The sequence below is a fragment of the Gemmatimonadota bacterium genome (assembly GCA_040388535.1).
Classification (GTDB): domain Bacteria; phylum Gemmatimonadota; class Gemmatimonadetes; order Gemmatimonadales; family GWC2-71-9; genus Palsa-1233.
Map to the genome: position 1 here is coordinate 170,196 of JAZKBR010000007.1, position 57,671 is coordinate 227,866.

Genomic DNA, 57,671 nt, shown 5'->3' on the forward strand with positions numbered 1-57,671 from the left:
CGACGGCCTCTTCGGCATCCAGTGGCGCGGCCCCGCCGCCGACTCGCTCCACCCCGATGCCACCGAATACGCCACCCAGGTCAACACGCTGCAACGCTATTTCGTCGAGCGCACGCGCCTCGGCATCCCGGTGATCTTCTTCGAGGAAGGTCTGCACGGGCTCACTCTGCCGGGGGCGACCGTCTTTCCGCAGGCCATTGGTCTCGCCGCGAGCTGGGATACCGCTCTGATGCGGCGCGTGAGTACGACGATTGCGGGCGAGGCCGCGAGTCGCGGGGTGCGCCAGATCCTCTCCCCGGTGATCAACCTCGCCACTGATGTGCGCTGGGGCCGGACCGAGGAGAGCTACGGCGAGGATCCGCTGCTCACCAGCGCGATGGCGGTCGCCTTCATTGCTCCCTTCGAACGGCGCGGAGTCATCACCACACCAAAGCATTTCGTGTCCAACGTCGGCGACGGCGGCCGCGACAGCTACCCGGTCAACAGCGGTCGGCGCTGGATGGAGGAGACCGTCTTCGCCCCGTTCGAGGCCGCGATCCGGCAAGCGGGGGCGCGCTCGATCATGGCGGCGTACAACTCGGTCGATGGCGAACCCGCCTCGGCGAGCCACTGGCTGTTGACGGAGGTGCTGCGCCAGCGCTGGGGATTCAACGGCTTCGTCATTTCGGACGCCGGTGGAGTGGGCGGGGCGAATGTGCTCCACAACACGGCCGGCAGTTACGCAGAGGCCGGGGCGCGGGCGATTCCGGCCGGCCTCGATGTGATCTTCCAGACTTCGGTCGCGCATCGGCAACTCTTCTGGCCGGCTTTCCACGATGGTAGCATCCCCGCGGCTGCGATTGACGCCGCGGTATCGCGAGTGCTCCGCGCGAAGTTCGAGCTCGGCCTCTTCGAACATCCCTATGTGGCCGTGGACAGTGTCGTCGGGCCGAACGCAGCGTCACACGAGCTCGCGCGTGAGGCGGCGGCCGCGTCACTCACCTTGCTGCGGAACGAGGGCAATACCCTTCCCTTCTCATCCGCGGTGCGCACACTCGCTGTTATCGGTGCGGACGCGGCCGAGGCGCGCCTCGGCGGCTACAGCGGCCCGGGAGCGAATCGTGAGAGCATTCTCACCGGGCTGCGGAGCATCCTCCCCGCCGAAGGAGCGATCCGCTACGAACCAGGCGTGCCACGTCTTTCTGGCGACCTTGCTGCGATTCCTGATTCCACTTTCGGCGCCGGGCTGTCAGCAGAGTATTTCGATAACATCGCCCTCACTGGGTCGGCGCGGGTTCACCGCACCGACCGCAACGTGAATTTTTCGTGGCCCTTCGGCGGCCCGGATTCCACGCTCGCTTACGGCTGGTACTCGGCGCGGTGGCAAGGCGACTTCACGGCACCGCTCGGCGAGTCGACGTCACTGGTCGTGACCGGTGACGACGGCTACCGCCTCTATCTCGATGATGTGCTCGTGGTAGATCGATGGCGCAAGGAATCATTCCACAGCGACAGCGCCGCGCTCACCCCCGGGCATCGCTACCGGCTGCGACTGGAATATTTCGAGAATAGCGGTGCCGGACAGATCCGGTTGCAGTGGCGCCGCGGCCAGGGAGCAGCGTGGCAAGCCGCCATCGCACGAGCCGTCGCAAGCGCACGGAGCAGTGATGCCACCGTGATTGTTGCCGGGATCGAGGAAGGTGAGTTTCGCGATCGCGCCTCGCTGCGCCTGCCGGGGCATCAGGAAGAACTGATCCGCGCAGTGGCTGCCACCGGGCGCCCGTTTGCCGTGGTGCTCATCGGGGGCAGCGCGATCACGATGTCGGAGTGGGTCGGCAAGGTCGGCGCGGTTCTGTTGGCGTGGTACCCAGGCGAGACCGGGGGGAGTGCCGTCGCTGATGCCCTCTTCGGAAGAAGCAATCCGGCCGGTCGGCTGCCGATCACCTTCCCGCTATCCGAAGGTCAGCTGCCGTTGAGCTACTGGCATCTCCCGACCGGGCGAGGCGATGACTACGCCGACCTCAGTGGACGGCCACTCTTTCCCTTCGGACACGGGCTCAGTTATACACACTTTGAATACAGCGGACTGGTGGTCCCCGCCAGTGCGCAACGCGGCGATTCGATAACCGTCAGATTCCGGATCACGAACACCGGCACTCGCGATGGCGATGAAGTGGCCCAGCTCTACCTCCGCACCCAGGTCTCGCGGGTCGCTCGGCCAGTGCTGGCATTGGCCGGATTCACACGGTTTCGACTCAAGGCGGGCGAGTCTCGCGATGTGGTACTCCGGCTCCCCCCGGAGCGTTTCGCCATCCTGGATCCGTCGCTCAAGCGTGTCGTGGAACGGGGCCGATTCGTCATTCTCGTGGGCGCCTCTTCCGCTGACCTCCGACTCCGGGGCACCCTCGACATCAGATAGCACCCCCGACTGGAGTTCACACGATGACTCGGACCAGCACCGCCTTGCTCCTGCTGCTCATCCCTCTGGCAGGCTGCGGCGACCGTACCAACACGAAAACCGACTCCACCACGGTTGCCGGCCAGCCCGCCACACCGGCACCAACACCACCGCCTGCAAGCCCTGCCACCGATCCGTCGGCGCACGCCCAGCCGGGAGCCTTCGTGGTGAAGGCGGACGAGTTCAACTCGTACAAGACCGGCCTGACGCTCGCGAAGTTCAATGAGGCGATCGGTGAGCAGCTCAAGCCGAAGTACGATATCAGTCCCGAGTGTGACTTCCTGCGACCCGCGAAATTCCCCAAGGGCGTCACGGCGATGATCATCCACGACACCATCGTCCGCTTCGACATCGACAGCGCGGGGATCCTCACCAGCGAAGGCGCCGGCGTGGGGGATACTGAGGCGCGAGTCAAGGAACTCTACCCCGGGCAGGTCAAGGTGCAGCCGCACAAGTACACCGGGCCGACCGGACACTACCTTGTGGTGACGCCGAAGGGCGATGCGCTCCACCAGATGATCTTCGAAACCGATGGCAAGAAGGTGCTGAACTATCGCGTCGGGAATCGCCCCGCCGTCGAACTTGTCGAAGGGTGTTCCTGATCGCTGGCGACGCCTTCGGGCTCGCGCTATACTCAGCACGCTGCCACGCCTTCCTGCCTTCCCCGGAGCGCCCGCGTGTCTGATTCGATGAACCGTCGCGACTGGATCCGGGTAGTTGGGGCGGCCAGCGCCGCGCTGCCGCTCGTGACGCACGAGGAATCACCAGCACCGGTCGCGCCCCCGGAGCCGCTACCGGATGGCACCATCTCCGATCTGGCCTCGACGAGCGACGTGTTCATCCCGCCGCGCGGCGATGGCTACATGAAGTTCTCCTTCGATTTTCCCGAGCCCGTTGTCTCGTTCGGACCGTATCGTTTCGGCTTCATGGTCTTCACCGACGAAAACTCCTACGGCCTCGATCGCGCCTCCCTCTCGGCCCACGTGACTGGCGACACGATGGAAGTTCGCTGTGACGGCTTCGTGTGGGCGGGGGGTCAGCAACACTCGAAGGGCTCGCTCCGCGCGACCTTCCGTCGCACCGGCAGCATCATCGAATGGGATGTGACCGTAGCAATGCCTCACCCGGTCAAGACCGTGACCACAGTGATTCGCGATATCCCGCGCGGCAAGGTCGGCTTCGGTGGCGGCGGCGCGAATGACCGGAAAGATGATGAGCTCCTCGCCGCATATCCGTTCGGCGGCGGCGACCTGCACGGCCCCGGCGCCGGCCAGAGCATGGGCACACCGCTCGCCGTAGTGCAGCCCGCCGATGGTCGCTTCATCGCGATCTCGCCCCTCGACAATCGTGTTCGCCCCAAGCGATTCTATTTCCAGCCGGGAGAATCCGCCTATCGAGTCGAGGCGATCTACGAGCACGACGGCTGGCGCAATGACACGCAAGTCACCGTACCGCGCTACCGCATCGCCGAGGGGAAAAGCTTCGACGAGGCTGTTGCGCCGCACTACGACTTCATCGAGCGCAGCTTCCATCTCCCGCCCTGGGAGAGCCGTGCGGACATCCCGAAGTGGACCCGCGATCTCGCACTCGCAGTGACCCTGCACGGGATGCACTACACCGGTTTCATCTTCAACGACTACGCCCAGCAGCTTGCCATTCTCCGCTGGATCGCGACCCAGATCCCTCCCGAGCGTGTGCTCGTCTTCCTCGCGGCCTGGGATGGGCGCTACTACTGGGACTATCCCAACTACACCGTACCGGCACGGATGGGTGGCGAAGCCGGCTTTCACGCCCTGATCTCCGAAGCCCGCAAACTCGGCTTCCGGATGATGCCGATGTTCGGGACCAACGCCGCCAATCGCAAGCTTCCGGCGTGGTCGAAGATCGCGAAGGGTGCCACCTACAAGATCGAAGGCGACATCTACAACCTGAACTGGGTCGACTGGAACAACGATCGACACCAGGATGGCTGGCTGACCTACATGAACCTCGGCGCGCCCGAGTGGCGCAACTGGCTCGCGGGCCGCATCGATGATGTCATCACTCGCTTCGGTGTCGACGCCTACTTCCTCGATATTGTGGGCGGCCACGTCAACAGCACCAACGGTGATATGCACGAGGGAACGCGGCAGCTGGTCGCGACGCTGCGGGCGAAGCACCCCGAGGTGCTCCCGGTGGGAGAAATGGGCTACGATGCACTCTACGAATTCATCGGCTTCTATCAGGTCGGCACCGGCTCCCGATTCCGGAAATACACCCGCTCGTTCCAGCACCTGAGTTCTCCGGCACCCGGGCGTGGCTCCAGCGGCGTCCACGAGAGTGGCTTCGGCCGCTTCGACAACACCTCGATGAATCTCTTTCCGGGTGCCCTTCCTACCTTGCAGGTAGTCGATGACACATTCACGAAGCATCGGGCCGAGATGACCGAGATCATTCGTCGCGCGCGCCAGCGGGCGAGCATCACATGACCACGCGCCCCGATCTCGCCTCCCTCCGGAAGGAGGTCCTTGAAGCCAACCTCGCCATCGCCGAGCGCGGCCTCGCCAAGTTCACCTTCGGCAACGCGAGCGCCATCCACCGCAGCAGCGGGCTCGTCGTCATCAAGCCGAGCGGCGTCCCCTACTGGCAACTCAAGGCCAGCGACCTGGTCGTGACCGACCTCAGCGGCACTGTGGTGGAAGGCACCCTGCGGCCCTCGTCCGACCTGATGACGCACCTGGTACTCTACCGCGCCTTTGCCGCGATCGGTGGCGTGGTCCACACCCACTCCCATTACGCGACCGTGTGGGCGCAGAGTGGCCAGGACCTTCCCTGCCTCGGCACCACCCACGCCGACTATTTCCACGGCGCGATTCCGGTGACCGCCTCACTCGACGCCGCGGCCATTGCCACCGACTACGAGGCCAATACCGGACACGCGATCGTGCAGCGCCTCGGCAACCAGGATCCGATGACGATGCCGGCGGTGCTGGTGGCGAGTCACGCGAGTTTTTGCTGGGGAACTACGGTGACTGCAGCCGTGGAAGTGGCCGCATTGCTCGAGGAAGTCGCCGAGATGGCGTACCACACCCGCACGCTGCGCCCCGACATCGCGCCTGTCGCGAGTGAACTGCTGGACCGCCACTTCCTGCGCAAGCACGGCTCTGCGGCCACCTACGGCCAGGACGACGCTTCGCGCTAGTGCTGCTTGCCGTGCTCCCGCTCGGCAATCGCACGCAACCTGGGCAGGACTTCGCCAACGCCGATGGGAGCTGAGCCTGGCGTGCCCATCGCGAAGTAGAGTTGCCGGAATATCGGATAGAGTTCCTGATAGACCGCGTGTGCCGCCGGGTCTGGCTCGACGATCAGGTAAGGTGGGCAGAGCGCGGCCTGTGCTTCGCGGATGCTGCCAAAGGTTCCGGCGGCCAGGAAGGCGAAGATTGCCGACCCCAGGCTGGTGACTGCGCGCTGGGGCACGAGCACGGGGACGCCCAGCACGTTCGCATAGACCTGGTTGAGGACCGCGTTCTTCTGCGGGATCCCGCCGCCGTGAATTACTCGACGGATCGGCACCCCGTGCTCGGCCATCCGGTCGAGAATGATGCGCGTGTGCATTGCCGTGCCTTCGATGGCAGCGAAGAGTGTGTCTGGGGCGGTGTGATTGAGATTCCAGCCGAGCGTGACGCCGCCGAGATCAGCATTGACCAGCACGGTGCGGTCGCCGTTGTCCCAGGTGAGATGCAGCAGCCCGGTCTGCCCGGCGCGATGGGCCGCCAGCTGCTCCGTGAGGGCCGAAAGCGAAGCGGCGTGGCGCGCGGCGAGCGCCTCAAAGATGTAGCCGCAACCCGAGAGACCCGCCTCTACCCCAACCAGCGCCGGATCGATCGACCCCTGCACTACCCCGCAGACTCCCGGCACACATTCCGCATCGCGCGCAATCGCCATAATGCAGGTGGCGGTGCCGATGACATTCACGACGTCGCCCTCCACGATGCCTGCGCCGATGGCATCCCAGTGGGCGTCGAAGGCACCCACGGGAATGGGAATTCCCTCACGCAGCCCGAGGCGAGTGGCCCACTCGCCCGTCAGCGTGCCCGCGATGACGTCGGAGGTATGAAATGGCGAGTCGAGCTTCGCGCGCACCCCGGCGAGCAGCGGATCGACCGCGACGAGGAACTCCTCGGACGGCAGCCCTCCAGCTTCCGGGTACCAGAGCCATTTGTGGCCGGCGGCACAGATACTCCTGGGGACTTCCCGTGGATCGGTGATTCCGCAGAGCACGGCAGCAACCATGTCGCAGTGCTCGAGCGCGGTCACCATCTCGCCCTTCCGACCGGGGTTCTGCCGCAGCCAGTGCAGCACCTTGGCGAAGCCCCACTCCGAGCTGTAGACACCGCCACAGCGCTCGATCGCCGGCAGCCGCCACTCCTGGGCCACGGCAGTGATGCGGGCCGCTTCGGCCTTGGCGCGGTGATCGCACCAGAGGTAATAGTCATCGAGCGGCTCGAGTCCTTCACCGACGATCACCACGGTGGAGCCGGTGGTGTCAAGGGCGATTGCCGCGACATCGTGGCCGGGCACGGCCGCTGCTGCGAGTGCGCGCGACATCGCGAGTTCCAGGGCTGCCATATGATCGCGATGCGACTGGGTAGCGAAATCAGGATTCCGCGGATCGCGGCGCACCAGATACTCGGCCACGCCGGAGCCGACTGGCCCGCGCGCGCTGTCGACCAGTGCGACGCGGACACTCTGGGTCCCGAAGTCCACCCCGGCGACAATCGTCATCGACTACTCGTGCCGGTCAACATGCCAGCCGAGGTAGCGCGTGGTGGCCTCGTGCACGGCGTCGGCGACGTGGCCGAAGGTCCCGGCTACGTGGTGTTCGAACCCGTTGCGGCAGATGTGATGCAACAGGCGCTGGAGGTTGGGGATCTTCACCACACCCGCACCGCCGAAGGTCTGCAGCGGGTCGGCGGTGAACTCGCCTTCGCCAACATAGCCTCGGATCCGGCCCGCGAGATCATCGGTCGAGAAGCGCGCGAAGCTCATCGCACCCGCCTTCACCTTGCCGACGACAGTGCCGTAGGTATTCTCGCGCCCCACGGTGCCAGCGATGATCTCCTGGTAGTCCATCCGGAGATCCTCGAAGAAAGCCTTGGGGAGGTTGCTGCAGTGGAAGCAGACCGCCTTGTCGGGATCCTCACCGTAGTTGTTGTTCCAGTCGAGCAGTGCGCTTGGCGTGCCGGATGCGAGCGAGAGCGCATGCATGCTGATGGTGCCACAAACATCCACCTCGCAGGCGCTGGGCAGATTTTCGTTGCTCATCATGCTCATCACGGTACAGGGCACGACGCCGAAATACTCCTCCATCGACGTCCAGCACTGCACTGCGCTGATGGTGACATCAACTTCGGCCATCCAGTGATCGATCACGGCACCGAGCTTCGCCATCTTGATCAGGGCACTGGCCGGCACGCCGGCAGTCGAGACGTAGGCCTGCATCGCTGCGAGCCGCTCCGTCACCACCGCGTCGGTGTCCCCGAGTCGTTCGATGCGACCGAGGATTTCGGAGAGGTCGATTGGTTCCACCGAAATACCACTCGCCTCAAGCAGCTTCTCGCTGTAGCGCACCGTCTTGAAGGCGGCGGGGCGCGCGCCGATCGCCCCGATGCGTGCGTGGCGCAGCCCGTTGACGACGCGACAGACGGCGGCGAAGCGATGCACATCGGCGAGGAAGTCAGGCGCCGAGACGGCCTGGGTGTGCCGCGAGGTCAGTGAATAGGGAATGCCGTACTGGGTGAGCACGTTGCACACCGACATCTTGCCGCAGAAGGCATCGCGCCGGGCATCAATCCCCATCCGGCCCGGGTCGTCGGCGGCGGCGTGGACCAGCACCGGAACATTGAGCCCCGCGAGTCGAAGGGTGTCGGCCACGCCGCGCTCGTCGCCGAAGTTCGGCAGGGTCACAATGACGCCGGCGATCCGGCCGGCGTGCCGACGAAAGAGCTCGGCACACGCCTTTGCTTCATCGCGACTCTCCACCGCGCCATGCCGCGACTCCTCCGTCGATAGCGCAATGCAGTCGTACCCGGCATCGGCGAGGAGGGCGAGGATCTGCTCGCGTCCGGTGGCCGCCAGATGGCCCGGGAAGAAGCCTCGGTTGCCCACGAGCACGCCGAAAGCGAGGCGTGGCGGCGGGCCGCCCCGACGCGCCACGGGAGTCGCCACCGGATAAGGCGACGGCTTGAATTGCGGGAGTTCCACGGGAAGACCTCGGGAGATGGAAGCGTTTCTGGCAGACGCCTCGCCCAGCTTCAGCTTCAAGTATCTCTCCCGGCAGGGCAGCCCCGCAAGCGAGTTTGACACGCTCAGGGGCGGAGGTAGCTTGAAAGCGCCTGCATGACCACCCAGCCATCTGCCACCACGTCGCCCGTTTCTCCCCGTGCCGCCTCGCTCCGAGGCGTGGTGCTCGGCCTCGCCACATCTCCACGCGCGGGCCTCATCGGGGTGCTGCTGGTGCTCGCTGCGATCCTGACTGCAGCTGCGGGAACACATCCTGACCGCGTGACCGGATTGCCGGTCAACAATTTCCTCAATGTCTACACGCTGATCCAGATGGCCACCGATGCCAGCGGCTTCGCCATCATGGGTGTTGGCGCGACCATCGTGATCATCTCCGGCGGGATCGATCTCTCGGTCGGCGCCATCTTCGCACTTTCGGAAGTCGCAATGGCGTTGGTCCTGCGCGAAGCAGGGCCGCTCCCTCCCGGTGCGACCCTGGCTCTTGGCCTGGGCACCTGCATCACGGTATCGCTGCTCTGCGGTCTCGCCAACGGTGTAATGGTGATCGGCCTCGGCGTGCATCCCTTCATCATCACGCTGGGGATGATGTGGGTGCTCCGGGGCCTGGCCTTTGTGGTGAGTCACGCTGAGAGCATCCTCGTCCCGCAGGCGCTCACACACGTCGCCAAGGCCTCACTGGGGATGGGCACTGCGCTCTATCCGGTGCCGCTGCTGGCGATGCTCGCCGTGACCGGTGCTGGCAGTCTCTACCTGACGCGTACGGTGCCGGGGCGGCACATCTTTGCGATCGGTGGCAATCGCGAGGCGGCGCGCTATTCCGGGCTCTCCCTCGACCGGATCCAGCTTGGCGTCTATGTCGTGTCGGGGCTGACAGCCGGCATCGCCGCCTTTCTCGGCGCAGCATTCTACGGCTCGGCCACCTCGTCCGATGCCAACGGCTACGAGCTCTACGTGATCGCCTCTGCCGTGGTCGGTGGCGCTTCCCTCATCGGCGGCAAGGGGAGCGCGGTGAGCGCGATGCTGGGCGCACTCCTCATCGTCACCCTGCGCCAGGCGATTCGCACGCTGCACCTCGACCAGAATTACGAATGGATCATCATCGGGACGGCGATGATCGGGGCGGTTGTCCTCGATCAGGGCGGTTCCCGGCTACTCGCTCGCCGCATGGCGCGTCGTGCCGTGCAGACCCGATCGGAGGGGGGATCTCGTGACTAGAGCTACGACCGCCATCACATTCCTGGCACTCGCCGCGTGCAGCGGCAAGCAGCCTCCCGCAGCGGAAGCCGCGAAGACGTTCACGATCGCGATGATCGCCAAGAGTTCGACAAACCCGGTCTTCCTCTCCGGACGCGCAGGCGCCGATTCCGCGGCCGCCGAACTCTCGAAGAGCAGCGGCGTCAAGGTGACCATCCAGTGGCTGACCCCGCCGTCGGAAGATGGCTCGGTCCAGGCGCAGCGCATCGCCCAGGCCGTCAACGAGGGGGCGAACGCGATTCTCCTCTCCGCAAGCGATATCGGCAAGGTGATTGGGGCCGTGAATGAAGCCGTCGATCGTGGCGTGCCGGTGATGACGTTCGACAGCGACGTCCCGGGTTCGAAGCGCTTCTCGTTCTATGGCGGCGATGACGCCGAGATCGGCAAGATGGTGATGGCTGAACTCGCCAAACAGATGGGGGGCAAGGGGAAGGTCGCCATTCTCGCTGGCAACCAGAACGCGCCGAACCTGCAAAAGCGCGTGCAAGGCGCCCGCGACGAAGCGGCCAAGTATCCCGGGATGACGGTCGTGAATGCCTTCTCGCACATCGAGACACCTCAGGATGCTGCTGCCGAAGTGCTGCGCGCGCAGAACGCCTACCCGGACATCCAGGGATGGGCAATGATCGGCGGATGGGCGCTCTTCACCAAGGCGCTGCTCACCGACCTCGACCCGAAGAAGGTAAAGATCGTCTCAGTCGACGGGCTCCCGGCCGAACTGCCGTACGTCGATGCGGGTCTCGCGCCGGTCCTCTTCGCGCAGCCGACTTTTCTCTGGGGCTACCAGTCGGTCAAGACGATCTTTGATCACGTCTATCTCAAGAAGGACGTGCCGGCCCTCGTCAAGATGGACTTGATCCGCGTGTCGACCGACAACCTCGGCAGCTGGGCCAGGCAACTGCGCGACTGGGGCTTCACCGACGTCGATCCCAAGTACCTCGCACTCGCGAAGTAAGCTGCTGCCATGACGACGCCGGCACTGCGATTTGCCAACGTGGGCAAGCGCTTTCCCGGCGTCGTTGCGCTTACCGACGTCTCGTTCGAGGTCGCGCGCGGCAGCTGCCACGCGATCTGCGGCGAAAACGGCGCCGGCAAGAGCACGCTCGGGAAGTTGATTTCCGGGTTGCTGCGACCCGACGATGGCACGATCACCCTCGACGACATCGTCATCGATTTCGCGTCACCCCGCGATGCCCTGAAGGCCGGCGTCGCCATGGTGCACCAGGAACTCGCCTTCTGCGACAACCTCACCGTCGCGGAGAATCTCTGCCTCGGTGCCCTCCCCCGCCGTCACGGCCTCGTGGACCGCCGAGTGCTGCAGGAACGTGCGACCGCGCTGCTCGCCGCTGTCGGTGGTAGCGGAATCACCCCCGAGCGACCGATGCAGGGATTGAGCATCGCCGAGCAGCAACTGGTGCAGATCGCTGCAGCGGTCGGCGCGGGGGCCCGGGTCATCGTCTTCGACGAACCGAGCAGCTCGCTCGGCGAGTCGGAGAGCGCCGCACTCTTTCGTCTCATTGCTGAACTGAAGTCGCGGGGAGTCACCCTGCTCTATGTCAGCCACCGGATGGAGGAGATCTTCCGACTCTGCGACGCCGTCACGGTGCTGCGCGATGGCCAGCACGTCTCGACCGACCCGGTCGCCGCGCTCGACGAGGCCACGCTGGTGCAGCGGATGATCGGCCGTGCACTCGAAGCCGCCGACGCGGTGCCGGAACACCGCCCCGGACCGGAACGTCTCCGAGTGAGCGACTTGAGCAGCCCGGGGCGATTTCGGGAGATCAACTTTTCGCTGCACGCTGGCGAGATCGTCGGCCTCGGCGGGCTGGTGGGAGCAGGGCGATCGGAAATCGCCGCCGCGCTCTTCGGCCTCGATGCTGCCGCGCGTGGCACCATCGCAGTGAACGGTCGTGCGGTGGTGATCAGGTCACCACGCGATGCGATGCGCCACGGCCTCGGCCTCGTTCCGGAAGACCGCAAGCGCCAGGGATTGGTGCTCTCGATGCGGGCCGATGAGAACGCCTCGCTCGCGACCCTGCGGCGCCATAGCCGCTGGGGATGGGTCGACCAGGCGCGTGAAAAAGCGGCGGTGGGCACACAGTTTGAGCGGTTGCGGGTACGCGCGCAGCCCGCCGACATCGCGGTGGCGCTGTCCGGCGGCAATCAGCAGAAGCTGGTGCTGGCGAAGTGGCTCGCGGCCGACTGCGAGATATTGATCCTCGATGAGCCGACGCGCGGCGTCGACGTCGGCGCGAAGGCGGAACTGCACGCCTGGGTCCGGCAGCTGGCTGCCGATGGCGTCGCAGTGCTGCTGATTTCGAGCGAGCTGCCGGAGCTGCTGACGCTGTCCGACAGGATTATCGTCTTGCGCGAAGGGCGCATTGTTGGCGAGGCGTCGCGCGCCGCAGCATCGTCCGATCGAGTCGTGCGGATGATGACCGGGCTGTCGGCGCCGGTCGCAGCAGACGTTCCTGATGCGGCCGGCCCAACGGCCTGACTCAGCTGTCGTTGGCGATCGTCAGCTGGATTCCATCCGGGTCGATCAGCGCGAAACCCATTGGTCCCCACGACAGCGGCGCCACTTCACCATCGATCGCGAAGCCGGCAGCGCGCATGCGGTCGGCGAGGGCGGGAATGTCCTGGTTGGTCGAGATGTAGATGCGGGTGCCGACGCCCTTCTTGCGGTCGCGTCCTTTGGCGAAATCATCCATCCCGATCCCGAGCATCGCGTTGCCGGCCTTCAGCATCACGAAGCGGAGCACCCCTTCGGCCTCCATCTTGTCAATGATCTCGAAGCCCAGGCCGTCAACGTAGAACTTGACGGATGCAGGCAGGTCGCTGGCGGTAATGCCGGGGAAGATTCCAGTGGCGTTCAGTGGTTCAGGCATCGCATCCTCGAAGTAGTGGAAGGGCGGGACGAAAAGGTATCGCCCCGGGTATCTTCCCGCATCCTCTCCACCGTTCACCCCGGTGCCGCGCGATGATTCCGTCCCGTCCGAGCATGACCGCCGCCCACGTCGCCATGCGGCGCGCAGCCCACCAGCTCATCGACACGCCGCTGGTCCTCGAAGACCCGCTGGCCCTTCGCATCATCGGACCGGACCTCCGGACCAGGCTCGAAGGCAGCCTGGAGACGTACGAGCGGAAGATTTCGGTGCGGCATCGGCGTGCCTTCCTGGTCTCGCGCGCCCGCTTCGCAGACGAACATCTCGCCGCCGCGCTCGCGCGAGGGGTGCGACAGTTCGTCGTGCTGGGGGCTGGGCTCGATACCGCGGTCTACCGCGTCGCCCCGCAAGAGCCGCCGCTCGCCTTGTTCGAGGTCGATCATCCCGCGACGCAGCAGTGGAAGCGTGAGCGGCTCGATGCCGCGCAAATCAGCCTGCCGGCTGGGCTCACCTTTGCCCCGATCGACTTCACCGAACAGACCCTTGCCGAAGGGCTGACCGCCGCCGGCTTCGACTTCTCGCGCCCCACCTTCGTCTCGTGGCTCGGGGTGACGATGTATCTGACCGAAGCAGTTGCGCTTGAGACCCTGCGGGTGCTGGCGACACTCCCCGCTGGAAGCGAGGTGGTCTTCGACTATGTCGAGCCACGCTGGAGCTGGAACCCGTTCTTCTGGATCATGCGGCGGCGCCAGCTCGCGCGACTGGCGAAGATGGGCGAGCCCTGGCTGAGTGCCTTCAAGCCTGATGCCCTTGCCGTGAAACTGCGCAGCATGGGCTTTAGCAAAATCGAAGACCTCGGCGGCAAGGCTCTCAACTCGCGATTTTTTGCGAATCGCAGCGACGGACTGAAGGTGGGCAGCCATGGGCACGTGGTCTCGGCGCTCCGCTAACCCCAACCTTGTGCGCGAGCATCGGTCGTTGAGATGCCACCCAGCGTCCTGAACCGGCTCCGCAAGCTTGCGCTCGCCCTCCCCGAGGCCAACGAAGTCGAAGCGTGGGGCACGCCGACATTTCGCGGGCCGAAGAAGCTCTTCGCCATGTACGCCAGCGCCGACAGCCACCATGGCGATGGCCGCGCTGCGGTCTGGATCAAGGCGGCGCCCGGCAATCAGGCGATGATGATCGCCGCTGACCCCGATCGTTTCTTCTCGCCGCCCTATGTCGGGCCAGGCGGCTGGATCGGCATCTACCTCGACCGTGATACAGATTGGCCGGAAGTGGCGGAGTTGCTGCGCGATGGCTGGCGACTCGTGGCTCCGAAAAAACTCCTCGCGGCCACCGACGCTTCCGCTCCCCTCACGAAACTGCCGTCAGCGAAGCGACCTCGGCGCGGCTGAGCCCTTGCTCCAGATCGGCCAGCAGGTCGCTCGCCGACTCGATTCCCACCGAGAGCCGCAGCAGCCCGTCCGAAATACCCGCCACGTCACGAGCCGCCTGATCCATCGAGGCATGCGTCATTGTTGCCGGATGCGCCACCAGACTCTCCACTCCGCCGAGCGATTCCGCGAGCGAGAAGCATTCCAGGCCACGGACGAATTCCTTCACCGCGGCGATGCCACCCCGCAGCTCGAACGACACCATCGCCCCAAACCCGAATTGCTGGCGGACGGCAATGTCGTGTCCAGGGTGATCTTCGAGACCGGGATAGTGCACCCGCTCGACCGCGGCGTGGCGGGTGAGAAAGCGGACGACCTGCTCGGCATTCTCTTCGTGGGCGCGGATGCGGGTATGAAGCGTCCGCACGCCCCGCAATGTCAGGAAAGAATCGAACGGCGCACCGGTGAGCCCGAGACAATTGGCCCACCAGCGCAACTCTTCGAGCAGGCCCGGCTCGCGTGCGACCACGGCGCCACCGACGACGTCGCTATGGCCATTGAGATACTTGGTGGTGGAATGGAGCACGAGGTCGGCGCCGAGATCGAGGGGGCGCTGCAGCGCGGGCGAGAGAAAGGTGTTATCGGCGACGGTGATCGCGCCGACCGAACGCGCGGCGGTGCTGAGCAGCGCAATGTCGGTGAGCCGCAGCAGGGGGTTGCTCGGCGTCTCGATGAGGAGAAGCCGGGGGCGCTCGCGTGCAATCGTGGTCAACGTTGCCGGCAAGGCGAGATCGAGAAATGCCACCCGGAAGTGTCCGCGCCGAGCCAGGTGGGTCAGCAATCGGTGGGTGCCACCGTAGCAATCGTGCGGAGCCACGATGAGTTCACCCGGCTGGACCAGCTGGACAACGAGGGTCACCGCAGACATGCCGGTGTTGGTGATCACCGCACCGGCGCCACCCTCGAGTCCGGCGAGCGCATCGCCAAGCTGGTCGCGGGTCGGATTCCCCGAGCGGGTGTAGTCGTATTCGCGCTTTCCCCCAAAGCCGTCGAAGGTAAAGTTCGAGGAGAGATAGATCGGCGGGACCACGGCGCCGTGAGCACTGTCACTACCGATCCCGGCACGGACAGCGCGGGTTGCCGGACGGTGGACTTCACGCGACATCGGAACCTCCGAGTGCCAGCGCGTGCGACACGATGTTGCCAATCACATCGACTTCCTTGAGGAAGGCGTCGTGGCCGTAGCGCGAACGGATCTCGTGGAAGGTCACCGGGCCGGCCAGCAAGGCGCGCAGCTGATGGAGCTGCCACACCGGCACCAAGGTATCTCCTTCAACCGCCACGATCGTTACCGGCAGCCGCAGCTGCGTCGGGTCGACCCGGTGCAGGTCGAGCGATTCGGAAAGCGCGAGGTAGCGTTCCACCGGAAAGCGCTCTGCAAAGCGCTCACCGCAGCGGTCGAGATAATCCTCGACCGGAAAGCGCACTCCCGACTCCTGCGCGACCGCGTCTCCGCCGAACCGTTCCGCGAATTCTGCTGCCGTGCGATACGTGGTGATGCCGAGTGCCCGGGCGAGTGCCACCGCTTCGGTGGGTCGACCGGTCGAGATCCCGAGCTGGAGGATGCGGCGTTGCACCACCCGGATCGCGGTGGTCATCGGGTGGCTCTTGTGCGGCGCGCTGATCAGCACCAGTTGCGCGACACGGTCGGGGTAGCGCTCCGCGAATGCGAGGGCGACCATACCGCCGTAGGACGCGCCGACGATGGCGTGGACATTCGCGATTCCCTGCTCATCGAGGAGCTGCGCCAACGCATCGGCCTGATCGTGGGTGGTGGTAGGTCCGGCGGCGGCCGTGATGAAGTCGATGCCGAGGATGCGACATCGTGCCGGGTCAATGGCGCGGGATGGTCCGACGAAGTCGTCCCACCAGCCTGGCGTGGGATTCTCCGGATGCGCGGCGACGTGGTGCGTCGCAGAGATGCCGCCCAGGGCGACGATGACCGGACCATCGGGGATGCCAACAAGTTCCGACGCGGGTGGCGCGTCCAGCTGCAGCGACAACGTCATCTCGGGTACTCCTTCGCACCTGCGACAGGATGTGAGCGTCGAGCCCCGGGACGACAAAAAAGACCCGAGGCAGGGACCTGCCGCGGGCGGAATCGCACTTTTAGCATTTATTTTACGTGGTTGCAAGCAGCGGCAAATGACCACGACCCCATCAATTGTCTGACTACGTTACCCGGTCGCTGGCGCGACGTCAAGACCGGGGATGACGGGCCAGACGGCCCGCCATCCCCGCTCCCGCTTACGAGATCGTCGGGTTCTTCAGCACCAGGTTCTCGATGAAGAACTCCATCATCCGCTGCTGATTCATCTGCGAGTGGCCCTGGTCGGGGCCGACCTGCACATCGAAGCTCTTGCCGGCCTTCTGCAGCGACTGGATCAGCTGCATCATGTTGTTCGGATGCACGTTGTCGTCGGCCGTGCCGTAATAGAGCATCAGGCGACCCTTGAGCGAGTCGGCATACTTCATCGCCGAGCCATTCAGGTAGCCCTCCTTGTTCTCCTGCGGGATCCACATGTAACGCTCGGTGTAGATCGTGTCGTAATTGTCCCACCCCGTCACCGGCGATTGCGCGGCCGCGGCCGAGAAGACCTCGGGGTGACGCAGCAGCTCCATCACCGAGCTGTAGCCACCGTATGAGGTGCCGTGAATGCCGACGCGCGCCTTGTCGACATACGGCCGATTCCAGAGTGACTTGATCCCCTCGGCCATGTCGTCCATTTCCGTCTGGCCCAGCTTGAGATAGAGATCATCCAGCGTGCGCTTCCCCTGCCCCGGCGTGGCGCGGGTATCGAGGTTGACAATCAGGAAGCCGTACTCGGCCTGCTGATTCCCGGCCCGGAACTGTTCCGTCGCCGTGTTGGAAGCCGACGCGGGACCGCCGTAGACAGGAACCAGCACCGGATACTTCCGCGCCGGATCGAAATTGGACGGGAAGGCAATCGTGCCGTGCAGCTTGGTCTTGCCGTCGGCGGCGGTATAGGTAAACATCTCGACCTTCTTCAGCCCGAGCGACTCGAACTTGCTCATGTCGCTCTTCGCCAGCTCTGCCACCACCTTGCCGTTGGCATCCATCAGGCGCGACACCGGCGGGGTGTCGTGCGTCTGCGCAACGTCGCTGAAGAACTTCGCATCGGGCGAGAGATTCACCGTGTGGGTAAAGGCCGGATCGGTCAGCCGCTTGTCGCCCTTGCCGTCGAGCCCGACGCGATGCAGCTGCACCTTCATGTAGTTGTCGCCGTCGCGCGCGGTGTACCAGAGCGTCTTCGCTTTCTCGTCGACGCGCACGATGCTCACCGTCTCGAACTGGTTGGTCGTGATCGGATTCAGCAGCTTGCCGCTGATGTCGTACAGATAGTAGTTCTTGAAGCCGTTCCGCTCGGACTCCCAGATGAAGCGCTTGTTGTCTTCGAGCCAGCGGATCTGCGGCGTGTTCTCGACCCAGCCGGTGGGCCACTCCTCGTGGATGATGACCCGGCACTTTCCGGTCTCGGGTGAGCAGGCCGCGAACTCGAGAATCTGCTGGCGCCGGTTGGTGCGGTTCAGCAGCAACTCGGTCCCGTCGGGCGACCAGTTCACGTTGTAGGCATAGTGACCCACGACATCGTTGCTCCACGGCTTGCCGTCGCGGATGTCGAGCTTGACCGATTTCCGGGTATTCAGGTCGTAGACGAAAATGTCGACCACCGGGTTGTCGACGCCGGCCTTGGGATAGGCCTCCACGTCGAGCGAACTCTGGATCTTGGTCTGGTTGAGCTGGAGGTAGTAGTCGGGCACCGGCTTCTCATCGAAGCGGTAGTACGCCAGCCGAGTGCTCGAGGGGTTCCACCACATCGCGCTCTGCTGCCCCAGCTCCTCGCCATACACCCACGAGGCGGTGCCGTACTTGATGCGGTCCTTCTCGTTGCCATCGGTCGTCAGGGCGACCTCGTTGCTGCCACTCGAATCGGCGACGAAGAGATTCCGGTCGCGATACATCGCCTTCCGCTTGCCATCCGGCGAGAGCGCCGTCGTAGCCTGCCGCCCCCGCCCCGGCGCCCCAGCCGCGCCACGGAATCCGCGCCCCGGCTGGGTGACGGCGGTGCCCGGCGTGGTGGCTTCGCTGGCCTTCTTCGCGGCCAGGTCGTAGCGCCAGAGCTTGCCGTCGAAGTTGTATTGCAGCGCCTTGCCGCTGTCGACCCAGGTCGCGTTGATGGCACCCGACTTGACCGAGCCGTTGATCTGACTGGCCATCTTCTGGTACTGATCGTACCCGGGCATCGTCTTGAGGCGATCCTGGGCGTGACCGCTGACGGTGGCGAACGCGAGGAGCACCAGCGCCGCTGGCACGGCCCGGCCAAGGGACTTCCGCTGCATCATGAGGGGCGATCTCCGAAGGATTTTGGCGTTGGGCGAACGACTCGAACATAGTTACGCCTCGACGGGGAGGAGAGTTGCAGCCCCTCCCCCCTCAATCCTGCCGTAGCGCCCGCAGCGGGTCGATCCGGGTGGCTCGCCGGGCCGGCAGCCACGACGCCAGCAGCGCCACGAGCGCGAGGACCAGCGGGACCGTTACGAAGGTGAACGGGTCCCCCGGAGTGACCCCATATAGCAGCGTCGTCATCGCCCGGGTCAGCAGAATGGCCACGGCGACCCCGATCCCGGCCCCCGACATCGCCACCAGCAACCCGCGCTGAAGGATCGATCGGCGGACCAGCGCTGGGTCAGCGCCGAGTGCCATCCGGATCCCGATCTCGTGCGTCCGCCGGGAGACCGCATAGCTCATCACTCCATAGACGCCAACCGCCGCAAGCGTAAGCGCCACGATCGCAAAGGTACTGAGCAGGAAGAGATAGAATCGCGGGCCACCGTTGGCAGTAGCGACGACTTCGTCCATCGTCGCGACCGCCGAGATCGGCACCGCGGGATCGATGTCGGCAATCGTCGCCCTGATCGCCGGGATGACCGCCGTGGGGTTCCCCGCCGTCCGTACAACGTACGAGAAATAGTTGCCTCGGCCGAGGCCGGTCATGAACGAATTGTCCTGGAGGAACGGGAGATACAACTCTTCCGCCGCGGGTGCTGCCCAGTCGCTACGAATGGTATTCTTCGAGACACCGATCACCGTGATCCAGCGCGCCCCTTCTGCGGGATCATCGATGGTGAGCCGCTTGCCGATGGGATCCTCTCCTGGCCAGTAGTGATCAGCGAGGTACTGATTCACGATCACCACCTCGGGTGCGCCGAGCCGATCCTGCTCAGTCACGTCGCGACCGCGCGTCAGTGGAATCCCCATCGTCGCGAAGTAGCCCGGCAGGACAATCCGCCACGTCGCGCCCTGGCGCACCCCCGGTGCTGGCGCGGGGCGACCCTCGATCCAGAATGTCTGTCCCCAGCTATCGCCCGCGATCGGGATGTGGTTGATGGCACCCGCGGCGGTCACGCCGGGAATTGCGCGAATGCGGCGCAGCACCTCCGGGAAGAACCCGGCGCGCACAGCAGGTGGCGCCTCTCGCGTGCCCCCGACCGAAACGATCATCGTCGCGACGCCTTCCGGAACGAAGCCCGGATCAACACGCTGCAACGCGATGAAGCTTCTGGTGAGCAACCCGGCGCCCACCAGCAACACCACAGCGAGTGCGAACTGCGAACCAACCAGTACGTCGCGGGCCCGGGCACGGACACCGCCCTCACTTGAGCCGCGCGCGCCATCTCGCAGCACGGTATTGAGGTCCTGTCCGGCGGACTGCCACGCAGGGGCGACGCCGAAGATCAATCCCGTGACAAGGCCGAGGAACAGGGTGAAGCCCACAATGTGCCAGTCAAGCGTGATGGTCGCTGCGCGGGGGAGCGTCCCCGGCGCCCAGGCCACGATGGCGCGGGTACCGAGCCATGCGAGGGAGAGTCCCGCGACGCAACCGAGCCCCGAGAGCACCAGACTCTCGGTAATGAATTGCCGGATCATTCGCTCGCGGGTGGCGCCGATGGCGCTGCGCACCGCGACCTCGCGCTGCCGCGTCGCGGCGCGAGCGAGCAGCATATGAGCGACATTCGCGCAGGCCATCAATAGCAGCACGGCAACCGCGCCCATCATCACCAGCAGGGCGGGCCGCACCTGACCGACCACGGTCTCCTGCAACGTGCGCACGGTGGTGTTGGGTGGCACGTCGGGATAGAGCCGTTCAATGCGCTTGCTGATGAGCGAGATCTCGGCCTGCGCCGCTTCGAGGGAAACGCCATCACGCAGGCGGGCGAAGACCCGGAGACTCTGCGCGCCACGGTTGGCGGCCGTCTGGCTCGTGAACGCTCTGGGTGCCCATAGCTGGGTGTTGGTGGCCCAGAACGGCGCAAACTGGAAATCCTGCGGCATCACCCCGACGACCTGATACGATTCCCCGTCGAGCAGGATGCTGCGTTCGATCACGGCCGGATCGCCACCGAAGCGACGCTGCCAGAGACCGTAGCTCAGCACGACGACTCGTTCGTGACCCGGCTCGGCCTCATCGGCGCGAAAGACACGGCCGAGCAGCGGCCTGGTGCGCAACAGCGGCAACAGATCGGCGGTGACTCGAAGCGCCGGCAGCTTTTCTGCGGGCTCCTGTCCCGACAGGTTGGGCCCCCACATCTCGGCGGCGCCCATCGCCTCGAAGGAGCGGCTCTCGCGGCGCCAGTCGAGATAGTTTGCCGGAGCGACGGGCGAGCGCTCGTTGTGCAGCACCACCACCAGCCGGTCGGAATCGGGATAGTTGAGCGGGCGGAGGAGCACCGCGCTGACCACGGTGTAGATCGCCGCCGTGGCACCGATGCCTAGCCCGAGAGCCAGAATCGCTGCGATGGTGAAGCCGGGCGTGCGGCGCAGCGAACGGAAGGCGTAGCGCGCATCACGTCGCACGGTTTCGAACCACGCCCCCGCCCGCACCTCGCGCACCGACTCCTTGACCTGCTCCACGCCGCCGAGCTCGAGGAGAGCCACGCGACGCGCCTGCGCCGGGGGCATCCCTGCGCGGATCTTCTCGTCGACGAGTGTGGCAAGGAAGCCGTGCAGTTCGGCGTCGAGGTCGCGATCGGCCGCGTCGTGATACCGGATGTTACGCCAGAGCGCCTTCAGCGAGGTGTGGAGTGACATGGGTGCCCCCTAGCTCGCGCGAAGTGCAAAGGCGATGGCGACCGAGATCCGGCCCCATTCGGCGGTTTCTGTCTTGAGTTGCGCCCGTCCTGCGCGCGTGAGCCGGTAGTACTTGGCGCGGCGGTTGTTTTCGGATTCCCCCCACACGGCGCTGAGCCAGCCGGCCTCTTCCAACCGGTGTAGCGCCGGGAAGAGCGAGCCGGCCTTGACCTCGAAGGCATCGCGGGTGATCTGCTCGATTCGCCGGGCAATGCCGAGGCCGTGCATCTCCTCGAGAGTGAGTGCCTTGAGGATCAGGAGGTCGAGGGTACCCTGCAACAGGTTGGTCGGCGGTGTCATCGGCTGCTCCATATAGAGTGTCTATAGGAGGGCCGGCGCCGCCCCTATAGCATGTCGATAGGAGTAGGACACCTGGTCCGGCGAAAGGGTTGCAGGTGGGGGCAAAGGAAGCGCCGCCGCCGGGGACTCCGGCGGCGGCGCGACCTGCGGAAGGCGGGGGTTACTTGCCCTTGGCAGCCCGCGAGGCGGTGATCGCCTCGCCCAGCTCGGTGTAGGAGGTCGCGTCGACTTCCCGGAACGGGCGGAAGATCTTCGCGATCCGGCCGTCCTTGCCGATGACGAAGGCAACCCGGTTCTCGTAGGGGCGTCCTTCGAGCAGGGTCGCGTATGCGGCGCCAGCAGACTTGCCGGCGTCGCTCACGAAAGTGAACGGGAACTTCTCATCGGTGGCCCACGAGGCGAGCGCGGCGGCCGAATCGGTGCTGATGGCGAGGAGTGTGACATCCTTCCCGCCGCCGAAGAGGTCGGCGTACTTGTCGCGATACGCCTTCATCTGGATGGTGCAGCCAGAGGTCCGCGCCTTCGGGAAGAATGCCAGCACGACCGTGCGACCCCGCAGCTCGGAGAGATGCACCGGCTTGGCCGAGACACCGGTCATGGTGGCAGCAGGGAGGGTGAAGTCGGGCGCCATGTCGCCGACCTTCGGCCCCGCATCCTGGGCGAGGAGAGCAGCAGGTGCCAGCAGGAGTGCGGCCAGCAGGGTGGTACGGTTCATCGTTGTCCTCTTCACTTGGGGGTCGGAATCACGCGCCAGACCTTGCCGCTGGCGTCGGAGGAGATGTAGAGCGCACTGCCATCGGGTGCGGCGGCCACGCCACTCGGTCGCACCGAGATCTCGCTACCGGCACCGCTGGCGAAGGTGGTGTACTGACCGGTCGGCTTGCCGTTCTGGAACGGAATGAAGACGACGCGATAGCCGGCCTGCGGCAACGGTGCGCGGTTCCACGAACCGTGGAACGCGAGGAAGGCACCGCCATTGAAGCCGGCACCGAACGCGGTTCCGGTGTAGAACGTCAGCGCGAGCGGTGCCCAGTGTCCCGGGAACGCAATCAGCGGCTGGGTCTTCTGGCCGCACTCACCCTGCTTGATGCCATCGCCGCCATACTCGGGCGCCTGCACTTTCTGGTGGGCAATCGGATCGAAGTAGCAGTAGGGCCAGCCGAAGTCGGCTCCCTTCGTGATCATCCCGAATTCTTCCGCCGGCTTCTCGGCATTGTCACTGTCGCTGAAGCCCCAATTGGCCGAGAGCTGATCGCGACCGTGGCTGGCACCGAAGAGGATACCCGTCGTCGGCTGGACCGCGGTGGCCATCATGTTGCGCATTCCGGTCGCCCAGCGCTCACCGTCGGTCGGCTTCTGGTTCGACTTGCTGGCATCGTAGCGCCAGATGCCGGCACGCACGGCGAGCTCGGCGCAAGGCCGCTGCCCCGGAGACCTTTCCTTGCGGTCTTCGACCTGACATGAGTTGGTGTTGGAGCCGTGATCGACGAAGAGGAAACCATCCTTCCCCATTGCGAGAGTCTTGGCGGTGTGCCCGCCCGTGGGCAGCCCTGAGACAACAACCGTTGCCGGGCCGTCGGGGGCGAGCGAGCCGCTCTTGTAACCGAAGCGCATCACCTGATCGGCCGGAGCGAAGTAGACCGCGTCCTTGCCGACGGCGACGCCCGTGCCGGAACCGGCCACGAAGGTTGCGGTCGTGTCGGAATGGCCATCCTTGTCCCGATCACGCAACAGGAAGAGTCCGCCGGCGCGACCCTGCGCGGCGACGAAGAGATCCCCGTTGGGAGCCACGGCGATGTGTCGCGCGCCGGGCACGGTCGCGAAGAGCGTGGCGCAGAAGCCCTTGGCCAGCGTCAGCCCGCCATTATCGGTATCGCACTTCGGCGGAGCGGGATTCCGGAAGGCGAGCAGCGCCAGCGCGGCGACCGGAAGGACCAGGAAGGAAAAGCGTCGCATGGGAGCCACGGAGTCGGAGGTTCTGAAACGGGACGACCGAGCTTTCAATTATAGCGTATCAGGCAGTCGCGGTAGCGACGGCCGGAATCAGCGCCGGATCGCGAGCCGTGGTTCGATCCGGTAGATCAGGCCGTGATCGTCATCGGCGACGTAGACGATGCCGGCTGACCCCACTGCCACACCTGAAAGGCGCAGATCGCCGAGGGGACCCGACGACCGGAGCAGGACACGGGGCGTGCCGGCCGGCGCTCCGGTGGCACTGAGGGGCAGATAAATCAGGTAGTGGCCGTCCTCCGGTAGCGGGGCCCGGCTGCGTGAGCCATGGAAAGCGATCAGCATCCCCTGCCCCCAGGTCGCGGGCCAGGTGGTGGGCGCGAAGGTGAGGGCCATCGGCGCCCAGTGGCCGGGGAATCCTCCTGCGGGAGCCGTCTTGCTGGCACAGCGTGTTTCGGGCGAGGTGCTGGATTGATATTCGGGAGCCGGGATCAGCGTCGTGCCGGTCGCGGTGTAGTTGCCCATGCAATACGGCCAGCCATAGTCCGCGCCGGTGCGAATCTCCACCAGCAGCTCGGCCGGCTGCATCGCCGACTCCTCCGCCGACCATTTCCAGATCTTGCCGAGAAAATCCCGGCCGTGGGTCACCGCCCAGACGCGTCCATTGGCGGGGTCGACGCCGATCGCCATGGCGTTGCGGAGTCCAGTCGCCTCACGACTTCGCGCCCACTCGCCGTCACCCGAGGCCGGAGGCGTGAAGCGCCAGATTCCGGCGCGAGTTCGCAGATCGGGGCAAGGGAAATTCCCCGGCGCGGCGATGTCTTCATCGGGTTGACAGTTGTCGCTCGCCGACCCGAACGAGACATGCAACGCGCCATCGCGTCCGAAGGCGATCCCCTTGGCGTTGTGGGCATAGCCGTTACCCGATTCCGGCAGATGCGTCGCGATCACCTCCGGCTCCCCGACCGGGGCGCGCGCATTCGCCGGCCAGCGATAGCGGTAGATCGAGTTGTCGGACGCGAAGTAGAGCCACCCATCACGCCACGCAATGCCGCTCCCGCCCACTCCCGGGCCGAAGGCAATGGTCGAATCGGCCCGGCCATCGCCGTTCTGATCGACGGCGCGGAGGAGGCCCGGCGCCGTGCGCGTTGCAGCGACCACGGTACCACCGGGAACCACAGCGAGATGCCGAACCGCGCCGACCCGACTCGCGAAGACCCGAACACAGAAACCAGCAGGTACCGTGAGTTTGGTGAGGTACCCGTCGCAGTCAACGACTTGCGCGGGGGTGCGGCCGACAATCAGGCAGAGTAGTGCCAGGCCGCGAAGCAAACGGGGGGTCATCGGAGTGCTCCGGTCGGGTGTCGTTCAAGGCGATAGATCCGGCCGTGGTCGTCATCACTGAGGTAAACCGTGCCACCCGGCGCCACGGCAACCCCTGAGAGACGCAGCAGGCCGGGCCGGCCGGCTGCGGACACAAACTGCTGGTTCGACCCGCGGAGCTGGCCCCGGGCATTGAACGGCACGAAGAAGACACCGTGCCCCTGCTCGGGAAGCGGCGCGCGACTGCGCGAGCCATGGAAAGCAATCAGCAATCCATTGCGCCACGGCGCCGGCAGTTCCTTGGTAACGACCGTCATTGCCATCGGTGCCCAGTGGCCCGGGAAACCCATCGCCGGCGAATTCCGGGTCGCACAATCGACTTCACGGCGACCGCTGTAATCGGGGGACCGCACCAGGGCGGTGCGACGAGCGGTGTATTCGCCATGACAATACGGCCAGCCGAAGTCAGCACCGCGGATGACATCGACGAGGAGTTCGGCCGGCTGATCGGCCGAGGTGGAGTCAGGCCAGCCCCAGACGCGGTTGAGAAAGTCGCGGCCGTGGGTCGCCGCCCAGAGATGGCCGGTGGTGGCATCACTCGCGATCGCCATGGCGTTGCGGAGTCCGGTTGCGTAGCGCTCGCCGTGCCACTCAGCGCGCCCTGCCGTCGGCGTGAATCGCCAGATCCCGGCACGGGTCGCGAGCTCATCGCAGGGCCATTTCCCCGGCGATTCCTTCCCGCGGTCGGCGACCTGGCAGTTGTCTGAGCCGGAGCCGATCGAGACGTATGCGGCGCCGTCCCGTCCGATGGCAATCCCCTTCATGTAGTGCGCCGATCCCTTCGTTCTGCCGGGCAGACCGCGCGCGATCCATTCGCCGGAGTCGGCGGGCGCCTTGGCACCAGCGGGCCAGCGGTAGCGAATGACCCCTTCATCAGCCGCGAAATAGAGCCAGCCCTGCTGCCAGGTCACGCCGGTGCCGCCCAGCCCGGGGCCGAAGGGCACCACCTGATCGGCAACGCCATCGCCGGTCGTGTCCCGGAGTCGGAGCAACCCCGGCCGAGTCTTCGTCGCCACCACAATGGTCCCGGAGGGGTGGACCAGCAGATGCCGGACCGCGCCGACCCGCGACGCGAAGAGGCGGACGCAGTAGCCGGCGGGCGCCACGACCGGTGTGGCGGCCCCGGCGCAGTCACGGGGCTGCTGGAGCGCGAGCAGGAGGGGGAGGAGCATTCCGAAAGCTAGGCGGGCCCGGCGCACTTGCTGCCCCGTCCTAGTATTTTGGCCCCATGAGCCATCAATACATCTTCACCATGCGCGACCTTCGGAAGATCGTCCCACCGAAGCGCGAGATCCTCAAGGGGATCTACCTCTCGTTCTATCCTGGCGCCAAGATCGGCGTGATCGGCTCCAACGGCAGCGGCAAGTCGTCCCTGCTCAAGATCATGGCCGGTGTCGACCAGGATTTCCTCGGCGAGGCGAAGCCGGCCGACGGCGTCCGCATCGGCTACCTGCCACAGGAGCCTGTCCTCGATAACACCAAGGATGTGCGCGGCAACGTCGAAGAGGCACTCGCCGACGTGCGGGCACTGCTCACGAAGTTCGAAGAGATCTCGATGAAGTTCTCCGAACCGATGAGCGACGACGAGATGACCGCGCTGCTCGACAAGCAGGCCGCGCTGCAGGATCGCATCGATGCCGCGAACGCGTGGGAGATCGATCGCACTCTCGACATCGCGATGGATGCCCTGCGGCTCCCTCCGGCCGAGGCGGCCGTGGCCAATCTCTCGGGTGGCGAGAAGCGCCGCGTGGCGCTCTGCCGCCTGTTGCTGAGCAAGCCCGACATGTTGCTGCTCGACGAGCCGACGAACCACCTCGACGCCGAATCGGTCGCGTGGCTCGAGCGCTATCTCAAGGAGTTCCCGGGGACGGTGGTGGCGATCACCCACGACCGCTACTTCCTCGACAACGCCGCCGAGTGGATTCTCGAGCTCGAGCACGGCGCCGGGATTCCGTGGAAGGGGAACTACTCCTCCTGGCTCGACCAGAAGGAGAAGAAGCTCGCTACCGAGGAGAAGCAGGCCTCGGCGAGGCAGCGCACGCTCGAGCGCGAACTCGAATGGGTGCGGATGAGCCCGAAGGCGCGCCAGGCCAAGAGCAAGGCCCGCCTGCAGGCCTACGACGCCCTGGTCGCCGAAGAAGAAAAGGCCGATGCCACGGGCCACGAAATCCTGATTCCGCCGGCCCCGCGCCTCGGCGATGAAGTGGTGATCGCGAAGAATCTCAAGAAGGGCTTCGGCGATACCCTGCTCTTCGAAGGGCTCAACTTCTCGCTGCCGCGTTCCGGCATTGTCGGTATCATCGGCCCCAATGGCGCCGGCAAGACGACGCTCTTCCGGATGATCACGGGACAGGAACAACCCGACGACGGCGAACTGGTGGTCGGCAAGACGGTGCAGACGGCCTACGTCGATCAGTCGCGCGAAGCGCTTGATCCCGAGAAGACCGTCTACCAGGAAATCGCCGGCGATTACGACAACCTGCAGTTCGGCAGCCGTACGGTGAATTCGCGTGCCTACTGTGGCTGGTTCGGCTTCAAGGGAAGCGATCAGCAGAAGAAGGTCGGCACGATGTCGGGCGGCGAGCGCAATCGCCTTCATCTCGCCAAGCTGCTCAAGTCGGGCGGCAACCTGCTCCTCCTCGACGAGCCGACCAACGACCTCGACGTCGATACGCTCCGCGCCCTCGAGGACGCGTTGCTGACCTTCTCGGGCTGCGCCGTGGTGATTTCCCACGACCGCTGGTTCCTCGATCGCATCGCGACCCACATCCTCGCCTTCGAAGGCGATTCGGAAGTGGTCTGGTTCGAGGGGAACTACCAGGATTACTCGGCCGACTACAAGAAGCGGAAGGGCGTGGCGGTCGATCAGCCGCACCGGATCAAGTACCGAAAGCTGACGCATTAACTACAGAGACTAGAGACTAGAGATTAGAGACTAGAGACTAGAGACTGGAGGGTGTCATCCTGAGTGGAGACCCTCTAGTCTCTGATCTCGAGTCTCTAGTCTCTATTGGCTAATCGCTCGTCTCTCCAAGGAGTCCCGCGTTGCGCCTGCTCCTCGTCGAAGACGACACCCAGCTTGCGGCCGTCCTCACGGCCGGCTTCGCGGAGCATGGGATCGCGACGACGAGCGCAGCAACGGTCGCCGAGGGGCGCAGTCGCGCGACACACGGCGGCTACGATGTGCTGGTGCTCGATGTGATGCTCCCCGGCGGGTCGGGTTTCGATCTCTGCCGGGCGCTTCGCGACGATGGGGTCACCCAGCCGATCCTGATGCTCACCGCGCGGGACACCGTGGATGACCGGGTCACCGGACTCGATGTCGGCGCCGACGACTACCTCACCAAACCGTTTGCGTTCCGGGAGTTGCTCGCCCGGGTAAAGGCGCTCGCGCGACGCGGACCGCGCCTCGCAGGCCTGACCACCACGATTGCCGACCTCACCGTCTCCCTTGCCTCGCATCGCGTCACCCGTGCCGGCCGGAAGATCGAGCTCACCGCGAAAGAGTTCGCCCTGCTCGAATGCTTCGTCCGGCATACCGGCGAGGTGATCGATCGTGCGGTCATCACGGCGAGTGTCTGGGATGAGAATCACGACCCGTTCACCAACGTGCTCGAAGTCCTCATCCGCCGGTTGCGCCGCAAGCTCGACGACGACTTCGAACCCAAGCTGATTCATACCATTCGCGGTGCCGGCTACCGCTTCGGGACCTGAGCCCGGTGTCCGATTCCCCGCTCCGCATCCTCCGCCGCCGGCTCACCAGCTGGTACCTCGCCACCTTTGGCGCAATCCTGGTGCTGCTGGGCGGTGGCCTCTTCGCAGCCATCCGCCATCAATTCGCGACCGAACTCGACGCGTCGCTGATTCAGGCGACCAGTGAACTCGAGCGCGCCGCCTCGATCCGCGAACGCGAAGCCGTGCTGGCGGGCCGCGTCGTGGATGCGGTAGATGAACTCCACATCCCCGACCGCTCCCTCTACCTCCTCGACATCGACGGTCGCGTGATCCGCCCCGACAGTGCCCCGGACTGGGTACGCGCCGCGGCACAGAATGCCGGCCGAAGCGGTGCCGTCGCCCTCGACCACCAGCTCCCGGGAGAACGCACGCTCCGGCTCCACGCCGAGCGCTTCGCACTCGCCGGTAGCGCACCGATGGTGGCCGTTGCTGTCGCCGACAAGATCGAGCTCGAAGATCGTTATGCCTCCTTGATCGTCGCGTTCGGCGCGGCGGCGCTGGTGGCGCTGGTGCTGGTTGCCGCCGCCGGCTCGCTCCTCGTGGGTCAATCGATCGGGCCGATCGAGCGATCGCTCGAGCAGATGCGTCGCTTCATGGCCGATGCAGCGCACGAACTGCGGACGCCACTCAGTGTGCTTCGCAGCCGGGCCGAGATTGCGCTGCAGCAGCCGCGCGACGGCCCGAGCTACGTCGCCGCGCTCGAAGGGATCGACGCCGAAAGCCAGCGCCTGTCGCGGATTGTCGACGACCTGCTGACGCTGGCCCGCGCCGAATCGGAACAGCGTCCTATCGAAAGGAGCCGGCTCTTCCTCGATGACGTCGTCGTCGATGCGGTCGAAGCCGCGCGCGCGGTGGCGGAGCGGAAGGGAGTCACGCTGAGCCTCGCCGAATTCGAGGAGGCCCCGGTCGACGGCGATCCACATCTCCTGCGGCAGCTGGTGATGATCCTGCTCGACAACGCCGTGAAGTTCACCCCCACGGGCGGCGCCGTCCGGGTGAAGATCGGCATCGACGCCGGGGCGCCTCAGCTCACGGTGATCGACACCGGCCCCGGGATCCCGGCCGACCAGCTACCGCACGTCTTCGAACGCTTCTACCGAGGCGACCCTGCCCGCGCTCGACAGTCGGGAAGTGGCAGCGGCCTTGGCCTTTCGATCGCTCGCTGGATCGCCGACGCCCACGGTGGCACCCTCACGCTCCATTCCGGGGCGGGCGGCGGCACCACTGCTACGGCGCGGTTCCCCAGAGGGACACTCCCGGTCGCCTGACCCGCTGTCATCTTGCTGACAGCTTGCGGGGGGTAGGGTTCCCGGGGTGAACCCTCTCTTCGCACGACTTTCCCGCCCGCTGACGCCGACCCTTGCCCTGCTGCTGGTGGTGTCCGGCGCTGCGGGGCAACAGCCGCGACTGGTTACTCGTGCCGATGCGATCCAGGCGGCCCTCGATCACGCGCCCCGGTTGCTTGTCGCCGCAAGCGACACCTCGGCGGCGGCCGCTGCGCTCAGGAATGCCCGGCTCCGGCCCGACCCGACCGCCTCGTTCGGCTACTCCAAGTCCACGCCACGCTACCACGTGGAACTCAGCATCCCACTGGACCTGCCGTGGATCCGGAACGCCCGTGCCGCCGCAGCGCAATCCGGGCGTGCAGGGAGTCAGTTGCGACTCGCATTCGCGCGAGTCGCCGCACGAATCGATGCCGACACGTCCTACACGGCAGCGCTCGCAGCGCGTGAACTGCTGGCACTGAGTCGTCGCAACAGCCGTGACGCCGATTCACTCTACCGCATTGCCACACTTCGCCGTGACGCCGGCGATGCCAGCGATCTCGATACCGAACTCGCCAGCATCCTCGCTGGCCAGCAGGCCAACATCCTGGCAGGCGATTCGCTCTCCGCCGAGTCGGCGCTGCTGACGCTGCAAGCCGCGATGGGCATCGTCGGCAGTGAGATCACCATCGCACTCGCTGATTCGCTGACTCGCCCCCGATTCGATAGCACCGTCGTTGCCGGTGGCGGCAACCTCCTGCCGGTCGCTGCGGCCGAGAGCGATGTGCACACCGCCGACCTCTCCGTGCGGATGCAGCGGCGGAGCCGGATCATCGAGCCGACGCTGACGGCGGGGTTCGAGACCGGAGACCCGGGCGGCAGCGAGTCTGGTGTGCTGCCAACCGTGGGCATCGCGCTCCCCTTGCCGCTCTTCAATGGCAACCGTGGCAACATCGCCGTGGCCGAGGCCGAATTGCTACGCGCGCAGGCAGCCCTTGCTGCAGTCCGCGTCGAAAGCACCGGTGCACTCGGCCGCGCGCGCCGTGCCCTGCGCGCGGGACTCGAACAGCTGGCGCGCGACGAACAGCTCACCGCCTCGGCAGATCGCGTCAGTGCGATGTCGCTCACGGCCTATCGCGAGGGCGCCGCCACGCTGGCGAGCGTGCTCGAGGCGCAACGGATGGCGCGTGACGTCCGTTCGCAATACGTCGCCGACCTGGCCAATGCCTGGATCGCCCGGAGCGTCCTGCTCCTTCTTTCGGAAACCACCGCCTCGAGCGCACCGTGATGATGCCCCGCTCACGCCCCGCCGCGGGCCTGCTCGCGATCTCCCTGGTGCTGTTCGGCTGCAAGCGCGACAGCGGGGAAGAATCGGCCGCCACCGCTCAGGCGGCCGTTGCGGCCGAGACGGCCATCGTCGCCCCGCAGCCATTCGCTGAAAATGTCGAAGGGATCGGCACCGTCGTGCCGCGCATCGGGGGCTTTGCGGCCATCGGGGTGCCGATCGCCGCACGCATTTCCCGCGTGCTGGTCACGGTCGGGCAGCATGTCGCGGTCGGCGAGGCGCTCATCGAGCTCGATCGGACCAGCATCGATGCTGAAGCGAAGAGCGCCGAGGCCGCAGCAGTGGCCGCGGACGCAGCGGCCGCGCGAGCGGCTCGCCTGCTGGAAGCAGGCGTGGTGCCGCGGAAGGATGCCGAGCAGGCGACGGCCGAGGCCGCCAAGGCGCGCGCGGCGGTCGCGACCGCGCGCCACACTGCGGCGCTCGCCACGATGCGTTCGACCCTCGATGGCGTCGTCACTCGGGTGGCCGCCACGGTCGGCGTGCTGGCCGACCCGGGCGCTCCCCTGGTCGAAGTGGCGAATCCGGCCTCGCTTGACCTGCTGATCGCGGCCACCGCCACCGATGCCGGGAGACTGCGACAGGGAATGCGCGTCACGCTGCACGATGGCGCTGACACAGTTGGCGAAGGCGTGGTTGCCGACGTTGGCGCTGCCGTCGACTCGGTCACTCGCAGCATTGCTGTCCGGATCCACGTCGGTCACACCGAGCGACGGCTGCGGCTGGGCGAGACGATCTCCGGGCGCATCGCGCTCGCGAGCGACCCGCAGGCCATCACGGTGCCAATCGCGGCGCTGGTGCCGACAGGAGAAGGCTTCCAGGTGTTCGTGGTCGACAGCACGGGAATCGCACACGCCCGGCCAGTGACCGTCGCGGGCAAGGACGCCGCTCGCGCCCACGTCACCTCGGGACTCACCGCGGGTGAGCGAATCGTGACGGCGGGCGCCTACGGCATGGACGATGGCGCCAAGGTGATGCCGACGGGTCCGCGGCCGTGAGTGTGCGCGGGCTCTTCCCGTACCTCGCGGCCCAGCGGCGCTTCATCTCGTTGCTCGTGGTCGTGCTTTCGGTTGGCGGTATCTGGGCGGCGACCCGGTTGCCGTCGGCGATCTATCCTGAGCTGACCTTCTCGCGCATTACCGTGGTCGTGGAGGGGAGTTCACTCGGGGCACGGCAGGTGCTTTTCAGCATCACGCGGCCGATCGAGGAAGCCGTCGGCGTGGTCCCCGGCGTGGCCCGGGTGCAATCGCGTGCCATTCGGGGCGGCAGCGAGATCAACATCACCTTTACGCCCGTCACCGACATGGCGTACGCGCTGCAGCAGGTGCAGGCGCGCGTCAACCAGGTGCGCACCGATCTCCCCGAGGGGCTCGACATCGAAGTAGAGCGACTGACGCCCTCGCTCTTCCCGGTGCTGTCGTACAATCTCGAGGGTGGCGACCCCGCGACGCTGTACGACATCGCCCGGTACCAGTTGCGCCCGCTCTTTTCGCGGGTGCCCGGAGTCGGCCGCGTCGACGTGATGGGGAACGACCAACGCGAGATCGAAGTGGTTGCGGAGCCGGCGCGTCTCGCGGCCGCAGGGTTGAGCTACGATGATCTCGCTACCGCCATCCGGCAATCGATCACGGTCGAGGCCGTTGGTCGTACGGCGGCGAACTACCGGCAGTATCTCATCGTCACTGCGACGGAAGCGAAGACGGCGGACGATGTCGCCAATGTGATGATTGCCAACGGGTTGCGGGTCCGGGATGTCGCGCGCGTCATTCCCGGCACCGAAGATCACGTCCGCATCATTGCGGGCGACGGCCGACCCGCCGCTCACCTCAACGTGACCCGGCAGCCCGGCGGCAATACCGTCGCCATCGCCGACAGCATCGCCCGGATTGCGGCCTCGGTCGCGCCGACCCTGCCCGCCGGCGTCCACCTGGTTCCGGTTTACGACCAGACCGCGCTCGTGCGTGACGCGATCTCCTCGGTGCGCGATGCGATGCTGATCGGTGCCGGGCTCGCCATCGTGGTATTGCTGCTCTTTCTGCGCCACGCACGGGTGACAGCGATCAGCGCCGCCTCGATCCCGCTGACGATGGTGATCACCGTCTTCGTGATGTGGCTGGTGGGGCAGACCTTCAACCTGATGACGCTGGGCGCGATGGCAATCGCCATCGGCCTCGTGATCGACGACGCCGTGGTGGTGACCGAGAACATCGTGCGCCACGCCCGCCTCACTCCCGATCGCGCCATCGCCGTGCGCGATGCAGTTCAGGAATTGATCTGGCCGGTGATCTCGTCCACGCTCACCACGGTGGTGGTCTTCCTGCCACTCGGATTGTTGACCGGTGTCGAGGGACAATTCTTCACGGCACTCTCGATCACCCTCACCATCGCCGTGCTGGTATCGCTCGGCCTGTCACTCACGCTGATCCCGCTCCTCAGCGCCCAATTCCTCCAGCCCTCCGATTCGGAGCCGCCCAGCACGACCGGCTTCCTCAATCGGGTGGGCCGAGGCCTCGATTCACTCTCGGAGCGATACGAGCGCGCCCTCGGGGCGGTGCTTCCGCGAGCACGCTGGATCATCGTGGTGGCGGTGCTGCTCGCGGGATTCGGGATCCTGGCACACGCCTTCGTCGACACCGGCTTCCTCCCCGAGATGGATGAGGGCGCGTTCGTGCTCGACTACTGGACTCCCGGCGGCACCGCGCTCGCCGAAACCGATCGCCAGCTCAAGATCATCGAGCGCATTCTCGCGAAGACTCCGGAGATCACGGCGACCTCGCGGCGCACCGGCGCCGAACTCGGACTCTTCGCCACCGAGCAGAACCGGGGCGACATGGTGGTGCGCCTCAAGGCACCCGGCAAGCGTGACCGCAGCATCTTCGAGGTGATCGACGACGTGCGTGGCAAGCTCGAGGTGGCCGTGCCGCGGGTCCGGATCGAGTTCGTGCAGATCCTCAGCGATGTCATCAATGACCTGGCCGGCGTGGCGCGCCCCGTGGAGATCAAGCTCTTCGGCCCCGACCTGGCAGCTCTCGAGGGTTACGCGACCGCGCTCTCGGCAAAGCTGGAGAAGGTCGACGGCATCGAAGACCTCTACAACGGTGTGAGCGAGCCGACCGCCGAGCTCGCGATGCATATCAATGCCACCGAGGCGGCGCGCATCGGGCTCACGCCCGGACAGGTCGGCAGTGCCGTGAGTGGTGCGCTGCTCGGCGTGTCGGCTGGCGAGATCCGGCTCGAGGATCGCGCCATCGGTGTCCGGGTCCGCGCACCCGATGCCGTCCGCAATTCCCCGACCGCGCTGTCGACGCTCCCGCTGATTTCGCCCACGACCCACGCCAGAACACCGCTGGGAAGCCTTGCGCGCTTCGAGCCGGGGGAGACGCGGGCCGAGCTCCTGCGCGAGAACCAGCAACAGATGATCACCATTGGCGCCGACATCAGTGGCCGCGCACTTGGTGCGGTGATGACGGATGTTCGTAGCGCACTCGGCAGCACTCCCCCGCCTGCGAATGTGCGCATCGAGCTGGCCGGGCAGTACGCCTCCCAGCAAGCGGCCTTCCGCGCGTTGCTGCTGGTGCTCGCCCTCGCTTCGATCAGCGTGGTCGCGGTGATGGTGGTGCAGTTCCAGTCCTTCGTGGAGCCCCTCGTTGTTCTGCTCGCGGCCCCGCTTTCATTTGGCGGCGCGATGGGGCTGCTGCTACTCACCGGGACACCGCTCAACGTGTCGAGTTTCATGGGGCTTATCCTGCTGGTCGGACTCATCGTGAAGAACGGAATCATTCTCCTCGATTTCACCCGGCACCGGATGCGTGAGGAGGGGCTCGCGCTCGAGGCCGCCATTCGTGAGGCTGCGCAGGTCCGCCTTCGCCCGATCCTGATGACCACCCTCTGCACCCTGTTCGGGTTGCTCCCGCTCGCGCTCGGCCTCGGCGCCGGCAGTGAGTTGCAGCGGCCACTCGCGCTGGCCGTGATCGGCGGCCTGGCGCTCTCGACCCCGATCACGCTGTTCGTCGTTCCCACCCTGCTGGTCGCGATTCGCGGCCGCGGATACACCCTGGACCGGAGTACGCCATCATGAACCGCCCCACCACGCTCTTCCTCGCCGCGCTGCTGGTTGCGCCGGGGATCGTTGCGGCGCAGCAGCCCGCGCCGAAGCCGCCGGCCTCAACCGCGAAGATGGCCCCGAAGCCCACCAAGGCCGAGAAGGAAGCGCAGGACGCCAAGGCCGAGGCCGCGCTGATGAAGGAAGCGAAGGTCACCGAAGCGGCGGCGCGTGCGATCGCGCTGAAGGAAGTGCCCGGTGGCGTCGTCAAGGAGCACGAACTCGAGCGCGAAAAGGGGAAGCTGATCTGGTCGTACGACATTGCGGTCGCGGGCAAGAGCGGCATCGAGGAAGTGAATATCGATGCGATGACCGGCAAGATGCTCGCGCACGAGCACGAGACGCCGAAGGATGAGAAGAAGGAAGCAGCGGAAGACGCAGCGAAGGCGAAGGCCAGGACGGGAGTGAAGAAGCCATGAAGCAGATTGCCCTTGCAGCGCTCGCCCTGGTGGCGGTTGCCACCAGCGTGACTGCCCAGCAGTACCACGTCCTCACCAAGGTGAACATCGGCGGCGATGGTGGCACCGACTACCTCAACGCCGATGCGGCCACCGGCCGGGTCTTCATCTCGCGCGGGACCCACGTGATGGTCGTGAATGGCAAGACCGGTGCGGTCGTCGGAGATATTGCCGACACCCCGCGCGTACACGGCATTGCGTTCGCGCCCAAGGCCAATCACGGCTTCACCACCAATGGTGGTGACTCGACGGTGACAATGTTCGACCTCAAGACGCTGGCGCCGATCAAGAAGATCGCGACGCACACCGGCGGGCTCGACGGCATCATGTACGACGACGCCTCCGATCAGATCATCCTCACCAACCATTCCCGGCCGGTGGGCACCGCAACCGCGATCAACCCGACCACGGGCGATATCGTGGGTGTCGCGAACCTCGAAGACACCGCCCCGGAAGGCGCCGCAAGCGATGGCAAGGGGAAGCTCTTCGTGAACAACGAAGGGAAGAACACCATCCAGGTCATCGAAGCGAAGTCGATGAAGGTGCTCGCCTCGTGGTCGATCGCGCCGTGTGATGGTCCCACCGGGATCGCCTACGATCGCAAGACCGACCGGATCTTCTCCGGATGCAGCAAGACCTCGGTGGTGGTCGATGCGAAGAGTGGCAAGGTGGTCGCGCAGATCACCAACGGCGACGGCGTCGACGCGCTCGGCTGGGATCCGGCCGAGAAGCTCATCTACATCCCGGGCGGCGACGGGACGCTGACCATCGTGCACCAGGATTCGCCCGACAAGTACAGCGTCGTTGCGACCGTGGCCACGATGCGGGGCGCCAAGACAGTGACCGTCGACCTCGCCAGCCATATCGCCTACGTCTTCACGCCGGAGTACGGCCCTGCGCCGGCAGGCACGCCGACCCCGGCCAACGGACGGGCACCGCGCGGGCCAATGATCGGGGCGTGGTTGATTGCCGTAGGGAAATAGAGACTAGAGACTAGAGACTGGAGACTAGAGGGGGCGATGGTCGGGTGTTTGGCGCAAGACCATCGCTAGTCTCTAGTCTCCAGTCTCTAGTCTCTCGTTCCGTGTTAAGTTCCGTGATGATCCCACCCCGCTCCAAGATCCCTGCCCTTCCGCCGCGTCTCGAGGGCCTCGCTGCCCTCGCCCTGAACCTCGCCTGGAGCTGGCAACGCCAGGCCCGTGGCCTCTTCCGGCGCATCGACCGGGCAAGCTGGCTCGCCTCGCACCACAACCCGATCGTCGTGCTGCAGAACGTCGATCCGGAGCGGCTCGAGGCGCTGGCTCGCGATCCCGATTTCTGCGTGCACTACGACAAGGTCATGGAGTGGTTCGCGGTCGAGCGCTCGTCGTCGGCCGGGTGGTTCCGTGATACCTACCCGACCATCGCCACCGAACGCCCGGTCGCCTACTTCTGCGCCGAGTTCGGGATCCATGCGTCGGTGCCGATCTACAGTGGCGGCCTCGGCATTCTCGCGGGCGATCATTGCAAGACCGCGTCGGATCTTGCGGTGCCATTTGTCGGCGTCGGACTCTTCTACAAGAAGGGCTACTTCGACCAGCGCATTCGCCCCGACGGCTGGCAGGAAGATTCGGACGACGAGTTCGATCCCGCGACAACGCCATTGGTGCCAGTGGACGGACCCGGAGGCGCGCCGTGGGTCACGGTGCTCGAGACCTTCGGTCGTCCGATCCACATTCGCGTCTGGACAATGACCGTCGGGCGCGCGCCGCTCTACTTTCTCGATACTGATCTCGAGATCAACCACCCCGACGATCGGGCCCTGACCAGCAAGCTCTACGCGGGTGGGCTGCCGATGCGGCTGCGTCAGGAGTGGATTCTCGGCGTCGGCGGCGTCCGGGTGCTCCGGGCCCTCGGCGTCATGCCCGGCGCCTGGCACGCGAACGAAGGTCACGCCGCGTTCATGATGCTGGAGCGGGTGCGCGAGCTGATCGAGCAAGGCGGTGACTACTCGAGCGCACTACCCAGTGTCCGGGCGACCTCCATCTTCACGACGCACACACCGGTTCCTGCCGGGCACGACGCCTTCGAAGTGGCCCAGGTCCTCGAATGCGCGGGAGCGGAGTACTTCCATGCGTTCGGTGCATCCGCCGAGACCGCACTGCATCTCGGCGTGCATCCGCATCGCGAGCCAACCCAGTTTCACATGACGGTGCTCTCGATCCGGCTCGCCGGGCACGTCAATGGCGTGGCCCAGCGTCACGGGATCGTGTCACGAGAGCTCTGGGGCGATCTCTGGAGTCCCCGCCCGGTGGAGAAGGTACCGATCGGGGCCGTCACCAACGGAGTGCACCTCGCGACGTGGCTGGCGAACCCGATGATGCGGCTCCTCGACAATCACCTCGGACAGGACTGGGGCGATCGGCTCGATGATCCGGAGACCTGGGATGCCGTGCTTGGGCTCGAAGCCCGCGAGCTCTGGAACACGCACCAGGAGCTGAAGGATGTGCTCTTCAGCCATATCCGCGAGGAAGCGAGGCGCCGCTGGACCAGCAAGTGGACCGAAGCGGCCCAGGTCGTCGCCGCCGGCACGCTGCTCGATCCGCACGTGTTTACCATCGGCTTCGCCCGCCGCTTCGCCACTTACAAGCGGGCCAACCTGCTCTTCCGTGACCTCGATCGGCTGCGGACGCTCCTCGTGAACCAGCGTCGGCCGGTGCAGCTGATCATCGCGGGCAAGGCTCACCCGGAAGACACCCCGGGCAAGGAGATCCTGCAGGAACTGCATCACTTCACCCGCGACCCGATGTTCGAGGGGCGCGTGGCGATTCTCGAAGATTACGACATGCACCTCGCCCATCTGCTGGTGCAAGGCGTCGATCTCTGGCTCAATGTGCCGCGCGTGCCGCTTGAAGCGTCAGGGACTAGCGGGATGAAGGCGGCACTCAACGGGGTGCCCCAGCTGAGCACGCTCGACGGCTGGTGGGAGGAAGGCTTCACCGGGAAGAACGGCTGGGCGATCCCCAAGGCGGGGCCCGAGGAGGAGGCAGATGAAGCGGACGCAGAGCATCTCTACACCTTGCTGGAGAACGAGATCGTGCCGCTCTGGTACGAGCGGGATGACCGCGGTTTCCCGCGCAGCTGGGCACAGCGGATGAAGGAGTCGATCCGCGTGGCCGGCAAGCGCTTCACGACGCGGCGAATGCTGCAGGACTACGTGCGCCAGTACTACGCCCCGATCTTGCGCGGTGATCCCTTTGCCGACGATCCGCCACTCTCGTGATGCCATGAGCGAGCCGCGGTCCCTCGCGCTGCCGACCATCCGTGAGGAAGTTCCCACGGTGGTCCACCTGAGTGCGGAATACTTTCCGTACGCCCGCACGGGTGGCCTCGCAGAAGCCGCGTGGGGATTGCACCGCTTCCAGGATCGCGGTGGTCTGCAGACGATGGCAATCACCCCGCTCTATCGCACCGCTCGCCAGCACCTGCGGCACCTCGAACCCGTCGGCGAGCCCTACACGCTCTATTTTGGCGACCGCGCCGAGACTTTCCGGCTCTGGCGCGACCTCGACCCAGCTTCCGAAACGCCGACTTGCTTCATCGAGCACGACGGCTACTTCGATCGAGCAGGCATCTACGGCGAAGGCGGTCGTGACTACCCCGACAATCACCGCCGCTTCGCCGCGTTTGCGGCCGCTGCCGTCGCCGCGCTGCCGCGGATCACCTCCGGGCCGGTCCTGCTGCACGCCCACGACTGGCACGCCGCGCTCGCACCGGTCTATCTCCGTACCTGGTGGCGCGGCAATCCGTTCTTCGATCGCATCCCGGTCGTGATGTCGGTACACAATGGCGGCTACCAGGGCCATTTCGGCCCCGAGGTGATGCCCGAACTCGGCCTGCCGTGGGACCTCTACACGCCGGATCGACTCGAGTGGTACGGCAAGACAAACTTCCTCAAGGGCGGACTGATGTATACCGACGTCGCGACGACGGTGAGTCCGTCGCACGCCGTCGAACTGCGCACTCCCGCCGGCGGTTTCGGTCTGCAGGAGGTGTATCAGTGGATGGGTGAGCGCTTCACCGGCGTGCTCAACGGCATCGACCTCGAAGTCTGGAATCCGGTGCACGACCGCCACATTGCCGCGAACTACTCGCGCGGTGACCTGCTGGGAAAGGCTGCCTGCAAGTCCGATCTGCAGCGTCGCTTCGGACTGCCGGATGATCCTGCTACGCCTGTGGTCGCACTGGCTGGCCGCATGGTCACCCAGAAAGGCCTCGACCTGGTGATTCGCAATCACGCGCTCTTCCACCTGCCGGCGCAGTTCGTCTTCCTCGGCAGTGGCGAGCAGAAGTTCGAGGAGGCCTTCGCCCAGTTGCGCTCGGCGATGCCGCACCGGATCGCGACCGAAACAAGGTTCTCCGATGGGCTCGAGCACGTCCTGATGGCGGGAGCCGACCTCTTCCTGATGCCTTCGCAGTACGAACCGTGTGGGCTGACCCAGATGCGCGCCCAGCATTACGGCACCATCCCCGTCGCACGGCGCGTCGGTGGCCTGGCCGACACGATTGACGACGGCGTCACCGGATTCCTCTTCGACGCGTTCGACGACCGCGCACTCCTCGGTGGCATGTGGCGCGCGATGACCGAACATCGGTCGCGCCGCTCCTGGCTCGAGATGCAGGAGGCGGCGATGCTGCGCGACTTCGGCTGGGATCGCGTCGCCGAGCGCTACAGCGAGCTCTACACGCAGGCGATCGTGCACCGCGCCGGGCGGACCGGGTGAGCCTCCGCTTTGTCCTGACGCTGCACAGCCACCTGCCGTGGGTGCTGCATCACGGCCGCTGGCCGCACGGCTCCGACTGGATCTGCGAGGCGGCACTCGACACCTACCTGCCGCTGGTGCAGCTGCTCGACACGATGGAACGCGAGGGGATCGCAGCGCCGATCACCCTCGGGGTCACGCCGATTCTTGCGGCCCAGCTGGCGCACCCGTCGTTCGTCGAGGAACTCGAGGCGTACTTCGCGCATCGGCTCCAGACCCTCGACGAGGCGCCCGATTCGCTGCGCGAGAGTGGCGACCACAACCTGCTGCCGCAGGTCGCGTTCTGGCGCTCCCATATCGAGGGATTGCAGGCCACCTGGCGACAGATTGACGGCAACCTGATTGCTGCCTTCCGCCATCACGCGGAGGCGGGCCGGATAGAACTGATCTCCTCGGCCGCGACGCACGGCTTCCTGCCGCTGCTCGCGCGGGATGAGAGCATCCGGCTGCAACTGCTCGCGGGCCGGGCAGAGCATCTGCGCCAGTTCGGCGAATTGCCGCAGGGCTGCTGGGTGCCCGAGTGTGCCTATCGTCCGCGCGGCCCGTGGCAACCGCTCCCTGCCGCACCGTACCAGCACGATCGCGCCGGTATCGAAGATCATCTGCGTTATGCCGGCTTCCGCTGGTTCTTCGTCGATGCTCATCTCGCGGAAGCGGGCGAAGCGTTCGAGGTCTATGAGGGAAAGGTGCGGCGCCGCGCGATGCCCGCGATGCGGCGCTCGCCATATCGCGCATACCAGGTCGGCACGCCACCGAGTGGTCGGCCGATTCACGTCCTGGTACGCGATCCGCAGACCACCACCCAGGTGTGGAGCCGCCATGGCGGCTATCCCGGCGACGGCAACTATCTCGAGTTCCACAAGATCCGCTACCCTGGCGGCCTCAAGCTCTGGTCAGTGACCGATACCGCTGCGGACCTCGGCGAAAAGCAGCCGTACCACCCGGAACGAGCCCGCGCGGCAGCGCTGCGCCACGCGGAACATTTCCGTACCCTGCTGCAAGCGGTGTCGGCAGCAGCACTGCGCGGTGATACTGCGATCGTCGCTCCCTTCGATACCGAACTGTTCGGCCACTGGTGGTTTGAAGGAGTCGATTTCCTGCACGACCTCTACCAGGAGATCGCGGCCCAGGGTGGTGTGCGTCCCGTCTCGGCCGGTCGTCTGCTACGCGAAGCGCCGCCCACCACCGCGCTCCACCTGGGCGAAGGATCGTGGGGAGCGAATGGCGACTTCTCGAAGTGGCTGAATCCCGAGACCGAGTGGACCTGGGAGCGGCTCTGGCCACTCGAGGAACGCTTCTGGAACGCGGCGCCCGGGGCGCTCGCGCGGCCCGATCTCACGCCGATTCTGGAGCAGGCCGCTCGCGAGCTCTTGCTCCTCCAGTCATCCGACTGGCAGTTCATCATCTCGACTGGTGCGGCCGGCGACTACGCCACGAAACGCTTCGTCGAACATTGCGAGGCGCTGGAGAGCCTGTTGCCCACGCTGGAACAGTTGCCCTGGAACATCGACGGCGCCCTGGCCCACGCGGCGGCGCTCCGACGGATTGACGGACCGTTCCCCGAGTTACTCGGGGCGATCGCAGCGGCTTCCGACATCACCGTCAGCTGACCTTCTCAATGCGTCACATCGTCATCCACGGGCATTTCTACCAGCCCCCGCGCGAAGAACCATGGCTCGAACTCGTCCCCCGCGAACCGACTGCCCTCCCCGACCACGACTGGAACGAGCGCATCACCCGTGAGTGCTATGCGCCACTGGCTCACGCCCGAGTGCTGGATGATGCTGGTCGGCTGCGGCGCGTGCTCAATGCCTATGCGTGGTGCTCATTCAATGTGGGCGCGACGCTCTACCGCTGGTTCGATGAGCACGCGCCAGAAGTAGGCGCCGCCTTCCAGGCCGGCGATGCCGCGTCACGCCAGCGGGTCGGGTTCGGCAATGCTATCGCGATGCCGTATCACCACATCATCATGCCGCTCGCCTCGCGTCGCGACAAACTCACCGAAGTCCGCTGGGGCATCCGTGATTTCCGGGCGCGCTTCGGACGCGATCCCGAGGGGATGTGGCTGCCCGAAACCGCCGTCGATCACGACACGCTCGACGTCCTCGCGGCCGAAGGAATCCGCTTCACCGTTCTCGCCCCGCACCAGCTGGAGACGCCGCCGCAGCACGGTCGTCCGGGCTTGTGGCGTGGCGAGAACGGTCGTGAACTCGCGATCTTCAGTTACAACGGGGTAATGGCGCATGAGGTTGCCTTCGGCGACACGTTGAGCAATGCCGAGCGATGGGAAGCGGAACTGCACCAGACTCCGCTGGCGGACGATGGCGGCCCTTCGATCACGGCGATCGCAACCGACGGCGAGACCTTCGGACATCATCGACGCTTCGGTGACCTCGCACTCGCCTCGCTGATTGATCGCCTCGAGCGCGATGCGCCAGGCGAGATGACCAACTATTCGGCGCTTCTCGCAGCGTACCCTCCGCGCCTCGATGTCACTCTGGTCGAGAACACCTCGTGGAGCTGCCTGCACGGCATCGAACGCTGGCGCATCGATTGTGGCTGCCGGATGGACCCCACCACCAATCAGGCGTGGCGCGCTCCCTTGCGCGCGGCGCTCGAGGTGCTGGCGCAGGGGGTCCACGCCGTCGCCGAGAGCGCCTGGCCCGCCGATGCCGGCAATCTCTGGGAGGCACGCGACGCCGCGGGTCCTGACCTTGCTGGCGTCGCACACCTGCCGGTCCTCGCGCGTCGACTCCTCGAGGCCGAGCGACACGCGCTGGCGATGTTCACCTCCTGCGGCTGGTTCTTCGACGACATCGCGCGGATCGAACCGCGGATCGACTTGCGCCACGCCGCGCGCGCCATCGAATTCCTGCCGCACTCGCTCCACCAGCCGCTCGAGACCGCGCTTCTCTCAGCCCTCGGGCGCGCCATCAGCAACGACCCCACCAAGGGCGATGGGGTGGCGATCTGGTTCCGTGATGTGCTCGCCGAGGCAGATGGCCCGGCCCGCCTCGCGGCCGGACTCGCCGCGTTGCGCGATGTCCGCCCGGATGCCCTTGATGACCTCGACCTCCCTTCGCATACCTGGCGACTCGAAGGCGACGAGATCGTGACGCATCATCGCACCACCGGTCGTGAGTATCGCTGGCAGGCCGAGACCGAGACCCTCGGTGTCGTTCCGATCCTGGCGCGCGTGCATCCGCTCGATGAGCCATACAAGGACGACCGCACCATTCCGATCAGCGCATACCCTGGTCCGGTGCGCACCCTGCTCCTGCAGGTGGCGCGGCCGATGGTCTTCGAGGCCACCCTGTCGCCACTACAACGTGACCAGCTGCGCGACGGCATCTTCGACCATGATTCCGCTCGCCTGCTTGCACTCGCCGGCGCCTGGGCCCTGATCGACCGCGATGGCGTCGAGGACGCCGGCATCGTGCTCCATGCCGTGCTCGATCTCTACGACCTCGACGAAATCTTCATTCCGGACGATGTTCGCGTCGAGGCGTTCGAACGGCTGAGCGGCCATCCAGCGAGCGCGGCGCGGACCACGCTGGCGACCCGACTCTCGCTCGCGCTGCCGGACGCGCCGTGAGCGCGCCGCTCCGCTTCTGCTTCGGCCTGCATCTGCACCAGCCGGTAGGGAATTTCCGGTCGGTGTTCGAACAGCATCTCGATGAGGTGTATCGCCCGTTGCTGCGCGCCCTGATGGCCGGGGAAGCGTGGCCGGTCGCCCTGCATCTCTCGGGTCCGCTGCTCGAGTGGTTTGACGACAACGCGCCCGAGTTCGTCGACGAAATCGGCCGGTACGTGGCCGATGGGCATCTCGAGCTGCTCGCTGCGGGGCACGATGAGCCGATCCTCGCGGTCTTGCCGCGGGCCGATCGGATCGAGCAGGTCCTCCGGCATCGCGAACATCTCGTTCGACGCTTCGGCGCCGTGGCGAGCGGCCTCTGGCTCACCGAGCGCGTCTGGGAGCCCACGCTACCCGAAGAACTCGCTGCCGCCGGCATTCGGTTCGCGATTGTCGACGATCGGCATTTCGTCGTCAGCGGCTTCGCGCGCGAGCAGCTGCATCAGCATTTTCTGACGGAATCCGGTGGCCACCGGCTGGCACTCTTCCCGATCGACGAGAAGCTCCGCTACCTGGTGCCGTTCCGCCCGCCGGAGGAGCTTGCAGCGTACTTGCGCTCGCTCCGCGCCGACGGCCACCAGCTCGCGGTGCTCGCCGACGATGGCGAAAAATTCGGCGGCTGGCCCGGCACTCGGCAGTGGGTCTACGCCGATGGCTGGATGGAGCGCTTCCTCGCGACGCTTCGCGAACTGCGAGAAAGTGGCGAGGTCATCCTGTCACGCTTCGAGGATGCGCTCGACGCGACGCCGTCGGGCGGGCTCGCCTATCTGCCGTCGGCCTCGTACCGCGAGATGGAAGGTTGGTCGCTTCCACCCGTCCCATCGCGTGCATTGCTGCGGCTCGAAGATGAGTGGGGACCGAGCCGGCTGGCGGGAATCGAAGGCGGCCTGTTGCGCGGCTCGCACTGGCGGAACTTTCTGGTGAAGTACCCCGAGTCCAACCGGATGCACAAACTGATGCTCGCGCTCTCGGCGCTCTGTCGCGATCGCGGCGAGCCGGTCGAGGCCAGACGTGCCATCGGGAGAGCCCAGTGCAACGACGCCTACTGGCATGGCGTCTTTGGTGGCCTCTACCTCGATTTTCTTCGCGGCGCCATCTGGCACCAGTTGGCCACGGCCGAGAGCCTCCTTCGTGTCGGCGAACCACTCGCCGCCGAATCGTTGGATCTCGATGCCGACGGCCATCCGGAACTCTGGATCCACTCGTCCCGGCTCAGCGCACTCGTGGCACCGCATCGCGGCGGCGCCGTGGAGTTCCTCCTCGACCTCGATGCCCGCGAGAACCTGCTCAATGCGATGACCCGTCACGAAGAGGCGTATCACGTGACGGTCACGACGGTCACGCACGGGGCGGTTGAGCCGGTGCTCCACGATGTCGCAGGAGCACCGTCGATCCACGATCTCGAAGCGCTCACCGAGCGACCGCCGATTGATCGCGAGACGCGAGCGATGTTCGTCGACCGGTTGATCGCCGCCACCTCAACACGTGATGACTTCATTGCCGGCACGGTTCCGGTCCTCCACTCGTGGGCCGTGGCGACGCTCGCCGCGAGCTGGCAGGTCGACCCGGATGCGGTGTCGGTCGAGCTGACGTGTAATGACCTGGCGAAACGCCTGCGGTTCGACGCCGACGGCACCGTGCATTGCGACTGGCAATGGCTTGCCCCCGACGAGCATCGCTCGACCGGGGGCTGGTTTGCCACAGAAATCTCCATGTCCGCCCCACTCGAGATCGAGGCGCCCGGCGCGGAACGCTGGGAGTACCCGATCGAAACCGTCGCCAAGAGCGAGCGCGGCTTCGACCGGACCGTTCAGGGGACAGCGGTGGTGCTGCGCTGGCCCCTGAGCGCCGGCCAGGCCAGCGTCACGGCACGACGTCCGGCCGCTTCGGCGCCAGCTTCATGATCCAGAGCCCCGTATTGATGTCGGGGACGAAGATCACGCCATTCTTGACCACCGCACCCCACGCAAAAGTTGCCCGCGGACGCATGCCAAGCGAGTCCGACGTGAGCATCCACGACATCTCTCGCCCCTGACGCAGCAGGTCGCCCTTTAGCTCGCCGCTGACATCGAGCACTCGCGCCCCACCCTGATAATTGCCCAGGTAGAGTGAGTCGCCCTCGACCCAGATGTTGTGCACCCCACCATCAGTCGGCTCGTACCACGCGACCAGCTTCGGCTTCTCGATGTTCGTCACATCGATGACCTGCAGACGTCCGAAGGTGAGATTGTTGCCGTCCTTCAGCCCTTCCATCTGCTTCTCGGCGTAGACCTCATCACCAATGAAGACATAGTTCTTGTGACGCCAGGCGGTGTGAGTGCCGCGGGCGCCGAGGCCGTAGAGCTGCTCCACCCGCGAGTAGAGCCGGTTCAGGTCGTACTTGAACTGCGACACGAGGACCGGCTTCTCGGGCGATCCGCCCTTGATCCCGTTGCCGACATCGAGAATGATCAGGCCGTCGTTCCAGTACGAGAGATAGGCCAGTCCGTCGAGCACCATCACGTCGTGGACATAGCGACCGGCCACGGTCTGCTGCGCTTCCCAGCGACCGGCCTCCCGGGGATGAAGCGGATCACGAATATCGATGACCCGGATCGACCCGGTCGCGTCGTCAGTGACGTAGGCGTATCCCTTGGCGACATACGACGAGTGCGCACCACCAGAGAGCGTCGCGGTGTACTCCGAAATCGGCTTCGGGTGGCAGGCGTTCGAGGCATCGAAGACGACAATGCCGTTCTTGCGATCCGACGCGCCCTCACGCGAGAAGACGCCGTACTTGCCATCCTCCGTCGTCATCACGTCGTTGACGATGCGAGCATTCGTCATCATCGAGTCGACGATCTTCGGCGCGCCCGGATTCGAGACATCGATGGCGTAGACCCGGTCGGCAATCGTGCTCAGGTAGGCGCACTGCCCGTTCGGATGCACCCAGACTTCGGCGGTCGAGAACTTCAGCGGCACCCGGCCCAGCACCTGCAAGCCACGCCCGACATCGCGCAGGGAGACCTCGACCAGCGCTTCGGCCTGCTGTCCGGCGGCCGAGGCGATCACCGTGTACTGCCCGGGCACTTCGGCGACGAAGTGACCGTCGGTGCCGATCATCGCAGTGCCGGTCGCGCTCTGGGCGCTCCACGAAATCGCCGCGTCGCTGATGGCTTTCCCGCTGGCATCCTTGAGCGAGGCGACGAAGCGGATGACATCCCCCGCGCGTACGGCAGAGCGCGCCGGGGTCAGTGCCAGCTTCACCCCTGCCCCGCTCACGACCTGGATCGGCTGCTCAAGGCGGGCCGGCCCGCTGGTCGCAATCACCGACGCCCGGCCCGGCGCCACGGCACGCGCAAGACCATCGGCAGAGACGGCGAGCACACCAGGATTGCTTGACGCGAAGGTGACCTTGTCGTAGCGGATGTCGTTCTGTTTCGAGTACGGCGTCGCGGTGAGAGTGAAGCGCGTGCCCACCACCGCACGAGTCGGCGTCGGCTCCATCACGATGGTCGCTGGCGGCGCCGGCAATACCGTGATCCGCGAGAACGCGGTGACCTGACCGCCACCGGCCTTCGGCGTCACCGCAGTGACCGTGATCTTTCCGGCGTACCCCGCGACCACCAGCCCGGTCGAATCCACACTCCCTTCATCGCCGCCGGTGAAGTAGAAGATCGGCGCGTTCGGCAGCGGCTTCCCCGCGGCATCGAACGCCTTCCCCGACACCTTCACGGTCTGTCCGACCTGCACCTGCGCCGCAGCGGGGGTGACTTCGAGTCGAACCGCCTGCGGCGGCGTCTGTTGCATCAAGGCACCCAGTACCAGAAACAGCATCTTTCCTCCAGGGTTCAAGCAGGTGAAGCGGGTAGATCAACGACGACGGAGCGCCACGTCGATCGGCGCACGAACAACCACTCGGTACGACAGTTCCCACGGCGTGCCGAAGAAGGCGACGCTCTTTTCGTGATCAATCCGGTGCCAGCGTACTTCGGCATCGAGGGTGACGCCCCCCTCCACCGGGGTGCGATGCAGCACGCCGATCTCGGTATAGGTGCGGTGCGAGCGATAGAAGTTCGGGTCGTGTCCGGTCGAGTTGTAGTTGTTGTCGCCGGCATCACCGCTGAAGTCCTTGCCGATCCAGTGCAACGCGAAGAGTTCGGTGCGCCGCAACGGCGTGACCCCAGCCCGGAGCCAGGTGCCATGGCCGTTTTTCGGTCGGTCGACCGGGTACTCCGGATCAATGTGCCCGTTGCTGAAGAACTGCCACGCGGCAAGCGACGACTCGCCCAGGTGATCGATCCGGCGATGCAGTGTGGCGCCAAACGCCGTCACCCGGTTGTTGCTGGTCGTCACGCCGGCATTGTAGAGCTGACCACCACGATGATACCAGAGGTGCTGCCCCTGAAGCGCGAGCCAGTCGGTGGCATCGAGCCGCGCCGTGACCCCGACCTCGAACTGTTCTCGCTGCGACGGGGTGTTGAGCTTTTGCCAGTTGACCCAGCTCTCGCCGCGGAAGGCTCCCCGGGTCTCGATGTACTGCAGGCCGTACTCCACCGGCGTGGTGAGCTCGCGCGTGGTCACCATGATCGGCTCGAGAAGTCCGTGCCGTCGCACCGTCTCGAGGGAGCCGAGGACCGCCTGCGAGTGCCGGGTGGCGTAGCGAAAGGAGAGCAGCGGCTTCACCGAATCGGTGAACTGCTCCGACCCCCACCGCCGGTCAGCGAAGAGCCCCACCCGCACTTCGGTCCGGCGGCCGGTGGACGCCTCGATCCAGCTCGAGAGCTGCCCCCCGAGGATGGTCTCGCCGACCCGATACGAGGTGAAGAATTCGGTGTTGTCTCCGTAGAAGACCGCCCGGGTTCGCCAGTCGATCCGTTGCGCGGCCAGTGGCACGACGGCAACCAGCGACAGGGTGGCGGCGAGCGGAACGAGTGCCAGGGGACGAATGGAGACCTCACGGCGGGAATGGGGGCGAGCCACTATTTTAGTGCCCCTATGACTACTTCGCGCATTGTCCGGGTCGGACTGGTCCAGCAGCGGGTCGGCGGCGATCCCGCCGGGAACCTCGACCGCGCCATCGCAGGGATCCGCGAGGCGGCCGCCAAGGGCGCCCAGCTCGTCTGCCTGCAGGAACTCTTCGGCTGGTACTACTTCTGCCAGCGCGAGGACCACGACTTCTTCAAGCTGGCCGAACCGATCCCTGGCCCCAGCACTGCCAGGCTGTCGGCGGTGGCGAAGGAACTGGGCGTCGTGCTGGTGGCCTCGCTCTTCGAAAAGCGCGCTGAAGGCCTCTACCACAACACTGCCGCGGTCATTGATGCCGATGGAAGTTACCTCGGCAAGTACCGGAAGATGCACATCCCGGATGACCCGCAATTCTACGAGAAGTTCTACTTCACGCCTGGTGATCTCGGCTTCCGGACCTGGCAGACCGCGGTCGGCAAGATCGGCGTCCTGATCTGCTGGGACCAGTGGTATCCGGAGGCCGCGCGGCTCACGGCGCTCTCCGGTGCAGAGATTCTGTTCTACCCGACCGCGATCGGCTGGCTCCCGGCCGAGAAGAGCGAGTACGGCGAGCGGCAGCAGGGCGCCTGGGAGACGATCCAGCGGAGCCACGCGGTGGCCAATGGGGTCTTCGTCTGCAGCGTCAACCGGACGGGGCACGAAGTGCTCCCGGGCAGCGAAGCCGGTGCGCAAGGGATCGAGTTCTGGGGCGGCTCCTTCATCGCCGACCCCAACGGCCGGATTCTCGCCAAGGCGGGACAGGACGAGGAAGTCCTTGTGGCCGATTGTGATTTCGGGGCAGTCGATGTGGTGCGCACCCACTGGCCGTTCCTGCGCGACCGTCGCATCGACGCCTACAGCGATATCACCAAGCGCTACATTGACTGAGTCGCTCGCCGCACTCGAATTCCGGATGCCCGCCGAGTGGGCCCGGCATCGCGGCACCTGGCTGTCGTGGCCGCATCGCGAGTCATCGTGGCCGGGCAACTTCGCGCCGGTGCTGCCGGTCATCGCCCAGATGATCCGTCATCTCACGCCCGGCGAAGAAGTGCACGTCAATGTGACCGACGCCGAGATGGAGCGCGACGCACGCGCCGTGCTGGCGGCGGCCAAGGTGGCGACGCACAACGTCTTCTTCCACCACAATCCTACCAACGACGCCTGGTGTCGCGATCACGGCCCGATCTTCGTGCAACGCGGCAACGAGCAGCGCATCCTCGATTGGGGCTTCAATGCCTGGGGCGGCAAGTACCCGCCGTTTGATCTCGACGACGTGATCCCCACGCGCATCGGTGCCGAGTTCGGCATTCCGGTGTCGCATCCGGGGATGATCCTGGAAGGTGGCTCGATCGATGTGAACGGGCGCGGCACCTTGCTTACGACGGAAGCGTGCCTGCTCAACCCCAATCGCAATCCCGACCTCTCTCGCGAGGAGATCGAAACCCGGCTTCGTGACTGGCTGGGGGTCCGCCACATTCTCTGGCTCGGTGATGGCATCGTGGGCGACGACACCGATGGTCACATCGACGACATCACCCGCTTCACCGATGAGGCGACCGTCGTCACCGTGTTAGAAGAGGACCCGCGCGACGAGAACTACGAATTGCTGCAGGACAATCTCCGCCGGCTGCAGTCGATGACCGATCAGGACGGCCACCCGCTCCGGATCGTGACCCTGCCGATGCCGCGGGCCGTGGTCTACGAGGAGCAGCGCCTCCCCGCTTCCTATGCCAACTTCTATATCGGCAACGACGTGGTCCTGCTGCCGACCTACGACCCCGCGCGAGATGCGGAGGCTCAGGCCACGCTCCAGGGGCTCTTCCCGACCCGCCGGGTGGTCCCGATCGACTGCACCGAACTGATCTGGGGCCTCGGGGCGTTTCATTGCCTGACACAGCAGTGGCCTGAGATAAACGAGAAGGGAGAAGCGAGAAGGGAGATGGGCGAGGGCCTGTTGCCCTGAGCGGAGCCTTCGAAGCGGGCAGAGTCGAGGGAGCCCGAGCTTCTCGCTTCTCCCTTCCCCCTTCACCCTTCTCGTTCCAGACTTGCAACCTTTCCGGTCCCTGCCCCATCCTAGCTCACGTGACTAGCCACGCGATGACCCTGACCACGCCGCTCGCAGGCACCCCGACACTCGACCTCGAATCGGTCGAGGTTCGCCGTGCGGCCAGTGGGGATGAGGGGGCCTTCGCACGACTCTATCGCCGCCACGTCGCCAGGATCCATACCCTGGTCCGGCGGATGGCGGGTCCCGATGCGGCGGATGACCTGACCCAGGATGTCTTCATCCGGGCCTGGGACAAACTGCCGACCTTCCGGGCCGAGAGTGCCTTCAGCACCTGGCTGCACCGGCTGGCGGTCAACGTGGTGCTGAGCCGGCGCCGGAGCCAGAAGAGCGAACGGACCTGGTTCATCGATGATGACACCCCGCTCGGATTCGCGGCAAGCAAGAGCCGCCATCCAGGCACCACGATGGATCTCGAGTCCGCCATCGCCCGGCTCCCTGAGGGGGCCCGGCAAGTCTTTGTTCTGCACGATGTCGAGGGATGGACCCACGAGGAGATTGCCGTGCAGTTCGGGCTCGTCCCCGGGACCTCGAAGTCACAGCTGTCGCGGGCTCGCGCCGCGTTGAGGAGAATGCTCGATGGCTACTGAATCCGATGAACTCGACCCGCGCCTTGCCGATGCTGTTCGCGGCCTGCGCGATACGCCGCCGGCAGCCGACCTCTGGCCCGAAATCGCCCCGCGCCTTCAGCCACGCGTGCCTGGCACGGTGCGGCTCCGCTGGCCCACCGCGCTGGCTGCCGGACTCGCCATCGCGGTGGCGTCCGTTGGCGGCACCGTCGCGGTGCTTCGTCGCGCCGAACCGCCCGCGCCGCTGGTCACCTTGCCGAAGAACACCGGCTTGCCCGTGATTTCAATCGCTTCACCGGCTGACACCACGCTCGAGAGCGCCATCAAGCAGCTTGAGGTCACCCTGCTCTCACTACAGGACAAGCTCGACCCCGCATCGCGTGCGTCACTCGACCGTTCCCTCAGTGTGCTCGACAAGGCTATCGGAGATGCAGCGGCGCAACGTCAGGCGGAGCCGAACGACCCGCGTGCTGCCCGTTACCTGACCGCCACGCTGCGCAAGAAGCTCGACGTCTTGCGCACCGTGACCGTACTCGCCTCGGCGCGCAGCTGAGCGGGAGAAGCACCCATGCTCGCGTCTCTGCTCCTCTCGGTTGCCCTGATCTCGGGCACGTCGGAACCCGATACCAGCGCGCGCCTGCCGCGTGGCGGCTCGGTGGAAATCGACGCGCATGCTCGCAACGTGAATATCCGCACCGGCACGACGGACGCCGTCACGGTGCGGAACGGCACGCTGGACACCGACGGCAAGACGATTTCGATCAGCGCCGATGACCTGCTCCGCACCCAGGGCGGCACGATGGAAGTGCTGCTGCCCGCGTGGGCGCGCGTCTCGGTCAGCACCTATACGGGGAACGTGACCGTCGATGGCGCACCAGTGCGACTGGAGGTCGAGTCCTTCCAGGGCTCGATCCGTGTCAGCGGTGGCAGCGGCGCACTGGAGTTGGCCAGCGTGGCGGGAACGATCAGCGTCAGCGACTTCAAGGGAACGCAGCTGAGCATTGATGCCACCGGGGGGGACGTCACGGTCACCAATGCTACAGGCCGGATGGAGGTCTCGAGCATCAACGGCGCGGTGCGGATGCGCGGCATTCGTTCTCCGCACGTCGAGGCGTCGAGCGTGAGCGACGGGCTGGAGTTCGAGGGTCCGCTCGCGGCCGATGGGCACTACGAATTCAGCAGCCATGCCGGCGGCGTCGTGCTGACGCTTCCTGCGGATGTCAGCGCGCGGTTCACCGTCGAGCTGTTCAGCGGCAAATTCCTGACCCAGATTCCGGCAACGCGTCCTGGTGACCGAAACGACGACGACGGAAATGATTTCACGGCGGTGTTCGGCAAGGGTGCTGCGCACGTTGAAGTCTCCTCCTTCAGCGGCGACATCCGCGTGCTGAAGGCCGGCGGCCGCTGACCCTCAGCTGAATTTCGGCGGGCGCTTCGTGTGCACGTCGCTGGCGACCTGCCACGCGTGCGCGAGCCGCAACGCCAGATCTTCCCGCCACAATCCCGCCACAAAAGTCACCGCTCGTGGCTGTCCCGTCTCGCTGAATCCGCTCGGCACCACGGCCGTCGGATGCCCCGACAGATTGGTCGCTGTCAGCACCGATCCGGCATTGGTCGGCGCAATCACCACATCGACGTCCTGATAGAGCTTGTCGAGCGACTCGATCACGCGACTGCGCACCCGATTGGCCTGGATGTACTCCACTGCCGGCACCAGTTGCCCGCCACGAAAGGTGTTGGGCCAGGCCCCGGCAGTTTGCTGCACCATTCGGTCATCCTGATTGGTGCGAGTCAATTCATCGAACACCGCCGCCCCCTCGACACTGATGATGAGCGAGAGCGCCGACGCCGGCAGTTCTTCGGGCCAGGTCACTGGCACGAGCGTCGCCCCTTGCTTGACCATCCCGTCAAGCACAGCCTGGTTGAGCACCAGTGCGGCAGCCGCAGCGGCGTTCCCGGCCGGCGCAGGCTGGGTCATCGCCGGATGGACGCCAATGCGAATCTGCTTGAGCGGCAGCGCCGGGTCGAAGTCGAACGGCAGGGTTCGCGACGAAGGATCACGCGGATCCGCCCCGTGAATCGCTGCAAAGACGAGCGCGAGATCTTCTGCGCTTCTCGCGATCGGGCCGATCTTGTCCATCGTCCACGAGAGCGTCATCGCGCCGAATCGCGAAACGCGACCGTAGGTGGGGCGCAAACCGCTTACTCCGCAACGGCTGCACGGAGAGACGATCGAGCCGAGGGTCTCGGTGCCGATCGCGAACGGGAAGAGTCCAGCCGAGACGCCGCTGGCGGACCCCGCGCTGGACCCACTCGACCCGACCTCGGTGTTCCACGGATTCCGCGTCATCCCGCCAAACCAGACATCGCCCTGCGCGAACTCGCCCAGTGATGTCTTGGCCACCAGTACGGCGCCCGCTGCATCCAGCCGCTCGACGACGGCGGCGGTCTGTTCCAGCATCTGGTTCTGATAGATCGGCGAGCCCCAGGTCGTGGGGTAGCCGGGTACGGCGAAGAGGTCCTTGGCCCCGTACGGGATGCCGTGCAGCGGTCCGCGAAACTTGCCCGCCTTTGCCTCGGCATCCAGGAGGTCGGCCTGCTTCAGCGCGCGGTCGGAGGTGAGGTTGATGACGCAGTGCAAATCCGGTCCATACTGCGTGAGCCGGGCGAGCGAGCGCTCGACCAGCTGTCGCGAGGTGACCTGACGAGCGTGGATGCGCTGGCTGAGCGTCGCGACGCCGGCATAGGCCCAGTCCGGCTCGGAACCGGGAGGGGCGACAGGGGCACGCCGGACCGGCCGCCTGGTGGCTGTCGGTTTCGGCTGCGGTCGGGGAGCGCCCCCCACCGGGACCGGCTCGAATCGGAAGGCCGGCGGAACGCCGTTCTCGAGCGGCACCTTCCGGATCGCGTCATAGTTGCGGAGGAAATTCTCGAGATTCCGGAGGACCATCTCGCGCTCGGCGTCGGTGTATTCGAGCCCGAAGAGCGCCTCGGCCGCCGCGACCTGCTCTTTGGTGATTGGCGAGGCGCCTGCCCCGGCCAGAGCTTCGTCCGGAGCCTCCCGGGTGAGGCCCGGAAGCGGAACCCCAAGCGCGGCGGCCAGGGCGAGAAAGGCTCGGCGATCGACGGATGCGGACATCGGCTGGGCTCCGGGTTGGCGGCGGGCGGGGCGGCTGCAACCCTTGTCAGGGCTGAAGACGTCAGACCGGAAGATCAGTACAGTGCCACTCTCAGCCAAGGACGCGCTGCATGCGGACAGCTCTCGTCACTACCCTCGCTCTCGCGCTGGCCACCCTCGCGGCCGGTCGCGCCCTCCCGGCCCAGGAGACCCGATTCTCGCCCACGCTTCGGGCCGGGCAGCACCTCGACATCTCGACCATCGATGGCGACGTTTCGGTTACCCGGGGCGAGGGCCGCACGGCGGAAATCATCGCGACCAAGCACGTCCGTCGTGGCGATGCCTCTCGGGTGAAGGCGGTCATGGAGCAGACCAGCGACGGCTACAAGGTCTGCACCATCTACCTGCATCGGGACGAGCCCGATCGCGACACCTGCAATGGTGGTGAGCGTCGTCGAAATAGCTGGCGCGACAATGACAACTATGACATCGAAATGAGCTATGTCGTGCGACTCCCCGCCGGCGCAGTCCTCGGGGTGCACACGGTAGACGGCAACGTGGATGTCCGCGGAGTGGACGTGGCGGCGACGATCAACACGGTCGATGGCGACATTACCTACGAAGGCGTCGCGCCGTACAAGCTCAACACGGTCGACGGCGATATCCGGGCGACCATCAGCAGCGGGGCCTGGAATGCCGACGCCGCGATGAATACCGTGGATGGCTCGATCGAAGTGTCGCTCCCGGCGGATATCGCACTCGAGATTCGCGGCTCGACCGTGGATGGTTCGTTCCGGAGCGACTTCCCGTTGACGATCAAGGACAAGTGGGGGCCGCGCTCCATCCAGGGCACCATTGGCAGCGGCGCCACTCGCGCACTTCGACTCGGCAGCGTTGATGGCGACATCACGCTCCGCCGCCGGTAAGACCTACTCCATCACCCGAGGAATCTGCACGATGCGCAATCTGACGTTGGCCCTGGGCCTGCTGGTCGCGGCCGCTCCGCTCGCCGCCCAGGAGACCCGATTCACCAAGGAGATGTCGACCGGTTCCCGGCTCGTCATCGAGAACATCAACGGCGAAGTTCGGGCGACCCAGGGAACCGGCCGCACCGCCGAGATCATCGTGACCAAGACCGTGAAGCGCGGCGACGGTGACCTGGTCAAGGCAGTGATGGAGGAGAGCGGTGGCGAGGTGCGTGTCTGCACCATCTACCTCAATCGCAACCCGAACCGGACTGGCTGCAAGGACAATGGCCACAACGACGACAACTGGCGTGGCAAGGACCGCCTCGAAGTGACGATGCAATACGAGGTGCGCGTCCCCGCCGGCGTCCGGCTCAATGTCGAGACCGTCAATGGCGGCATCGTGATCACCGGTGTCGAATCGGAAGTCCGTGCCGAAACCGTGAATGGCTCCCTCGAATTCGATGGTGCCAATGCGACGTCACTGAGCACCGTGAATGGTCAGGTCCGGGCCACCTTCTCCCGCGCCAACTGGGAGGGGACACTCAATGTCGAGACCGTGAATGGCGGCGTCGACCTCACCTTCCCCGCCAACTTCGCCGCGGAGATCAGCGGTGAGACGGTGAATGGTGGCGTGACCACGGCCTTTCCGATCACCATCGAGGGGAAGTGGGGTCCGAAGTCGTTCCGCGGGACGATTGGCAGCGGTGGCGGCCGGTCGCTGAAGATCGAGACGGTGAACGGCGGGATCACGCTGCGGAAGCGGTAGCAGAGAGACTGGAGTCTGGATCAGGGGTTGTCACCCTGAACGAAGTGAGGGGGCGGAGCTTTCGGGTGGTACGAAGGCCACGCCCCCTCGCTGCGCTCAGGGCGACAATCGTCTCTAGTCTCTAGTCTCTAGTCTCTAGTCTCTAGTCTCTAGTCTCTAGTCTGTTAACCTTCCCGCATGGCTACTGACCTCTTCTCCGTCGCAGGCGCCGCGCGCTGGCAATCACTCCTCAACAGCTCCACTCGCTTTGCGGATGCCGCGGCCGACTGGTCGGGATCGTTGCTGCTCGTCGAGGAGGAGGGGGCCGAATCGCTTCGGCGAACCTGGGTTCGCATCGCAGGCGGCAAGTGCCTCGAGGCCCGGCCCGGCGACGCCACCGATTTCGAGCCCGCCGAGTTCGTGCTGACTGCCGCGCCGCGCGTCTGGCAGGCACTCGTGAGCGCCGAAACGACGCCGGCGATGGCGGCAATGACTGGCAAGCTCAAGCTCACCAAGGGTGAGGTCTTTGCACTGATCCCGCACGCGCGCGCGGCCGCCGAATTGCTGGCGGCCGCGGCTGCGGGGGAAGAGACGGCGGGCTAGCGAACGCGGTAGCGGACGATTCCCTGCATCCCTTCGCGATCGCCGGCGAGCCACTCCACGACTCCGACCATCTGATCGCCCTGCACGAGCAAGCCGGTGACATTACCAGGAATCCGGCGGGTCCCGAGGAATTTCCCCGCACCGCTGAAGACATCGACTTCAGTGCTGTCGGAGCGAATCCGCGGCGTCGCTAGCCACAGTC

46 protein-coding genes (2 of these 46 cut by a window edge) are annotated in these 57,671 nt (G+C 65.9%); 30 read left to right on the forward strand and 16 right to left on the reverse strand.

Annotation, left to right across the window (positions count from 1 at the left end):
• The 4 genes from V4558_14140 to araD form a co-directional block, all read left to right on the forward strand.
• On the forward strand, window positions 1-2,398 hold the 3' portion of the coding sequence (locus V4558_14140) for a glycoside hydrolase family 3 N-terminal domain-containing protein (GenBank protein MES2306646.1). The gene continues 218 nt to the left of window position 1, outside the view; only the last 2,398 of its 2,616 coding nucleotides appear in the window; the start codon falls outside the window, past its left edge; it ends in the stop codon at window positions 2,396-2,398.
• A 23-nt stretch (window positions 2,399-2,421) separates the two neighbouring features.
• Complete coding sequence (locus V4558_14145; GenBank protein MES2306647.1) at window positions 2,422-3,039, forward strand: hypothetical protein; 618 nt, start codon at window positions 2,422-2,424, stop codon at window positions 3,037-3,039.
• A 75-nt stretch (window positions 3,040-3,114) separates the two neighbouring features.
• On the forward strand, window positions 3,115-4,905 hold the full coding sequence (locus V4558_14150; GenBank protein MES2306648.1) for a hypothetical protein: 1,791 nt from the start codon (window positions 3,115-3,117) through the stop codon (window positions 4,903-4,905).
• Window positions 4,902-5,618 (forward strand): L-ribulose-5-phosphate 4-epimerase AraD, encoded by a 717-nt coding sequence (gene araD / locus V4558_14155; protein MES2306649.1) that lies wholly within the window; start codon window positions 4,902-4,904, stop codon window positions 5,616-5,618. Before V4558_14150 ends, araD begins: the two co-directional genes overlap by 4 nt.
• Here araD and V4558_14160 read toward each other — a convergent pair.
• Both V4558_14160 and V4558_14165 read right to left on the reverse strand, forming a co-directional pair.
• Window positions 5,615-7,201, reverse strand: coding sequence for a ribulokinase (locus V4558_14160; protein MES2306650.1), 1,587 nt, complete (start codon window positions 7,199-7,201; stop codon window positions 5,615-5,617). The two genes, araD and V4558_14160, sit on opposite strands and share 4 nt — an antisense overlap.
• Window positions 7,202-7,204: 3 nt before the next feature.
• On the reverse strand, window positions 7,205-8,632 hold the full coding sequence (locus tag V4558_14165) for an L-fucose/L-arabinose isomerase family protein (GenBank protein MES2306651.1): 1,428 nt from the start codon (window positions 8,630-8,632) through the stop codon (window positions 7,205-7,207).
• Window positions 8,633-8,815: 183 nt separating this feature from the next.
• Here V4558_14165 and V4558_14170 point away from each other — a divergent pair, with 183 nt between their 5' ends.
• From V4558_14170 to V4558_14180, 3 genes are read left to right on the forward strand one after another with little or no spacing between them, the layout of a single operon-like run.
• Window positions 8,816-9,934 carry an ABC transporter permease gene (locus tag V4558_14170; GenBank protein ID MES2306652.1) on the forward strand — a complete coding sequence of 373 codons (1,119 nt, stop codon included), beginning with the start codon at window positions 8,816-8,818 and terminating at the stop codon, window positions 9,932-9,934.
• Window positions 9,927-10,928, forward strand: coding sequence for a substrate-binding domain-containing protein (locus tag V4558_14175; GenBank protein ID MES2306653.1), 1,002 nt, complete (start codon window positions 9,927-9,929; stop codon window positions 10,926-10,928). The genes V4558_14170 and V4558_14175 overlap by 8 nt, the downstream gene beginning before the upstream one ends.
• A 9-nt stretch (window positions 10,929-10,937) precedes the next feature.
• Window positions 10,938-12,470 carry a sugar ABC transporter ATP-binding protein gene (locus V4558_14180; protein ID MES2306654.1) on the forward strand — a complete coding sequence of 511 codons (1,533 nt, stop codon included), beginning with the start codon at window positions 10,938-10,940 and terminating at the stop codon, window positions 12,468-12,470.
• A gap of 1 nt (window position 12,471) precedes the next feature.
• Here V4558_14180 and V4558_14185 read toward each other — a convergent pair whose 3' ends face one another.
• Window positions 12,472-12,861 carry a VOC family protein gene (locus tag V4558_14185; protein ID MES2306655.1) on the reverse strand — a complete coding sequence of 130 codons (390 nt, stop codon included), beginning with the start codon at window positions 12,859-12,861 and terminating at the stop codon, window positions 12,472-12,474.
• A gap of 113 nt (window positions 12,862-12,974) precedes the next feature.
• Between V4558_14185 and V4558_14190 the strand changes: the two genes are divergently transcribed.
• Both V4558_14190 and V4558_14195 read left to right on the forward strand, forming a co-directional pair.
• Window positions 12,975-13,808: a class I SAM-dependent methyltransferase gene (locus V4558_14190; protein MES2306656.1), complete on the forward strand. Its 834-nt coding sequence runs from the start codon at window positions 12,975-12,977 to the stop codon at window positions 13,806-13,808.
• A gap of 33 nt (window positions 13,809-13,841) precedes the next feature.
• On the forward strand, window positions 13,842-14,255 hold the full coding sequence (locus tag V4558_14195; protein MES2306657.1) for an MmcQ/YjbR family DNA-binding protein: 414 nt from the start codon (window positions 13,842-13,844) through the stop codon (window positions 14,253-14,255).
• On the opposite strand, the gene metB is transcribed toward V4558_14195, so the two are convergent.
• The 9 genes from metB to V4558_14240 all read right to left on the reverse strand — a co-directional run bounded on the left by metB (window position 14,215) and on the right by V4558_14240 (window position 26,249).
• Entirely contained in the window at window positions 14,215-15,399 is a 1,185-nt protein-coding gene (metB, locus tag V4558_14200; GenBank protein ID MES2306658.1) for a cystathionine gamma-synthase, read from the reverse strand. The two genes, V4558_14195 and metB, sit on opposite strands and share 41 nt — an antisense overlap.
• On the reverse strand, window positions 15,389-16,303 hold the full coding sequence (locus tag V4558_14205) for a homoserine O-succinyltransferase (GenBank protein MES2306659.1): 915 nt from the start codon (window positions 16,301-16,303) through the stop codon (window positions 15,389-15,391). Before V4558_14205 ends, metB begins: the two co-directional genes overlap by 11 nt.
• A gap of 238 nt (window positions 16,304-16,541) precedes the next feature.
• Window positions 16,542-18,659: a DPP IV N-terminal domain-containing protein gene (locus V4558_14210; protein MES2306660.1), complete on the reverse strand. Its 2,118-nt coding sequence runs from the start codon at window positions 18,657-18,659 to the stop codon at window positions 16,542-16,544.
• Between the two features lie 91 nt (window positions 18,660-18,750).
• Window positions 18,751-21,405, reverse strand: coding sequence for an ABC transporter permease (locus V4558_14215; GenBank protein ID MES2306661.1), 2,655 nt, complete (start codon window positions 21,403-21,405; stop codon window positions 18,751-18,753).
• A 9-nt stretch (window positions 21,406-21,414) separates the two neighbouring features.
• Complete coding sequence (locus tag V4558_14220) at window positions 21,415-21,744, reverse strand: PadR family transcriptional regulator (protein ID MES2306662.1); 330 nt, start codon at window positions 21,742-21,744, stop codon at window positions 21,415-21,417.
• 160 nt (window positions 21,745-21,904) lie between these two features.
• Window positions 21,905-22,459, reverse strand: a complete 555-nt coding sequence (locus tag V4558_14225; protein ID MES2306663.1) for a redoxin domain-containing protein — start codon at window positions 22,457-22,459, stop codon at window positions 21,905-21,907.
• Between the two features lie 11 nt (window positions 22,460-22,470).
• The gene (locus V4558_14230; GenBank protein MES2306664.1) at window positions 22,471-23,700 is read right to left on the reverse strand and encodes a PQQ-dependent sugar dehydrogenase; all 1,230 of its coding nucleotides are present in this window, start codon (window positions 23,698-23,700) and stop codon (window positions 22,471-22,473) included.
• Window positions 23,701-23,787: 87 nt separating this feature from the next.
• Window positions 23,788-25,038, reverse strand: a complete 1,251-nt coding sequence (locus V4558_14235) for a PQQ-dependent sugar dehydrogenase (protein ID MES2306665.1) — start codon at window positions 25,036-25,038, stop codon at window positions 23,788-23,790.
• A complete protein-coding gene (locus tag V4558_14240) occupies window positions 25,035-26,249 on the reverse strand; it encodes a PQQ-dependent sugar dehydrogenase (protein ID MES2306666.1) in 1,215 nt (404 codons plus the stop codon). Before V4558_14240 ends, V4558_14235 begins: the two co-directional genes overlap by 4 nt.
• A gap of 56 nt (window positions 26,250-26,305) precedes the next feature.
• Here V4558_14240 and ettA point away from each other — a divergent pair, with 56 nt between their 5' ends.
• The 13 genes from ettA to V4558_14305 all read left to right on the forward strand — a co-directional run bounded on the left by ettA (window position 26,306) and on the right by V4558_14305 (window position 46,319).
• The gene (gene ettA / locus V4558_14245; protein ID MES2306667.1) at window positions 26,306-27,982 is read left to right on the forward strand and encodes an energy-dependent translational throttle protein EttA; all 1,677 of its coding nucleotides are present in this window, start codon (window positions 26,306-26,308) and stop codon (window positions 27,980-27,982) included.
• A 140-nt stretch (window positions 27,983-28,122) separates the two neighbouring features.
• On the forward strand, window positions 28,123-28,791 hold the full coding sequence (locus V4558_14250) for a response regulator transcription factor (protein ID MES2306668.1): 669 nt from the start codon (window positions 28,123-28,125) through the stop codon (window positions 28,789-28,791).
• A 5-nt stretch (window positions 28,792-28,796) separates the two neighbouring features.
• Window positions 28,797-30,080 carry an ATP-binding protein gene (locus tag V4558_14255; protein ID MES2306669.1) on the forward strand — a complete coding sequence of 428 codons (1,284 nt, stop codon included), beginning with the start codon at window positions 28,797-28,799 and terminating at the stop codon, window positions 30,078-30,080.
• Window positions 30,081-30,126: 46 nt separating this feature from the next.
• Window positions 30,127-31,365, forward strand: coding sequence for a TolC family protein (locus tag V4558_14260; GenBank protein MES2306670.1), 1,239 nt, complete (start codon window positions 30,127-30,129; stop codon window positions 31,363-31,365).
• A complete protein-coding gene (locus V4558_14265; protein MES2306671.1) occupies window positions 31,365-32,417 on the forward strand; it encodes an efflux RND transporter periplasmic adaptor subunit in 1,053 nt (350 codons plus the stop codon). Before V4558_14260 ends, V4558_14265 begins: the two co-directional genes overlap by 1 nt.
• Entirely contained in the window at window positions 32,414-35,497 is a 3,084-nt protein-coding gene (locus tag V4558_14270; protein ID MES2306672.1) for an efflux RND transporter permease subunit, read from the forward strand. The genes V4558_14265 and V4558_14270 overlap by 4 nt, the downstream gene beginning before the upstream one ends.
• Complete coding sequence (locus V4558_14275) at window positions 35,494-35,940, forward strand: PepSY domain-containing protein (protein MES2306673.1); 447 nt, start codon at window positions 35,494-35,496, stop codon at window positions 35,938-35,940. Before V4558_14270 ends, V4558_14275 begins: the two co-directional genes overlap by 4 nt.
• Window positions 35,937-36,962, forward strand: coding sequence for a WD40 repeat domain-containing protein (locus V4558_14280; protein MES2306674.1), 1,026 nt, complete (start codon window positions 35,937-35,939; stop codon window positions 36,960-36,962). Before V4558_14275 ends, V4558_14280 begins: the two co-directional genes overlap by 4 nt.
• A 116-nt stretch (window positions 36,963-37,078) precedes the next feature.
• Window positions 37,079-39,241, forward strand: coding sequence for an alpha-glucan family phosphorylase (glgP, locus tag V4558_14285; GenBank protein MES2306675.1), 2,163 nt, complete (start codon window positions 37,079-37,081; stop codon window positions 39,239-39,241).
• A gap of 4 nt (window positions 39,242-39,245) precedes the next feature.
• Complete coding sequence (locus V4558_14290) at window positions 39,246-40,742, forward strand: glycogen/starch synthase (protein ID MES2306676.1); 1,497 nt, start codon at window positions 39,246-39,248, stop codon at window positions 40,740-40,742.
• Window positions 40,739-42,391 carry a 1,4-alpha-glucan branching protein domain-containing protein gene (locus V4558_14295; GenBank protein ID MES2306677.1) on the forward strand — a complete coding sequence of 551 codons (1,653 nt, stop codon included), beginning with the start codon at window positions 40,739-40,741 and terminating at the stop codon, window positions 42,389-42,391. The genes V4558_14290 and V4558_14295 overlap by 4 nt, the downstream gene beginning before the upstream one ends.
• A gap of 8 nt (window positions 42,392-42,399) precedes the next feature.
• The gene (locus V4558_14300) at window positions 42,400-44,376 is read left to right on the forward strand and encodes a DUF3536 domain-containing protein (protein MES2306678.1); all 1,977 of its coding nucleotides are present in this window, start codon (window positions 42,400-42,402) and stop codon (window positions 44,374-44,376) included.
• Window positions 44,373-46,319: an alpha-amylase/4-alpha-glucanotransferase domain-containing protein gene (locus V4558_14305; protein MES2306679.1), complete on the forward strand. Its 1,947-nt coding sequence runs from the start codon at window positions 44,373-44,375 to the stop codon at window positions 46,317-46,319. The genes V4558_14300 and V4558_14305 overlap by 4 nt, the downstream gene beginning before the upstream one ends.
• On the opposite strand, the gene V4558_14310 is transcribed toward V4558_14305, so the two are convergent.
• Together V4558_14310 and V4558_14315 are read right to left on the reverse strand one after the other, a co-directional pair.
• Window positions 46,279-48,231 (reverse strand): Ig-like domain-containing protein, encoded by a 1,953-nt coding sequence (locus V4558_14310; GenBank protein ID MES2306680.1) that lies wholly within the window; start codon window positions 48,229-48,231, stop codon window positions 46,279-46,281. The genes V4558_14305 and V4558_14310 overlap by 41 nt on opposite strands.
• A 36-nt stretch (window positions 48,232-48,267) precedes the next feature.
• Window positions 48,268-49,377 (reverse strand): hypothetical protein, encoded by a 1,110-nt coding sequence (locus tag V4558_14315; GenBank protein ID MES2306681.1) that lies wholly within the window; start codon window positions 49,375-49,377, stop codon window positions 48,268-48,270.
• Window positions 49,378-49,392: 15 nt separating this feature from the next.
• Between V4558_14315 and V4558_14320 the strand changes: the two genes are divergently transcribed.
• The 5 genes from V4558_14320 (at window position 49,393) to V4558_14340 (ending at window position 53,443) form a co-directional block, all read left to right on the forward strand.
• Window positions 49,393-50,289, forward strand: coding sequence for a carbon-nitrogen hydrolase (locus tag V4558_14320; protein MES2306682.1), 897 nt, complete (start codon window positions 49,393-49,395; stop codon window positions 50,287-50,289).
• 25 nt (window positions 50,290-50,314) lie between these two features.
• Window positions 50,315-51,364 carry an agmatine deiminase family protein gene (locus tag V4558_14325; protein MES2306683.1) on the forward strand — a complete coding sequence of 350 codons (1,050 nt, stop codon included), beginning with the start codon at window positions 50,315-50,317 and terminating at the stop codon, window positions 51,362-51,364.
• 119 nt (window positions 51,365-51,483) lie between these two features.
• Entirely contained in the window at window positions 51,484-52,056 is a 573-nt protein-coding gene (locus tag V4558_14330) for an RNA polymerase sigma factor (GenBank protein MES2306684.1), read from the forward strand.
• Window positions 52,046-52,588: a hypothetical protein gene (locus V4558_14335; protein MES2306685.1), complete on the forward strand. Its 543-nt coding sequence runs from the start codon at window positions 52,046-52,048 to the stop codon at window positions 52,586-52,588. Before V4558_14330 ends, V4558_14335 begins: the two co-directional genes overlap by 11 nt.
• A gap of 15 nt (window positions 52,589-52,603) precedes the next feature.
• Window positions 52,604-53,443: a DUF4097 family beta strand repeat-containing protein gene (locus V4558_14340; GenBank protein ID MES2306686.1), complete on the forward strand. Its 840-nt coding sequence runs from the start codon at window positions 52,604-52,606 to the stop codon at window positions 53,441-53,443.
• Window positions 53,444-53,446: 3 nt separating this feature from the next.
• On the opposite strand, the gene V4558_14345 is transcribed toward V4558_14340, so the two are convergent.
• The gene (locus V4558_14345; GenBank protein MES2306687.1) at window positions 53,447-55,174 is read right to left on the reverse strand and encodes an amidase; all 1,728 of its coding nucleotides are present in this window, start codon (window positions 55,172-55,174) and stop codon (window positions 53,447-53,449) included.
• A gap of 110 nt (window positions 55,175-55,284) precedes the next feature.
• Between V4558_14345 and V4558_14350 the strand changes: the two genes are divergently transcribed.
• The 3 genes from V4558_14350 (at window position 55,285) to V4558_14360 (ending at window position 57,469) form a co-directional block, all read left to right on the forward strand.
• Window positions 55,285-56,079 (forward strand): DUF4097 family beta strand repeat-containing protein, encoded by a 795-nt coding sequence (locus V4558_14350; protein ID MES2306688.1) that lies wholly within the window; start codon window positions 55,285-55,287, stop codon window positions 56,077-56,079.
• A gap of 31 nt (window positions 56,080-56,110) precedes the next feature.
• A complete protein-coding gene (locus V4558_14355) occupies window positions 56,111-56,887 on the forward strand; it encodes a hypothetical protein (protein MES2306689.1) in 777 nt (258 codons plus the stop codon).
• A gap of 177 nt (window positions 56,888-57,064) precedes the next feature.
• Entirely contained in the window at window positions 57,065-57,469 is a 405-nt protein-coding gene (locus V4558_14360; GenBank protein MES2306690.1) for an SCP2 sterol-binding domain-containing protein, read from the forward strand.
• Here the strand turns inward: V4558_14360 and V4558_14365 are convergent.
• A protein-coding gene (locus V4558_14365) for a hypothetical protein (protein MES2306691.1) crosses the window boundary here: on the reverse strand, window positions 57,466-57,671 show its end. The gene runs 889 nt beyond the window's last position; only the last 206 of its 1,095 coding nucleotides appear in the window; its start codon lies off the right edge, out of view — the gene reads right to left on this strand; the stop codon is at window positions 57,466-57,468. The genes V4558_14360 and V4558_14365 overlap by 4 nt on opposite strands.

Excerpts from the sequence above, each read along its gene's own strand:
- V4558_14145 (MES2306647.1), top strand. The coding sequence starts at position 2,422 with ATGACTCGGACCAGCACCGCCTTGCTCCTGCTGCTCATCCCTCTGGCA.
- araD (MES2306649.1), top strand. The coding sequence starts at position 4,902 with ATGACCACGCGCCCCGATCTCGCCTCCCTCCGGAAGGAGGTCCTTGAA.
- V4558_14160 (MES2306650.1), bottom strand. The coding sequence starts at position 7,201 with ATGACGATTGTCGCCGGGGTGGACTTCGGGACCCAGAGTGTCCGCGTC.
- V4558_14170 (MES2306652.1), top strand. The coding sequence starts at position 8,816 with ATGACCACCCAGCCATCTGCCACCACGTCGCCCGTTTCTCCCCGTGCC.
- V4558_14180 (MES2306654.1), top strand. The coding sequence starts at position 10,938 with ATGACGACGCCGGCACTGCGATTTGCCAACGTGGGCAAGCGCTTTCCC.
- V4558_14185 (MES2306655.1), bottom strand. The coding sequence starts at position 12,861 with ATGCCTGAACCACTGAACGCCACTGGAATCTTCCCCGGCATTACCGCC.
- V4558_14190 (MES2306656.1), top strand. The coding sequence starts at position 12,975 with ATGACCGCCGCCCACGTCGCCATGCGGCGCGCAGCCCACCAGCTCATC.
- V4558_14195 (MES2306657.1), top strand. The coding sequence starts at position 13,842 with ATGCCACCCAGCGTCCTGAACCGGCTCCGCAAGCTTGCGCTCGCCCTC.
- metB (MES2306658.1), bottom strand. The coding sequence starts at position 15,399 with ATGTCGCGTGAAGTCCACCGTCCGGCAACCCGCGCTGTCCGTGCCGGG.
- V4558_14205 (MES2306659.1), bottom strand. The coding sequence starts at position 16,303 with ATGACGTTGTCGCTGCAGCTGGACGCGCCACCCGCGTCGGAACTTGTT.
- V4558_14210 (MES2306660.1), bottom strand. The coding sequence starts at position 18,659 with ATGATGCAGCGGAAGTCCCTTGGCCGGGCCGTGCCAGCGGCGCTGGTG.
- V4558_14215 (MES2306661.1), bottom strand. The coding sequence starts at position 21,405 with ATGTCACTCCACACCTCGCTGAAGGCGCTCTGGCGTAACATCCGGTAT.
- V4558_14220 (MES2306662.1), bottom strand. The coding sequence starts at position 21,744 with ATGACACCGCCGACCAACCTGTTGCAGGGTACCCTCGACCTCCTGATC.
- V4558_14225 (MES2306663.1), bottom strand. The coding sequence starts at position 22,459 with ATGAACCGTACCACCCTGCTGGCCGCACTCCTGCTGGCACCTGCTGCT.
- V4558_14230 (MES2306664.1), bottom strand. The coding sequence starts at position 23,700 with ATGCGACGCTTTTCCTTCCTGGTCCTTCCGGTCGCCGCGCTGGCGCTG.
- V4558_14235 (MES2306665.1), bottom strand. The coding sequence starts at position 25,038 with ATGACCCCCCGTTTGCTTCGCGGCCTGGCACTACTCTGCCTGATTGTC.
- V4558_14240 (MES2306666.1), bottom strand. The coding sequence starts at position 26,249 with ATGCTCCTCCCCCTCCTGCTCGCGCTCCAGCAGCCCCGTGACTGCGCC.
- ettA (MES2306667.1), top strand. The coding sequence starts at position 26,306 with ATGAGCCATCAATACATCTTCACCATGCGCGACCTTCGGAAGATCGTC.
- V4558_14265 (MES2306671.1), top strand. The coding sequence starts at position 31,365 with ATGATGCCCCGCTCACGCCCCGCCGCGGGCCTGCTCGCGATCTCCCTG.
- V4558_14275 (MES2306673.1), top strand. The coding sequence starts at position 35,494 with ATGAACCGCCCCACCACGCTCTTCCTCGCCGCGCTGCTGGTTGCGCCG.
- V4558_14280 (MES2306674.1), top strand. The coding sequence starts at position 35,937 with ATGAAGCAGATTGCCCTTGCAGCGCTCGCCCTGGTGGCGGTTGCCACC.
- glgP (MES2306675.1), top strand. The coding sequence starts at position 37,079 with ATGATCCCACCCCGCTCCAAGATCCCTGCCCTTCCGCCGCGTCTCGAG.
- V4558_14290 (MES2306676.1), top strand. The coding sequence starts at position 39,246 with ATGAGCGAGCCGCGGTCCCTCGCGCTGCCGACCATCCGTGAGGAAGTT.
- V4558_14300 (MES2306678.1), top strand. The coding sequence starts at position 42,400 with ATGCGTCACATCGTCATCCACGGGCATTTCTACCAGCCCCCGCGCGAA.
- V4558_14310 (MES2306680.1), bottom strand. The coding sequence starts at position 48,231 with ATGCTGTTTCTGGTACTGGGTGCCTTGATGCAACAGACGCCGCCGCAG.
- V4558_14320 (MES2306682.1), top strand. The coding sequence starts at position 49,393 with ATGACTACTTCGCGCATTGTCCGGGTCGGACTGGTCCAGCAGCGGGTC.
- V4558_14325 (MES2306683.1), top strand. The coding sequence starts at position 50,315 with ATGCCCGCCGAGTGGGCCCGGCATCGCGGCACCTGGCTGTCGTGGCCG.
- V4558_14335 (MES2306685.1), top strand. The coding sequence starts at position 52,046 with ATGGCTACTGAATCCGATGAACTCGACCCGCGCCTTGCCGATGCTGTT.
- V4558_14340 (MES2306686.1), top strand. The coding sequence starts at position 52,604 with ATGCTCGCGTCTCTGCTCCTCTCGGTTGCCCTGATCTCGGGCACGTCG.
- V4558_14345 (MES2306687.1), bottom strand. The coding sequence starts at position 55,174 with ATGTCCGCATCCGTCGATCGCCGAGCCTTTCTCGCCCTGGCCGCCGCG.
- V4558_14350 (MES2306688.1), top strand. The coding sequence starts at position 55,285 with ATGCGGACAGCTCTCGTCACTACCCTCGCTCTCGCGCTGGCCACCCTC.
- V4558_14355 (MES2306689.1), top strand. The coding sequence starts at position 56,111 with ATGCGCAATCTGACGTTGGCCCTGGGCCTGCTGGTCGCGGCCGCTCCG.
- V4558_14360 (MES2306690.1), top strand. The coding sequence starts at position 57,065 with ATGGCTACTGACCTCTTCTCCGTCGCAGGCGCCGCGCGCTGGCAATCA.